Annotated in this window: 44 protein-coding genes, 4 tRNA genes and 1 pseudogene; 25 read left to right on the forward strand and 24 right to left on the reverse strand. The window is 67.1% G+C overall.

The features are described 5' to 3' along the window. The coding region (locus N5J29_RS17335; protein ID WP_279924490.1) for a hypothetical protein at positions 1-310 on the forward strand (310 nt) is incomplete at its 5' end. Here the strand turns inward: N5J29_RS17335 and N5J29_RS17340 are convergent. The 10 genes and pseudogenes from N5J29_RS17340 to N5J29_RS17385 form a co-directional block, all read right to left on the reverse strand. Further along, positions 311-387 (reverse strand) — tRNA-Arg (locus N5J29_RS17340). A 32-nt stretch (positions 388-419) separates the two neighbouring features. Next, a tRNA-Arg gene (locus tag N5J29_RS17345) sits at positions 420-496 on the reverse strand. Between the two features lie 58 nt (positions 497-554). Next, positions 555-631 (reverse strand) — tRNA-Arg (locus tag N5J29_RS17350). Then, a pseudogene (locus N5J29_RS17355) lies at positions 622-1549 on the reverse strand (alpha/beta fold hydrolase). The gene N5J29_RS17350 and the pseudogene N5J29_RS17355 overlap by 10 nt, the downstream one beginning before the upstream one ends. Further along, positions 1546-2355 carry a bifunctional hydroxymethylpyrimidine kinase/phosphomethylpyrimidine kinase gene (gene thiD, locus N5J29_RS17360; protein WP_053517263.1) on the reverse strand — a complete coding sequence of 270 codons (810 nt, stop codon included), beginning with the start codon at positions 2353-2355 and terminating at the stop codon, positions 1546-1548. The pseudogene N5J29_RS17355 and the gene thiD overlap by 4 nt, the downstream one beginning before the upstream one ends. A gap of 97 nt (positions 2356-2452) precedes the next feature. Next, positions 2453-3121: a YoaK family protein gene (locus N5J29_RS17365; RefSeq protein WP_053517265.1), complete on the reverse strand. Its 669-nt coding sequence runs from the start codon at positions 3119-3121 to the stop codon at positions 2453-2455. Positions 3122-3132: 11 nt separating this feature from the next. Next, positions 3133-3639: a hypothetical protein gene (locus N5J29_RS17370; protein ID WP_053517266.1), complete on the reverse strand. Its 507-nt coding sequence runs from the start codon at positions 3637-3639 to the stop codon at positions 3133-3135. Beyond that, a complete protein-coding gene (locus N5J29_RS17375; protein ID WP_065181271.1) occupies positions 3636-5036 on the reverse strand; it encodes a PhoH family protein in 1401 nt (466 codons plus the stop codon). The genes N5J29_RS17370 and N5J29_RS17375 overlap by 4 nt, the downstream gene beginning before the upstream one ends. Before the next feature lie 81 nt (positions 5037-5117). Continuing rightward, complete coding sequence (locus N5J29_RS17380) at positions 5118-5597, reverse strand: peroxiredoxin (RefSeq protein ID WP_164152253.1); 480 nt, start codon at positions 5595-5597, stop codon at positions 5118-5120. Between the two features lie 81 nt (positions 5598-5678). Continuing rightward, positions 5679-6239, reverse strand: coding sequence for a glycine cleavage system protein R (locus N5J29_RS17385; RefSeq protein WP_025879444.1), 561 nt, complete (start codon positions 6237-6239; stop codon positions 5679-5681). Between the two features lie 164 nt (positions 6240-6403). Between N5J29_RS17385 and dapA the strand changes: the two genes are divergently transcribed. Together dapA and N5J29_RS17395 are read left to right on the forward strand one after the other, a co-directional pair. After that, entirely contained in the window at positions 6404-7297 is an 894-nt protein-coding gene (gene dapA / locus N5J29_RS17390) for a 4-hydroxy-tetrahydrodipicolinate synthase (RefSeq protein ID WP_111185428.1), read from the forward strand. Positions 7298-7329: 32 nt separating this feature from the next. Further along, on the forward strand, positions 7330-7848 hold the full coding sequence (locus N5J29_RS17395; RefSeq protein ID WP_164152256.1) for a hypothetical protein: 519 nt from the start codon (positions 7330-7332) through the stop codon (positions 7846-7848). A 122-nt stretch (positions 7849-7970) separates the two neighbouring features. Here N5J29_RS17395 and fdxA read toward each other — a convergent pair whose 3' ends face one another. Beyond that, the gene (gene fdxA, locus N5J29_RS17400) at positions 7971-8294 is read right to left on the reverse strand and encodes a ferredoxin FdxA (protein ID WP_049411316.1); all 324 of its coding nucleotides are present in this window, start codon (positions 8292-8294) and stop codon (positions 7971-7973) included. Positions 8295-8486: 192 nt separating this feature from the next. On the opposite strand from fdxA, the gene N5J29_RS17405 reads away from it, so the two are divergent. Further along, positions 8487-9908 carry a sugar porter family MFS transporter gene (locus N5J29_RS17405; RefSeq protein ID WP_164152258.1) on the forward strand — a complete coding sequence of 474 codons (1422 nt, stop codon included), beginning with the start codon at positions 8487-8489 and terminating at the stop codon, positions 9906-9908. Between the two features lie 173 nt (positions 9909-10081). On the opposite strand, the gene N5J29_RS17410 is transcribed toward N5J29_RS17405, so the two are convergent. Continuing rightward, positions 10082-10156, reverse strand: a tRNA-Glu gene (locus N5J29_RS17410). 52 nt (positions 10157-10208) lie between these two features. On the opposite strand from N5J29_RS17410, the gene pcnB reads away from it, so the two are divergent. The 6 genes from pcnB to pgi all read left to right on the forward strand — a co-directional run bounded on the left by pcnB (position 10209) and on the right by pgi (position 15774). After that, complete coding sequence (pcnB, locus tag N5J29_RS17415) at positions 10209-11588, forward strand: polynucleotide adenylyltransferase PcnB (RefSeq protein ID WP_053517274.1); 1380 nt, start codon at positions 10209-10211, stop codon at positions 11586-11588. 3 nt (positions 11589-11591) lie between these two features. Beyond that, positions 11592-12077: a 2-amino-4-hydroxy-6-hydroxymethyldihydropteridine diphosphokinase gene (gene folK, locus N5J29_RS17420; protein ID WP_053517275.1), complete on the forward strand. Its 486-nt coding sequence runs from the start codon at positions 11592-11594 to the stop codon at positions 12075-12077. A gap of 34 nt (positions 12078-12111) precedes the next feature. Further along, positions 12112-12927: a 3-methyl-2-oxobutanoate hydroxymethyltransferase gene (gene panB, locus N5J29_RS17425; protein ID WP_053517276.1), complete on the forward strand. Its 816-nt coding sequence runs from the start codon at positions 12112-12114 to the stop codon at positions 12925-12927. Further along, entirely contained in the window at positions 12924-13763 is an 840-nt protein-coding gene (gene panC, locus N5J29_RS17430; RefSeq protein ID WP_074901264.1) for a pantoate--beta-alanine ligase, read from the forward strand. The genes panB and panC overlap by 4 nt, the downstream gene beginning before the upstream one ends. Before the next feature lie 119 nt (positions 13764-13882). Continuing rightward, the gene (gene panD / locus N5J29_RS17435) at positions 13883-14263 is read left to right on the forward strand and encodes an aspartate 1-decarboxylase (RefSeq protein ID WP_053517331.1); all 381 of its coding nucleotides are present in this window, start codon (positions 13883-13885) and stop codon (positions 14261-14263) included. Beyond that, on the forward strand, positions 14260-15774 hold the full coding sequence (gene pgi / locus N5J29_RS17440) for a glucose-6-phosphate isomerase (protein WP_065181276.1): 1515 nt from the start codon (positions 14260-14262) through the stop codon (positions 15772-15774). The genes panD and pgi overlap by 4 nt, the downstream gene beginning before the upstream one ends. Before the next feature lie 46 nt (positions 15775-15820). Here pgi and N5J29_RS17445 read toward each other — a convergent pair whose 3' ends face one another. Next, positions 15821-16390: a response regulator transcription factor gene (locus N5J29_RS17445; RefSeq protein ID WP_053517280.1), complete on the reverse strand. Its 570-nt coding sequence runs from the start codon at positions 16388-16390 to the stop codon at positions 15821-15823. Further along, positions 16387-17613, reverse strand: coding sequence for an ATP-binding protein (locus N5J29_RS17450; protein ID WP_065174948.1), 1227 nt, complete (start codon positions 17611-17613; stop codon positions 16387-16389). Before N5J29_RS17450 ends, N5J29_RS17445 begins: the two co-directional genes overlap by 4 nt. A 114-nt stretch (positions 17614-17727) precedes the next feature. Here N5J29_RS17450 and ispG point away from each other — a divergent pair, with 114 nt between their 5' ends. The 3 genes from ispG (at position 17728) to N5J29_RS17465 (ending at position 20572) form a co-directional block, all read left to right on the forward strand. Beyond that, positions 17728-18993 carry a flavodoxin-dependent (E)-4-hydroxy-3-methylbut-2-enyl-diphosphate synthase gene (gene ispG / locus N5J29_RS17455; protein WP_053517283.1) on the forward strand — a complete coding sequence of 422 codons (1266 nt, stop codon included), beginning with the start codon at positions 17728-17730 and terminating at the stop codon, positions 18991-18993. Further along, a complete protein-coding gene (locus tag N5J29_RS17460; protein WP_053517284.1) occupies positions 18974-19723 on the forward strand; it encodes a phosphatase PAP2 family protein in 750 nt (249 codons plus the stop codon). The genes ispG and N5J29_RS17460 overlap by 20 nt, the downstream gene beginning before the upstream one ends. A 201-nt stretch (positions 19724-19924) precedes the next feature. After that, positions 19925-20572: a response regulator gene (locus N5J29_RS17465; RefSeq protein WP_065174949.1), complete on the forward strand. Its 648-nt coding sequence runs from the start codon at positions 19925-19927 to the stop codon at positions 20570-20572. 107 nt (positions 20573-20679) lie between these two features. Here the strand turns inward: N5J29_RS17465 and eda are convergent, their stop codons facing one another. The 5 genes from eda to zwf form a co-directional block, all read right to left on the reverse strand. Next, entirely contained in the window at positions 20680-21339 is a 660-nt protein-coding gene (gene eda / locus N5J29_RS17470; RefSeq protein WP_164152262.1) for a bifunctional 4-hydroxy-2-oxoglutarate aldolase/2-dehydro-3-deoxy-phosphogluconate aldolase, read from the reverse strand. Between the two features lie 129 nt (positions 21340-21468). After that, positions 21469-23385, reverse strand: a complete 1917-nt coding sequence (gene edd, locus N5J29_RS17475) for a phosphogluconate dehydratase (RefSeq protein ID WP_065174951.1) — start codon at positions 23383-23385, stop codon at positions 21469-21471. Positions 23386-23443: 58 nt separating this feature from the next. Continuing rightward, a complete protein-coding gene (gene pgl, locus N5J29_RS17480; RefSeq protein ID WP_053517289.1) occupies positions 23444-24166 on the reverse strand; it encodes a 6-phosphogluconolactonase in 723 nt (240 codons plus the stop codon). After that, complete coding sequence (gene glk, locus N5J29_RS17485; RefSeq protein WP_164152264.1) at positions 24163-25170, reverse strand: glucokinase; 1008 nt, start codon at positions 25168-25170, stop codon at positions 24163-24165. Before glk ends, pgl begins: the two co-directional genes overlap by 4 nt. Continuing rightward, positions 25167-26603, reverse strand: coding sequence for a glucose-6-phosphate dehydrogenase (gene zwf, locus N5J29_RS17490; RefSeq protein ID WP_065174952.1), 1437 nt, complete (start codon positions 26601-26603; stop codon positions 25167-25169). The genes glk and zwf overlap by 4 nt, the downstream gene beginning before the upstream one ends. Before the next feature lie 354 nt (positions 26604-26957). Here zwf and ugpC point away from each other — a divergent pair, with 354 nt between their 5' ends. Next, a complete protein-coding gene (gene ugpC, locus N5J29_RS17495; RefSeq protein WP_065181281.1) occupies positions 26958-28040 on the forward strand; it encodes a sn-glycerol-3-phosphate ABC transporter ATP-binding protein UgpC in 1083 nt (360 codons plus the stop codon). 69 nt (positions 28041-28109) lie between these two features. Here ugpC and N5J29_RS17500 read toward each other — a convergent pair whose 3' ends face one another. Then, positions 28110-28982 (reverse strand): folate-binding protein YgfZ, encoded by an 873-nt coding sequence (locus tag N5J29_RS17500; protein ID WP_164152266.1) that lies wholly within the window; start codon positions 28980-28982, stop codon positions 28110-28112. Between the two features lie 39 nt (positions 28983-29021). Between N5J29_RS17500 and N5J29_RS17505 the strand changes: the two genes are divergently transcribed. From N5J29_RS17505 to N5J29_RS17550, 10 genes are all read left to right on the forward strand, one after another. Continuing rightward, entirely contained in the window at positions 29022-29192 is a 171-nt protein-coding gene (locus N5J29_RS17505; RefSeq protein WP_074901279.1) for a DUF1674 domain-containing protein, read from the forward strand. Positions 29193-29248: 56 nt separating this feature from the next. Then, positions 29249-29641, forward strand: coding sequence for a succinate dehydrogenase, cytochrome b556 subunit (gene sdhC / locus N5J29_RS17510; protein ID WP_004153151.1), 393 nt, complete (start codon positions 29249-29251; stop codon positions 29639-29641). Continuing rightward, entirely contained in the window at positions 29638-30024 is a 387-nt protein-coding gene (sdhD, locus tag N5J29_RS17515) for a succinate dehydrogenase, hydrophobic membrane anchor protein (protein WP_053517295.1), read from the forward strand. The genes sdhC and sdhD overlap by 4 nt, the downstream gene beginning before the upstream one ends. 31 nt (positions 30025-30055) lie before the next feature. Further along, complete coding sequence (gene sdhA, locus N5J29_RS17520; RefSeq protein ID WP_053517296.1) at positions 30056-31846, forward strand: succinate dehydrogenase flavoprotein subunit; 1791 nt, start codon at positions 30056-30058, stop codon at positions 31844-31846. 67 nt (positions 31847-31913) lie between these two features. Then, a complete protein-coding gene (locus N5J29_RS17525; protein ID WP_053517298.1) occupies positions 31914-32699 on the forward strand; it encodes a succinate dehydrogenase iron-sulfur subunit in 786 nt (261 codons plus the stop codon). Positions 32700-32789: 90 nt separating this feature from the next. Next, complete coding sequence (locus N5J29_RS17530) at positions 32790-33038, forward strand: succinate dehydrogenase assembly factor 2 (protein ID WP_053517299.1); 249 nt, start codon at positions 32790-32792, stop codon at positions 33036-33038. Next, complete coding sequence (locus N5J29_RS17535) at positions 32989-33438, forward strand: hypothetical protein (RefSeq protein WP_081279720.1); 450 nt, start codon at positions 32989-32991, stop codon at positions 33436-33438. Before N5J29_RS17530 ends, N5J29_RS17535 begins: the two co-directional genes overlap by 50 nt. A gap of 23 nt (positions 33439-33461) precedes the next feature. After that, positions 33462-34703, forward strand: a complete 1242-nt coding sequence (locus tag N5J29_RS17540) for a lipoprotein-releasing ABC transporter permease subunit (protein WP_164152268.1) — start codon at positions 33462-33464, stop codon at positions 34701-34703. Beyond that, on the forward strand, positions 34696-35514 hold the full coding sequence (locus tag N5J29_RS17545) for an ATP-binding cassette domain-containing protein (RefSeq protein ID WP_279924495.1): 819 nt from the start codon (positions 34696-34698) through the stop codon (positions 35512-35514). The genes N5J29_RS17540 and N5J29_RS17545 overlap by 8 nt, the downstream gene beginning before the upstream one ends. Positions 35515-35621: 107 nt before the next feature. Then, on the forward strand, positions 35622-36071 hold the full coding sequence (locus tag N5J29_RS17550; RefSeq protein ID WP_053517332.1) for a DUF6491 family protein: 450 nt from the start codon (positions 35622-35624) through the stop codon (positions 36069-36071). 18 nt (positions 36072-36089) lie between these two features. On the opposite strand, the gene N5J29_RS17555 is transcribed toward N5J29_RS17550, so the two are convergent. Genes N5J29_RS17555 through ftsY form a run of 3 tightly spaced genes read right to left on the reverse strand, consistent with a single transcriptional unit; the run spans position 36090 to position 38771 of the window. Further along, positions 36090-36359, reverse strand: a complete 270-nt coding sequence (locus N5J29_RS17555; protein ID WP_065174958.1) for an oxidative damage protection protein — start codon at positions 36357-36359, stop codon at positions 36090-36092. Positions 36360-36364: 5 nt separating this feature from the next. Then, a complete protein-coding gene (gene mutY / locus N5J29_RS17560; protein WP_239519795.1) occupies positions 36365-37477 on the reverse strand; it encodes an A/G-specific adenine glycosylase in 1113 nt (370 codons plus the stop codon). Beyond that, positions 37470-38771: a signal recognition particle-docking protein FtsY gene (gene ftsY, locus N5J29_RS17565; protein WP_164152271.1), complete on the reverse strand. Its 1302-nt coding sequence runs from the start codon at positions 38769-38771 to the stop codon at positions 37470-37472. Before ftsY ends, mutY begins: the two co-directional genes overlap by 8 nt. 129 nt (positions 38772-38900) lie before the next feature. Here ftsY and N5J29_RS17570 point away from each other — a divergent pair, with 129 nt between their 5' ends. Continuing rightward, the gene (locus N5J29_RS17570; protein WP_065174961.1) at positions 38901-39200 is read left to right on the forward strand and encodes a hypothetical protein; all 300 of its coding nucleotides are present in this window, start codon (positions 38901-38903) and stop codon (positions 39198-39200) included. Between the two features lie 70 nt (positions 39201-39270). Here the strand turns inward: N5J29_RS17570 and htpG are convergent, their stop codons facing one another. Next, the gene (gene htpG, locus N5J29_RS17575; protein WP_164152273.1) at positions 39271-41163 is read right to left on the reverse strand and encodes a molecular chaperone HtpG; all 1893 of its coding nucleotides are present in this window, start codon (positions 41161-41163) and stop codon (positions 39271-39273) included. Between the last annotated feature and the right edge of the window lie 125 nt (positions 41164-41288).

A 41288-nucleotide genomic window follows, 5' to 3' on the forward strand; every position in this document is an offset into this window, starting at 1 on the left:
AACCGGACCCACCCCGCCTTCGACAGTTTTCCGCTATCTGTCGGAACGGCGTACTGCTCTGGTAGGTGTCGACCTTGGTCGACACGGTAGATCCACGCCATGCATGGATGAATTCACTCGATATCTGACAGATGTGTCGACCAAGGTCGACACCTACCAACAGCCGCGTGAACCTGTCGAAGGTGGGGCGGTGTCGGAACGCGCGCTGTTGCTGTTGCTCCGGCTTTGGCTTCGGCGGGTGCAGGGCGCAGCCCTGCCGAAGAACACACATAAAAAAAACAGCAGGCCGAGGCCTGCTGTTTCGGTGTAATGGTGCGCCCGGAGAGATTCGAACTCCCGACCGCCTGGTTCGTAGCCAGGTACTCTATCCAACTGAGCTACGGGCGCCAATTACATAAACCTGTTGTGTTGATCGTGTATGGTGCGCCCGGAGAGATTCGAACTCCCGACCGCCTGGTTCGTAGCCAGGTACTCTATCCAACTGAGCTACGGGCGCGCGGTACACAATCAAATTTTACTTCATTTCCAGCGGCGGATGCCGGAAACCTGTCGAGTGGTGCGCCCGGAGAGATTCGAACTCCCGACCGCCTGGTTCGTAGCCAGGTACTCTATCCAACTGAGCTACGGGCGCCCTGCGACAGGAGCGGAATTATGCGGATGTCGGCGCGTACCGTCAACCGTTTTTGTGAAGAATTTCATCCAGCTGAATGAAAAATTGGTGGGCGACCGCCTGTGGCGCCTTCATCCACGCGAAGTGGTCGGCACGCGTGCCCAGTTCCCCGGCGGACAGCACATGCAGGCGTGATGCCACATTCGGCAGTTTGTCCAGCAACGCCTGCATCGAACCGGTCGGTGCCAGCCAGTCGTGCTCCATCACCACGGCCTGCGCGCTGCCGTGCACGCGTGCCATCTGCGCATCGAGATGCTCGGTCATGCCCGCGGCTGCGTAATGGTTGCTCAGGCCCACCCGCGACCAGTCGGCAATCAGGCCGCGTGCTTCGGTGCCCCCAAAGCCCAGGCGCCGGCCGTGCAGCACGCCCTGGCGGCGGGCGATCCAGGGCAGGAAGCGGTACACCAGCGGCAGAAGCCATCCGCGCGGAGGCGGAAACGTACGCCAGAACGGCGTGCCACTGGCGGCCAGCCACAGGTGCTCGAAGTGCTGCGGTTGCCGTCCTGCATGCACGCAGGCCAGCTGCCCACCCAGGCTGTGCCCACCGATGATCCAGGGCAGCGCGCCTTCGCCGGCATCGGCGTTGGCGAGCAAAGCCTGGCTGGCAGGCAGGTCCTGCTCGAGCACTTCACGATAGCCCCAGTCCTGCGTGCGCGAAGGGCGCAGTGAACTGCTGCCGTTGCCACGCCACTCGTGCAGGTAGACCGCGATGCCTTTCGCAGCCAGGGCCTGTGCCAGTGGCAGGTAGTGGCGCGCGGCCACGCCCAGTGCGGGGAGCCATAGCAGCCGCGCCAGCGGCTGCTCGGGTACGCAGGCCATCACCTCGAAGCGATGGCCGTCGCCGCATTCCACGGCCAGTGTCCGTGATGGCAGGCTCATGCGTGGGGCGCTGCGCCGAAATGATCCAGCACGCGCACATCGCTGCGCCCCGGCATGTAGCCCAGTTGCAGCCCGCGTGCCACGTAGTCGATCGATGCTTCGCAGGCGTTGGCCAGGCTCAGGCCATTGCACAGCTGCGCGGCGATGGCCGAGGCCAGTGTGCAGCCGGTGCCGTGGGCATCCAGCGGCAAGCGCGCGTGACTGAATTCCTCGCTGCTGACGCCATCGAAGTAGCGATCGATCACGCGGTTGCCCTCGTGCAGGTGGCCGCCCTTGAGCAGCACCGCGCCGGCCCCGAGATCCAGCAGTGCCGACGCAGCCCGCTCGGCGTCGTCTCCATCGCCGATCGTGCGGCCCACCAGCAGTTCTGCCTCCGGTGTGTTGGGAGTAACCAGCGTGGCCAGCGGAAGCAGACGCTCGCGCATTGCCTGCAGGGCGCTGTCTTCCAGCAGGCGCGCGCCACTGGTGGCGACCATCACCGGATCCAGCACCACATGTGCGGGCCGGTGACGCTGCAGCGCATCGGCCACGGCGTGGATCACCTCGGCATTGGCCAGCATGCCCAGCTTCACCGCGTGGATGTCGAAATCATCGAAGCACGCGTCGAGCTGCGCGCGCAGGAATTCGATTGGCGGCACATGCACGGCGGTGACACCGCGGGTGTTCTGCGCGGTCAATGCGGCGATCGCGGAGAGGCCATGCACGCGGTGTGCGGCGAAGGCCTTCAGGTCGGCCTGGATGCCGGCGCCTCCGCCGGAGTCGGAGCCGGCGATGGTGAGGGCGGAAACGGGAGTGGTCGGGCTCATGCGGCGATTGTGCCGTGGTCACCGGGATGGGGGTAGTGCCGGCTACGGGCTGCCGGCAGGGGCGGACGCCTCATGCTGCGTGTGCGTGCGGCGACGCTCAGTACCGCCAGCGTACCCATTGCTGGTACAGCACATAGACCAGCCCGGTCGCGCCGGTCAGCAGCGCGGGGGCAAGCAGGGCATCGTACTGCCAGCGCAGGAACAGCCACGCACCCATCACGCCACCGGCCAGGAAGCCGCTGATGATCAGTCCGCTGAGCGTCAGCCGCCGCACCTGCAGCGGCAGCCCGCGCAACAGATGGCCCAGGCCGATGCCAAGATCGGTGAACATGCCGCTGAGGTGGGTGGTCCGTATCACCGCGCCGCTGAAGGTGGTGGCCATCGCGTTCTGCAACCCGCAGGCCATCGCTGCCGACAACGCGCCCCAGATCTGCTGCTGCTTGAACAAGGGAATGGCGGCCAGCAACAGCGCCGATTCCAGTGCCAGAGCGACGCCATAGCGCCGGCCGAGCTGCAGTGCGCTGTCCTGGATCAGCAGCCCGCTGAGCATCGCACCCAGCGAAAAAGCGATCAGCAGGCCCCACAGGTGCCCGACCGCGCGCCAGTCGCCCTGCGCCAGTGCCATGCCGAGCTGGCTGGTACTACCGGTCATGTGGCTGACGGCCTGATGCTCGAAACCCAGAAAGCCGACCACGTTGACCATGCCGGCCACGCACGACAGCGCTACGGCACCGATCCAGACCCAGGTGGGAAGGCGTATGCCCATCGGCGCGACCCTCAGGGACCGCCGAGACCGCCGTTGAACTGCAGCTCGCTGAACGCACCGGTGGCCGGGTCGAACACCGCGCCCCAGAACTGCTTGCCACCATCGCAGACGCGGATGGCCTCGCGCGCCGGCTTGATGCCGCTGTCGTCAGGCAGGCGGAACGCATTGATGTAGATCAGGCGCTTGCCGGCGCTTTCGATGCCGACGTACTGGCGGTCGAAGTCCAGTACGTCGGGCACCTGCGCCTGCAGCGAAGGTAGTGCGGCTTCCAGCTGGTCCACCTGTTGCCGGCTGGGGGCCCAGTAGCCGGTGACGCGGCCGGCATCCCGGCCCGGGCTGTGTCGCGAGCAGGTGTCGAGCACCTGCGCGGCGACGATCGGCCGGGTGACCACCCACGACTGGCCGGTGCGTTCGGCGGTCGGCACGCTGGCCGGCCCGCGGGTGGTGGTGCAGGCACCAAGGACGGCTGCGAGGGTGATCGCCGCCGTCGGCAGCAGCAGGCGGGCAGAACGGTTCACAGCACCTCCGAAGCGTAATCGGCCAGCCGCGAGCGTTCGCCACGGCGCAGGGTGATGTGCGCACTGTGCGGCCAGTTCTTGAAGCGGTCCACCGCGTAGGTCAGGCCGGATGTCGTCTCGGTCAGGTACGGGGTGTCGATCTGCTCGACGTTGCCCAGGCAGACGATCTTGGTGCCGGGACCGGCACGGGTGATCAGCGTCTTCATCTGCTTCGGGGTGAGGTTCTGTGCCTCGTCCAGGATCAGATAGCGCGACAGGAAGGTGCGGCCGCGCATGAAGTTCATCGAGCGGATCTTGATGCGGCTGGCCAGCAGATCGTTGGTTGCCTGGCGTCCCCAGGTTCCGCCTTCCTGGTTGTGCGTGAGCACTTCCAGGTTGTCGGTCAGCGCGCCCATCCACGGTGTCATCTTCTCTTCCTCGGTGCCCGGCAGGAAGCCGATGTCCTCGCCGACGCTGACGGTGGCCCGGGTCATGATGATCTCGCGGTAGCGCTGCTGGTCCATCGTCTGTGCTAGCCCCGCGGCCAGTGCCAGCAGGGTCTTGCCGGTGCCGGCGGTGCCGAGCAGGGTGACGAAGTCGATCTCCGGATCCATCAGTGCATTGAGCGCGAAGTTCTGTTCGCGGTTGCGCGCGCTGATGCCCCACACGGCATGGCTGCCGTGGCGGAAATCATCAACCAGCGACAGCACCACCTTGCCATCGCCGACCACGCGGCTGACGCGAAGCTCCACCTCGTCCTCGCCCGGCAGGTAGACGTACTGGTTCGGGTACCACTCCTCGTCGTCCCTGGCCAGGATCTCGTAATGGGTGCGGCCCTTGTCGCTCCAGCTGCGCAGGTCGTCGCCATGGAGCTTCCAGAAATCCTCCGGCAGCTCGGTGGCGCCGGTGTAGAGCAGGCTGAAATCGTCCAGTGCGCGGTCGTTTTCGTAATCTTCCGAAACGATGCCGGCGATGGCCGCCTTGATCCGCAGGTTGATGTCCTTGGAGACGAACACCACCGGGATCTCCGGGGTCTGCTCCTTCAGCGCCAGGATGGCACCGAGGATGGCATTGTCCGGGATGACCTGGCCGAAGCTCTTGCCGGCGTCGAAATGACTGGTCTGGAAACGCAGCTTGCCGGCGCTGTGCTTGCCACGCAGCTGCAGGCCCTGTGGGCGCTGCAGCGGAATGCCGTCGGCCAGATTGTCCAGGCCGGAGGCCTGCACCAGCTCGTTGAGGAAGCGGCTGACCTGGCGGGCGTTGCGGCTTGCCTCGGACGTGCCCTTCTTGCCGTTGTCCAGCTCCTCGATCACCTGCATCGGCAGGTAGACGTCATGCTCCTCGAATTTGAACAGCGCGGTCGGATCGTGCATCAGCACGTTGGTATCCAGCACGTAGATGCGCTTGCCTCGGGTCATCGTCGATTCCTGGTTACGGACAGGGAAAAACCACCACGACCTGCGGGGCAGGGTGATGGCGGACAAAGTGGGCGATGGGAATCACTTGGATTGGGCGGCCTTCAGTTCGGCAAGCACGGCGTCGGCATGGCCGGCGACCTTGACCTTGCGCCAGGACTGCGCGATGCGGCTGTCGGGAGAAATCAGGAAGGTGCTGCGCTCGATGCCACGTACCTGCTTGCCGTACATGTTCTTCATCCGGATCACATCGAAGGCGTTGCACAGCGCTTCGTCGCCATCGCTGACCAGCGGGAACGCGAAGCCCTGTTTGGCACAGAAGTTGTCGTGTGATTTCACCGAGTCACGGGAGACGCCGAGTACGGTGGCGCCGGCCTTGCGGAACTCCGGCAGCAGCGAGTTGAAGTCGATGCCTTCGGTGGTGCACCCCGGGGTGCTGTCCTTGGGGTAGAAGTACAGCACCAGCCATTGGCCCGCGAGGTCGCCGAGGGTGGTGTGTTCGCCGCCTGACAGGGCCAGCGGGAGCGAGAGGGTGGTGCGGTCCAGGGTATCGCCGTTGTTCATGAGGTCCTTGGTTCCGGAGCCTGGGGTATTTCTACGACAGTTGCATGAAACGCCGCGCGCCCGTGACGAACGCGCGAAAAATCAGAACTTCATCGGATCCATGATCGCGTCCAGGTTCAGGTGGTCGCAGAATTCGAGGAAATCATCGCGCAGGGCGGCGATGTGCATGTTGGCCGGCACGCCGATGGTGACCTGCGCGCTGAACATTTCCGCACCGGTCTGCATGGCGCGATAGCGCGTGCTCTGCAGGGTCTCGATGGTGATGCCCTGGCGGTCGAAGAAGTCGGCCAGCTGGAACAGGATGCCCGGCTTGTCAGCGGCGATCACTTCAACGATGTACGGCAGCAGATTGGACTGCGCCTGCTTGGCCTCGGTGCGGTACCAGACCAGTTTCAGGCCTTCCTCGCGCTCGAGCCGGGTCAGCATCGCTTCCAGCTTGGCGACCGAGTCCCACGACCCGGTGGCCAGCGCGGTGACCGATACGTCGCGGCCAACCGTGGCCAGGCGCGCGTCCACCAGATTGCAGCCGCTGTCGGCAATGCGTCGGGTGACGGACAGCAGTGGGGACTCCGGATGCGTCGTATAGGCGTTGATCAGGAGGTGGTTTTCGCTCGGCGCGGGGCGCGGGGTGGTGTCGGTCAAGGCGATTCCGGGTAATGCATGCGTGAGTCTGAATGCCCGCCAGAGGCGGGGATCCACCGGAGTGCAGCATACTTGCCCGTGCTTTCGCGCCGCAAGTAACATTCAAGTCGCCCCCGCCCTTTCGTGGCGGGCGTTTTCCCTTCCCAGCCAAGAGCAGCACGTCCTTGTCCCTTTCCGGCCTCATCACCGCGCTGGCGACCCCGTTCCGGGCCGACGGTGCCCTCGATCCCGACGGTTGGCAGCGCCTGCTGCATCTGCAACTGGAAGGTGGCGTCCATGGCGTTGTCGTCGCCGGCTCGACCGGCGAAGCGGCGACGCTGTCCGATGCCGAGTACGACCAGCTGCTGGCCAGTGCGGTCGAACGCATCGGCGGACGCATCCCGGTCCTGGCCGGTACCGGCCTGTCCGGCACCGCCAAGACCATCGAACAGACCCGTCGCGCTGCCGCGCAGGGTGCCAGTCACGCTCTGGTGGTGACACCGCCTTACGTGCGTCCGACGCAGGCCGGGCTGATCGCGCACTACCGGGCCGTGGCCGACCACGGCGGGTTGCCTGTGGTGCTGTACAACGTGCCCGGGCGCACCGGATGCGACATGCTGCCGGAGACCGTGGCCGAGCTGGCGGATCATCCGAACATTGTCGGCATCAAGGAGGCCGTCGGTGACATCGGACGCGTGAAGGCCCTGCTGGCGCTGCGCAGTTCCAGCTTCGCCGTGCTCAGTGGCGACGACGGCACGGCTGCGCGCTCGATCCAGGCCGGCATCGACGGGCTGATCTCGGTCGGCTCCAACGCGCTGCCTGGTGCGTACCGCCGGATGTGCGAGCTGGCTGCCGCCCACGACCATGACGCCACCGCATCCTGGGACGCGCGCCTGCAGCCGTACCACGATTTCTGCGGTATCGAATCCAACCCGATTCCGGTCAAGGCGCTGCTGCGCCGCATCGGCATCGGCCACGACCTGCGCCTGCCGCTGCTGCCACTGTCGGCAGCGCATCATCCGGCAGCCGATCATCTGGCCGGCGACATCGCCGCGCTTGAAGCCCTTTCCAGCCACTGACCTTCCGTCTTGGTCTGATCCAGGAGATCCACATGCGTCAATCCGTTTCCGCCGTCCGCGTGCTGTCCTTCGCGCTCATCGCCCTCACCACGGTCGTGACCACCACCGGCTGCTTCAAGCGCGGTGCCAAGGGCGACTACGCCCTGGCCCCGGAGATGCGTCCGCTGGAAGTGCCGCCGGACCTGAACCTGCCGTCCGCGTCGGGCGAGAACCAGGTGCCGAGGCTGGCCTCGACCACCGCCCCGGCTGCTGTGGCCGCTCCGGCTGCCCCGGCCGTGGGCAATACCGGTTTCACCATTCCGGGCAGCAAGGACGAGGCGTTCGCCAAGGTCGGCACCGCGCTGGAAGGCGTGCAGGGCGTGACCATCGCCAGCCGCGCCCAGCTGCTGGGCTCCTACGACGTGGCCTATGAAGGCAGTAACTTCCTGGTGCGCGTGGTGGCCGTCGATGCCGGCGCTTATGTCTCTGCGGTCGATCCGCGTGGTCTGCCGGCGACCGCCGAGGCCCCGGTGAAGCTGATTGACGCACTGAAGGCCGCGCTGGCGAAGTAAGGAACCGCCGGCAGCTGCGGACCGGGCCACGCGCCCGGGTTCGGCGGGGCAGGGTCTGGCATTGCCGGAACAGGAAAAGGGCGCCCATGGCGCCCTTTTTCATGGCGGCGGGTGCTGGCGCCTCAGCGCTCGAGCAGCTTCAGTTTGTCCGGTTTGCCATCCCACTCACCGGCGTCCGCCGGCGGGTCCTTGCGCACGGTCAGTACCGGCCAGGCCTTGGCCAGTTCGGCATTGAGGGCGACGAAGCCCTCCTGTCCGGCGGGGACATCGTCCTCGGGGAAGATCGCGTTGACCGGGCACTCCGGCTCGCAGAGGGTGCAGTCGATGCACTCATCCGGGTCGATCACCAGGAAGTTCGGGCCTTCGTGGAAGCAATCCACGGGGCACACTTCCACGCAATCGGTGTGCTTGCACTTGATGCAGTTTTCGGTGACGACAAAGGGCATGGGCTTGGGGGTGGATCGATTCCTGAACCCGCCAATTCTAGAACAGGTTGCCCCCCGGTGTCGGCGCGGGCCTGAAAAGGGGGATCTGCCGGGCTCGAGGGCACGGCCCATTGGCGATGGGGCGGCGCCTGTGCGAGGCTGCGCGCTGCTGGCTGCCGTGGCAGCCGGACTGTCCTCCCTCCTGGAATGCCCATGTCCCCAGCTCAGCCTGCCGCCGCCGATGGTGGAGAGAACACCGCGTTCATCGTCCTGATCAGCTGCGTGGCCACCTTGGGAGGCTTCCTGTTCGGATTCGACAGTGGCGTAATCAACGGCACGGTTGATGGCCTGCGGCAGGCCTTCAACTCCAGCGAGGCGGCCCTGGGCTTCGAGGTTGCCTCGATGCTGCTGGGCTGCGCGATCGGCGCGTTTCTCGCCGGCTGGCTGGGCGACCGCCTGGGCCGACGCGGCGTGCTGATCGTGGCGGCGGTGCTGTTCCTGCTGTCGGCGCTGGGTGCGGGCGCCGCGCACGCCTCCTGGCTGTTCGTGACCGCTCGCGTGCTGGGCGGCTTCGCCGTCGGTGCGGCCAGCGTGATGTCGCCGGCCTACATCGCCGAGGTCGCTTCCGCACGCTACCGGGGCCGCCTGGCGACGGTGCAGCAGATGGCGATCATCTGCGGCCTGTTCGCCGCTTTCCTCAGCAACTACCTGCTGGCTCGTGCGGCAGGCACCTCCACCGAGCCCCTGTGGTTCGGGCAGGAGGCCTGGCGCTGGATGTTCTGGATGCAGGCGCTGCCGTCGGCGCTGTTCCTGTTGCTGCTGCTGGTGATTCCGGAAAGCCCGCGCTTCCTGGTGGTGAAGGGGCGCCAGGCGCAGGCCAGGGCGGTTCTGTCGCGGCTGTACGGCGACGCCGCGGCGGCCGCCAAACAGGCGGAGATCGAGGCCAGCCTGGACCAGGACCAGCACAAGCCGCGCTTCGGCGACCTGCTGGACAACGGCACCGGCAGGCTTCGCCCGATCATCTGGGTGGGCATCGGCCTGGCGATGTTCCAGCAGCTGGTCGGCATCAACGTGGTGTTCTACTACGGCGCGGTCCTGTGGCAGGCCGTCGGCTTCTCGGAAAGCGATGCGCTGCTGATCAACGTTCTTTCCGGTGCGCTGAGCATCGGCGCCTGCCTGTTGACGGTGATGCTGATCGATCGGATCGGGCGCAAGCCGCTGTTGTGGGTCGGTTCGGTCGGCATGTCGGTTGCCCTGGTGCTGATGGTGGTGGCATTCGCCAGCGGCAGCCTGGTCGAAGGGCGCCTGCACCTGTCCGATGGCATGGGCCGGCTGGCGCTGGTGGCGGCCAACGTCTATGTGGTGTTCTTCAACATGTCCTGGGGCCCGGTGATGTGGGTCATGCTGGGCGAGATGTTCCCGAACCAGATCCGCGGCCCGGCGCTCGCGGTGGCCGGTGCGGCGCAGTGGACGTCGAACTTCGCCATCACCGTGACCTTCCCGCTGCTGCTGGCGGGTATCGGCCTGGCCGGTGCCTATGGCATCTACACGGTTGCAGCGATCCTCTCGATCTTCTTCGTCGTCCGCTACGTCCGCGAGACCAAGGGCAAGGAGCTGGAGCAGATGGAAGGCTGATGGCGCCGCCCTGGTTTCCAGCGCCTTCCTGTTCCGTGGCGGCGGCAGGCCAGCCGCTCCAGGACAGGCAGGGGCGGCTCGCCCCCGAGGCGACCCGCTCGACGCAACAGGCAAACCCCGGGAAACAGAAAAGCCCGCACGAGGCGGGCTTTTTCGGTTCCTGCTGTGGCGACTGGCGCTCCCTAGGGGACTCGAACCCCTGTTTTAGCCTTGAGAGGGCCACGTCCTAACCACTAGACGAAGGGAGCGTATATGTGTCGCTGCCGAGGCAGGAGCGCTAGTATATGCACCTCGATGCCATTGGGCAATCCCGAAACTTCAACCGGAAGCGCCAACATCATTTCTCCTGCTCCATCACCGTTCAGCCTGCGCGTCATCCCGCGCGACCAGCACACCATTTCCCGCAAGGACATCAGCCCGAACGCCCTGCGCGTGCTTTATCGCCTGCGCGATGCCGGCTTCGGCGCCTACCTTGTCGGCGGCGCGGTGCGCGACCTGCTGGTCAATGGCCAACCCAAGGATTTCGACGTGGCCACCGATGCCACGCCCGAACAGGTCAAACAGCTGTTCCGCAACTGCCGCCTGATCGGCCGCCGATTCCGCCTGGCCCATGTGGTGTTCGGCCGCGAGATCATCGAAGTCGCCACCTTCCGCGCCAACGTCGATGACGGCAGCGGCGACCGCGAAATGGAAAACGGCATGCTCGTGCGCGACAACGTGTACGGCAGCATCGAAGACGACGCGGTGCGCCGCGACTTCACCTGCAATGCCCTGTACTACGCGATCGAGGATTTCTCGGTGCGCGACTACGTCGGCGGTTTCGAAGACGTCCAGGCGCGCCTGATGAAGCTGATCGGCGACCCCGAACAGCGCTATCGCGAGGACCCGGTGCGCATGCTGCGCGCGGTGCGCCTGGCGGCCAAGCTCGGCTTCCAGATCGAAGAGGGCACCGCCGCGCCGATCCCGCACCTGGCAGGCCTGCTGAACGAAGCCGCGCCCGCGCGGCTGTTCGAGGAAGTGCTGAAGCTGTTCCTGTCCGGCCACGGTGTTGCCAGTTTCGAAGGCCTGGAGCGCTACGGCCTGCTCGACGTCCTGTTCCCTGAAAGTGGCAGGGCGCTGAAGGCGAACCGCACCGGTGCACTGCGCCGCATGCTGGTCGAGGGCCTGGCCAATACCGATGCGCGCGTGGCCAACGATGAGCCTGTCTCGCCCGCGTTCCTGTTCGCGCTGCTGCTGTGGCCGGCGTTCTGCCGGGCGCAGGCCACCCTGCTCAAGCAGGGCGTGGCGCCGGAAGAAGCGCAGCGTCGTGCTGCCGACCGCGTGACGGTGCAGCAGCTGAGCACCATCGCGCTGCCGCGCCGTTTCTCGCTGCCGATGCAGGAGATCTGGCTGTTGCAGTCGCGTTTCGGCTCGCGCCAGCGCAAGCGCGTGTTCCGCACGCTCACCCACCCGCGCTTCCGTGCAGCGTTCGATTTCCTGACGCTGCGCCAGGTCGCGTCGGCCGAACACGAGGCAGATGTGGCGTTCTGGCGTGAGGCGCAGGTGCAACCGGGCCGCGAGCTGGAATCCGCGCTGGATGCGATGCATGCCGAACCGGGCGACGAGGATGAGGGCGCACCGCGCAAGCGCCGGCGCCGCCGTCGGCGCTCCGGTGCCACGGCCGGCAGCGCTGGCGAGTAAGCCGTGACGCTGGCCTGGATCGGCCTGGGCGCCAATCTTGGCGACGCGGCCGCGACCGTCCGTGCGGCGATTGCCGCGCTGGACGCGCTTCCTGACACGCGGCGCTGCCAGGCGTCGCGCCTGTATGCCACGCCGGCCTGGGGCAACGAGGATCAGCCGCCGTTCGTCAACGCGGTGGCGTCGGTGGAAACGCGCCTGCCGGCCTCCGGATTGCTGCGGGCGATGCTGGAGCTGGAGCGGCATTTCGGTCGCGTGCGCGATCCAGCCGTGCACTGGGGACCGCGGGCACTGGATCTGGACCTGCTGCTGTATGGCGCGCAGGTACTGGATGAGCCGGGTCTGCAGGTGCCGCATCCCTACCTGCACGAGCGTGCCTTCGTGTTGGTGCCGCTGGCCGAGATCGCGCCGGATCTGGCCATTCCCGGCCATGGTCGCGTGCGGGATGCAGTGATGCGGGTGGATGCCTGCGGGATTGCGCCGATAGGGTGATAATGCCCGGGTTATCTCCCCCGGTTATCAGCACATGAGCACCCACGCAGACAGCAAGCCCTGGACCGTTCCCGCCTTGGCCGAGGCCAAGCGGAATGGCCAGAAGCTGGTCATGTTGACCGCCTACGACGCTGGCTTCGCCCGCACCTTCGACGCCAACGGCGTCGACCTGATCCTGATCGGTGATTCGCTGGGCATGGTCGTGCAGGGGCACGATTCCACCCTGCCGGTGACCGTGGCCGACATGGTCTATCACACCCGCGCCGTGGCCCGCGTGCTGCAGCGCGCGCTGCTGGTTGCCGATCTGCCGTTCGGTGCCGATGCAACCCCGGAACGCGCCCTCGATGCGTCGCTGCAGCTGCTGCAGGCAGGCGCGGAGATGGTCAAGATCGAGGGGGCCGGCTTCAAGGTCGATATCGTCCGTTACCTGGTCGAACGCGAGATTCCGGTCTGCTCGCATCTGGGCCTGACCCCGCAGTCGGTGCTGCGCCTGGGCGGGTTCAAGATCCAGGGCCGTGGCGATGCGGCCCGGCAGCTGGTGGAGGACGCCAGGGCCGTGGCCGACGCGGGCGCCAGCATCATCGTGCTGGAATGCGTGCCGACCCCGGTCGCGGCCGAGGTCACCGCTGCAGTGCCGGTGCCCACCATCGGCATCGGTGCCGGTCCGCAGTGCGATGGCCAGGTGCTGGTCCTGCATGACTTCCTGGGCCTGGACAGCGGCCATCGCCGACCGAAATTCGTCAAGGATTTCCTTGCCGAAGGGGGCTCGGTGGCTGGAGCCACCCGCGCCTACGCCGACGCCGTGCGTGACGGCAGCTTCCCCGACGAACAGCACGCTTACGCCCAATGATCCAGACCTTCAATGAGCTCGGCGCGTTGCGCGGGCAGATCGCCCAGTGGAAGCGCGAAGGCCTGCGCGTCGCGCTGGTGCCGACCATGGGCAACCTGCACGGTGGCCATCACGCGCTGGTGAGCCTGGCCCGCCAGTACGCCGACAGGGTGGTGGCCAGCATCTTCGTCAATCCGACCCAGTTCGGGCCCAACGAGGATTTCAGCCGGTATCCGCGCACGCCCGAGGCCGACGTCGCGGGGCTGGAGCAGGTCGGCTGCGATGCGGTGTGGCTGCCGAGCGTCGAGGCGATGTATCCGCTGGGCGTGGACAAGACCACGCGCATGCACGCGCCCGGCATCAGCGAGGTGCTGGAAGGTGCCAGCCGTCCGGGCCATTTCGATGGCGTCTGCACGGTGGTCGCCCGCCTGTTCCTGCAGGTGCAGCCGGACGTGGCTGTGTTCGGCCGCAAGGACTACCAGCAACTGGCGGTGATCCGCCAGATGGTGGCCGAGCTGTCGTTCCCGGTCCAGATCGTCGGTGCGGAGATCGTCCGTGATGACGATGGGCTGGCCAAGAGTTCGCGCAACCAGTATCTGAGCCCGGAACAGCGCCCCGTCGCGACGACCCTTCATCGGACCCTGCTGGCCATGCGCGAAGGCTATGTGGCTGGCCAGCCGCGCGAGCGCATCGAGGCCGATGCCACCGCCGCGCTGCAGGCGGCTGGTTTCCAGGTCGACTACGCCGTGCTGCGCACGCCCGAGCTGGCCGAGCCGGCATTCGAGGGTGGCGGCCGGGTGGCGCTGATCGCCGCGCGGCTGGGCACGACCCGGCTGATCGACAACCTGGAGTTCTGAGTTCCGCTGTGATGGCGCCGCCGGGCATGGCCCGGCGCTACCTGAACGGTTTGCCGGTCGTGATGCCCCGCGTTGTGCGGGTGCTAGAATCCACGCTTTCCTCTGCGTTGTACCGTGCCATGCACCTGTCCCTGCTCAAGACCAAGATCCACCGCGCCACCGTCACCCACTCCGAGCTGAACTACGAAGGCTCGATCGCCATCGATGACAACCTGCTGGCTGCCACCGGTATCCGCGAGTTCGAGCAGGTCCACATCTGGGACGTGACCAACGGTGCGCGCTTCTCGACCTATGCGATCCGCGCCGAAGCCGGCAGCGGCATCGTCTCGCTCAATGGTGGCGCCGCGCGCCACGTGCAGGTCGGCGACATCATCATCATCGCCGCCTTCGCCAGCATGACCGAGCAGGAAGCGGACAGCTTCAAGCCGAAGCTGGTGTACGTGGATGGCAGCAACCAGATCACCCACACCAACGACACGATCCCGACCCAGGCCGCATGACAACGAACAACGGATTCGACTCGCTGCATTCCCACGCCCAGCGCCTGAAGGGCGCAAGCATCCCCAGCCTGCTCGCCGCCGAACCTGGCCGTGTGCAGGAGCTGGCGCTGCGGGTCGGTCCGTTGTACGTGAACTTTGCCCGGCAGAAGTACGACGCCGCGGCGCTGCAGGCGCTGCTGGCGCTGGCAGCCGAACGCGATGTCGGGGGCGCCATCAACCGCCTGATGCGCGGCGAGCAGGTCAACCTGACCGAAGGCCGCGCGGCGCTGCACACGGCGCTGCGTGGTGACGTGGTCGACGCGCCGGTGGCCGCCGATGCCCATGCCACTGCACGCGAAATCCGTCAGCGCATGGGAGTCCTCGTGCGTGCGCTGGAAGACAGCGGCGTGACCGACGTGGTGAGCGTCGGCATCGGGGGATCCGATCTTGGCCCGCGGCTGGTCGCCGATGCGCTGCGCCCGGTCAGCGGCGCGCGCCTGCGCGTGCATTTCGTATCGAACGTGGACGGCGCGGCCATGCAGCGCACGCTGGCCACGCTTGACCCGGCGCGCACCGCCGGCATCCTGATCTCCAAGACCTTCGGCACACAGGAAACCCTGCTCAACGGCCAGATCCTGCACGACTGGCTGGGTGGCAGTGAACGCCTGTATGCCGTCAGCGCCAATCCCGAGCGCGCAGCGAAGGCCTTCGCCATCGCCGCAGAGCGCGTGCTGCCGATGTGGGACTGGGTCGGTGGCCGTTACTCGCTGTGGTCGGCGGTCGGCTTCCCGATTGCGCTGGCGATCGGCTTCGAGCGTTTCGAACAGCTGCTGGAGGGTGCGGCGCAGATGGACGCGCACGCACTGGATGCACCGCTGGAGCGCAATCTGCCGGTGCTGCATGGCCTGACCGACATCTGGAACCGCAACCTGCTGGGCTGCGCCACCCATGCGGTGATGACCTACGACCAGCGCCTGGCGTTGCTGCCGGCCTATCTGCAGCAGCTGGTGATGGAAAGCCTGGGCAAGCGCGTGCAGCGTGATGGCCAGCCGGTGACCACCGATACCGTGCCGGTGTGGTGGGGCGGTGCGGGCACCGATGTGCAGCACAGTTTCTTCCAGGCGCTGCACCAGGGCACCAGCATCGTCCCGGCTGACTTCATCGGCTGTGTGCACAACGACGATCCCTATACCGTCAATCATCAGGCGCTGCTGGCCAACCTGCTGGCGCAGACCGAAGCGCTGGCCAACGGTCAGGGCAGCGACGATCCGCACCGCGACTACCCGGGCGGTCGTCCGAGTACGCTGATCCTGCTCGATGCACTGACGCCGCAGGCGCTGGGTGCGCTGATCGCCATGTACGAGCACGCGGTGTACGTGCAGTCGGTGATCTGGAACATCAACGCCTTCGACCAGTTCGGGGTCGAGCTGGGCAAGCAGCTGGCCAACCAGTTGCTGCCGGCATTGCAGGGCGAGGGCGTGGCGATCGCCGACCCGATGACCCGCGAGATCCTGGCGCAGCTGAAGGGCTGAGCCAGGTCGGGGATGTGTCGCCGGGCATTGGCCCGGCGTGCCGGGCTCAACGGCTCGGATCGCGTTCCGGGCTTGGCCGCTTGGCCAGTTTGCGCTGCAGCGACCGTCGGTGCATGCCGAGCAGGCGGGCGGCAGCGGACACGTTGCCGCCCGTCTCGTGCATCGCCTGCTGGATGTGTTCCCACTGCAGGCGACTGATCGGCGTCATCGCGTCGGGGACTTCCATCTCGCCGTCGTCGGCCGGGCCGTCGTCCTCTTCGCCCAGCGCGCGCAGGATCATCGGTACCGTTGCCGGCTTGGGCAGATAATCGTCTGCGCCCAGCTTGATGGCTTCCACGGCTGTGGCGATGCTGGCATAACCGGTGACCAGCAGGATCCGCATGTCCGCACGCAGGGCACGCAGGGGCTGGATCAGGGCCAGGCCGGAATCACTGCCGAGCTTGAGGTCGATCAGCGCGAAAGCCGGTGGATGCTGGCGGGCCAGCATCAGCGCAGTGGCCGCGTCCTGCGCGGTCTGCGTTTCGAGTCCCTTGCGCGCCAGGCTGCGCTGCAGGGTACGCAGGTACAGCTCGTCGTCGTCGACCAGCAGGCCCTGGGTGGAGTGGTGCAGGCTCATGGGGTGTCCTCGCGTGGGGCCAGCGGCAGGCGGAAGCCGACGCGACTGCCGGCCCCCTGGGCCGGGCGCATCCACATCTCGCCGTCGAGGCGTTCGATGGTGGCATGGGACAGGGCCAGGCCGACGCCCATGCCCTCGCTCTTGCTGCTGCCGAACAGCGTGCCCGGCAGCACGGCGGCACGGGCATCGAAGCCGTGGCCGTAGTCGCGGACTTCGCCGATCAGGTCGTCGCCGTCGATGCGCAGGCTCAGGTCCACGCGCGGGCGCCCGGCCTGCTCTCCGGCATCGGCTGCGTTGTTGAGCAGGACCATCAGCAGGTGGCCCACGCCGGGGTCCAGCGGCAGCCGCAGCGGCGCATCGTCGTTGCGGTGCAGGTCGATGGTCGGCCGCACCAGCCGCCATTGTTCCAGCACCTGCTGGGCGCTGGAGCGGCTGCGTCCGGGCATGTCGGCCGATGCCGGCGCGGCCAGTGCCAGCACCCGTTCGCGGCACTGCACGAGCAGTTCGCGCAGGGTTTCCATGTCCTCGCGTACTTCCGGCTCCTCGCTGCGCTCGGCAACGTCGTCGGCCAGCAGGGTCATGGTCGCCAGCGGCGTGTTCAGTTCATGCGCCACCGAGGCGGCGTGGGTGGCCAGGGCGACAATGCCCTCGTTGCGGGCGAAGCGTTCACGCAGTGCCGAGAGCTCCAGTTCCCGTTGCCGCAGGGCCAGGGCCAGGCGCGTGGAGAACGTCAGCACGACAGTGGCGGAGATCAGGAAATTGGCGACCACGCCCCAGCGGTTCAGGTCCTGCGCACGGAAGTAGCCGTCCGGCAGCGGCTGGCCGAACAGTCCGCTGGCGGCGTAGCCGAGCAGGCAGGCCAGGGCCACCGCCAACGCCCAGCGCAGGGGCAGGGCGAAGGCGGCCAACGCAATCAGGATCAGGAACAGGGAGCTGAACGGATTGGCCATGCCGCCGCTCCAGCTGATCATCCAGGTCAGGATGATCACGTCCACCAGGATGTGGCCGAAGGCTGTCAGTGGCGCGGTATCGGCCCCTTCCGGCCGCAGCTGGGTGTAGACATTGAACAGCGCGAGCACGGCGACGCCGGCCCACAGCGGCAGTGGCGGCAGCGGCAGGCCCAGCACCCAGGTGGCGACCAGGATGGTGGCGGCCTGGCCGGCCACGGCCAGCCATCGCAGGCTGCACAGGGTGCGGAGAAACGGGGCGTCGGGACCGGTCATTCGCGCCCATCGTATGCGTTCGCGGGCGGGTGTGCCTGCGACAATCGGCCGCAGCCGTGCCGGCGGCTGAATGCGAGTCACCCGGAAACCGGAGGCGGGCGCTAGAATGCCCGCATGCACGACGCCGTTACCCGCCCGACCCCGCCTTCCGAGCCCACCGCCTGGTCCCGTCGCCAGACCCACGCCGTCCAGATCGGCGGAGTCACCGTCGGCGGCGGCAGGCCGGTGGTGGTGCAGTCGATGACGAATACCGACACCTCCGACGTGGCCTCCAGCGTGAAGCAGGTCGCCGAGCTCTGGCGCGCCGGTTCGGAAATGGTGCGCTTGACCGTCAACACCGTCGAGGCCGCGGCCGCGATCCCGCGCATCGTCGACAAGCTGGCGATGATGGGCATCGACGTGCCGCTGATCGGTGATTTCCACTACAACGGCCATCAGTTGCTGACCGCCGAACCGGCGTGTGCCGAAGCACTGGCCAAGTACCGCATCAATCCGGGCAATGTGGGCTTCGGCAAGAAGAAGGACCTGCAGTTCGCGCAGTTGATCGAGTTCGCCATCCGCTACAACAAGCCGGTGCGCATCGGCGCCAACTGGGGCTCGCTGGACCAGGCGCTGGCGGCCAGGCTGATGGATGAGAACAACGAGCGCGAGCAGCCCTGGGACGCCGGACGTGTCCTGCGCGAGGCACTGATCCGGTCAGCGCTGGATTCGGCCGAACAGGCCGTGGAGCTGGGCCTGCCGCGCGACCGCATCGTGCTGTCGGCCAAGGTCAGTGGCGTGCAGGAGCTGATCGCGGTCTACCGTGACCTGGCACAGCGTTCGGAGTTCGCGCTGCATCTGGGCCTGACCGAAGCCGGCATCGGCAGCAAGGGCATCGTTGCGTCGGCAGCGGCGCTGAGCGTGCTGCTGCAGGAAGGTATCGGCGACACCATCCGCATCTCGCTGACGCCCGAGCCGGGCCAGTCGCGGACGCAGGAAGTGATCGTCGCCCAGGAGCTGCTGCAGACCACCGGCCAGCGCGCGTTCACGCCGCTGGTGACGGCCTGCCCGGGATGCGGCCGCACCACCTCCGAGTTCTTCCAGGAGCTGGCCAAGGTGGTGCAGAACCACGTGCGCGAGAAGATGCCGCTGTGGAAAGTGCAGCACCCGGGGGCGGAAAACATGACCCTGGCGGTGATGGGCTGCGTGGTCAACGGCCCGGGAGAATCGCGGCACGCCAACATCGGCATCTCGCTGCCGGGAACCGGGGAGGCGCCGTCGGCGCCGGTGTTCGTCGATGGCGAGAAGAAGGTGACCCTGCGTGGCGAGAACATCGCCCAGGAATTCGTCGCCCTGATCGACGATTACGTCGAACGAACCTATGTCCGAAGCGCAGGATAAGCCCGCGATCCTTGCCGCGCCGGAGCCGGCCTCCGGCTTCCGTCACTGGATGGCGCGCAATGCGTGGCGCCTGGTCCTGCTGTTCGCCGGCGTGCTGTTGCCGCTGGCCGGCTTCGTCGCGCTGGCCGACGAGGTGCATGAGTTTGAATCGTTCCATTTCGACGCGCCGCTGCTGTGGCAGATGCACGGCCTGCATTCGCCGTGGCTGGACCGGTTCTTCGTGCTGCTGTCCCGGCTGGGTTACGAGTGGTTCCTGATTCCCGCCGATGTGCTGATCGTCGCGGCACTGCTGGGCTACCGCCGCTGGCGCGAGGCCACCTTCGTGGCTGTCAGTTTCCTCGGATCGGCACTGTTGAACATGGGCAGCAAGCGGTTCTTCCAGCGGGACCGCCCCAGCCTGTGGGAGTCCATCGCACCGGAATCGACGTTCAGTTTCCCCAGTGGTCACGCCATGGGGTCGATGACCCTGGCGGCAACCCTGGTACTTCTGGCCTGGAATACCCGCTGGCGCTGGCCGGTGCTGGTGCTGGCCCCTGCGTTCAGCTTGCTGGTCAGCGTGTCCCGGGTCTATCTCGGGGTCCATTACCCGTCGGATATCCTGGCCGGATGGTGTGCAGCACTGGTTTGGGTGGTAGGGTGCTACCTGGTCATGTTCAGTCGTCGGCATCCCTGGCGACGCCGCGATTCGCCGCCATCGACGGCCAGCGAAGCATCAACACAGGGGGAGTGACGTGGATGGCTCTTCGCGGGCGTCTACGTGATAGATGAGCTGTTTCGTTGCAGTGGGTTCTGCAAGACAGGGGGTAAGCACAATGCGTGAGACTGTGATCAACCCGGCACTCTTGCCCGGTATGCACTTCGACCGCGCTTGCGAGGGTTCGGCACCCTGCCTAGCTTGACCCGCAATGGCCGCATTCGAAGAGGTACGTGAATGACGATTCGAGTCTACCTGGTGGACGACCACGCACTGGTCCGCACCGGGATGAAGATGATCCTGTCGGGTGAGACCGACATCGAGGTGGTGGGCGAGGCCGAGACCGGCGAGGACGCGCTGCGCGAGATCCGCCAGCTGCAGCCGGACGTGGTGCTGTGCGACCTGCACCTGCCGGGTGTCAGCGGCATGGAAGTGACCGAGCGCATCGTGCGCGGCCATCGCAGCACGCGCGTGGTGATCGTGTCCGTCCTGGAGGATGGCCCGCTGCCGAAGCGGCTGCTGGAAGCCGGCGCGGCCGGGTACATCGGCAAGGGCTGCGACGCCCAGGAACTGCTGCGCGCGGTGCGCGACGTGGCAGGCGGGCGCCGCTACCTGGGCACCAGCATCGCGCAGAATCTGGCGCTGTCGACGGTGGAGGGGAATGGTTCGCCGTTCGACACCCTGTCTCCGCGCGAGCTGGAAGTGGCGCTGCTGCTGACCCAGGGATTGCGCCAGGAAGACATCGCGCGCCGCCTCAGCCTCAGCGCCAAGACCGTCAACACGCACAAGGCACGCCTGTTCGAGAAGATGGGTATCCATGACAACATCGCGCTGGCGCGCATGGCCAGCCAGTACGGGCTGGTGGATCCGGCACGGCCGCTGTGAGGGTTTCAGCCAACGGCTGAGGTGCGTCGCGCGCCCGGAATCTGTCTTCCAGTTCCGGCCCGCGGTCGCGGGGCCAAGCGTCGGCCCCGCGCTCACCCATCGGGCGCTCAGGTGCCGCGCACGCGCTTGACGATGGCCGCCGCCTGCATGGCGCTGGCGCGCACCTTGTCCCAGTCGCCGTCCGCAATCCAGTTGCCGGGCACCATCCATGAGCCACCGATGCAGACCACGTTCTTCTGCTCGAGGTACTCGGCGGCGGTGTTTTCCGTGATGCCGCCGGTCGGGCACAGCTTCAGATCGGCAATTGGACCGGCCACGCCCTTGATCATCGCCAGGCCGCCGACCGCCGTGGCCGGGAACAGCTTGCACACCCGGAATCCGCGCGCATGCAGCGACAGCAGCTCGGTCGGCGTCGCCGCACCGGGCACCACCGGCAGCGGCGCAGCGGCCAGCGCATCGGCCAGCGCGGGCGGCGTACCCGGGGTCACCAGGAAGTCCGCGCCGGCATCAATCGACTGCTGCATCTGCTCAACGGTCAGCACTGTACCGGCACCCACCACCACGTCCGGCAGTTCGCGCTTGAGCATGGCCAGCGCCTCCATCGCCACCGGCGTGCGCAACGTCAGCTCGATCGCCGGCAGACCGCCTTCCAGCAGCGCCGCACTCACCGCACAGGCCTGGTCCAGCGTATGAATCGTCACCACCGGCAGGATGCCCGCCGCATGCAACAGCTCCGCCGCCTTCAGCTGATGTTGTTCGATACCCATAGCTCTGCTTCTGCCTTTGCTTCCGAATTTGATTTTCAGTGATCACTTCGCGGCGTTGATGCGCCGGAAAGTGTGACGCCGCCACCAGCACACTCGCCGCCGCAACACACCCGCAGCGCTGTTGAACCCTCAGGCGTCCTTCGCCTCATGCGGCGCTGCCGCAGCCGCCGCATCGTGTCCCAGTTCGTACTCGGCGTCGTAATCCCACGGCCCGCCGTCGGCCGCTGCCGGTCCGCACGAAATCGAAATGGCGCCCTGATCGGCCGGCCCGACCACACGACGGTTGATCGCGAACAGGTTGCGGCCCAGATCATTCGCCGCGGGCGCGGTGTTCGGGGCCTGAGTGCGTGCTGCCCATTCCGCAGCGTCCACCAGGACGTCCAGCGTGCCCGCCTCGCCATCCAGGCGGATGATGTCGCCTTCGCGGACTTTCGCCAGCGGACCCCCACGCGCGGCTTCCGGCGTGACATGGATCGCTGCCGGGATCTTGCCCGACGCCCCGGACAACCGGCCATCGGTGACCAGCGCAACGCGTCGGCCCTGGTTCTGCAGAAGGCCCAGCAGCGGCGCCAGGGAATGCAGCTCCGGCATGCCGTTCGCGCGCGGGCCCTGGTAGCGCACCACCGCCACGAAATCCTGGGGAAGCAGCCCGGCAGCATGTAGCTTGTTGAGCACCTGGGGCGCATCAACGACAACGGCCGGTGCTTCGATCGAACGGTATTGCGGCTTCACCGCCGACAGTTTGATCAACGACCGGCCCAGGTTGCCGCGCAGCAGGCGCAGGCCACCCTGGCTCTCGAACGGAGCGTCGACGCCGCGCACCACCTCCTCGTCGGCACTGCGCTCCAGCCCGGGCAGATAGACCAGGGTGCCGTCACGCAGCTGCGGTTCGCGGGCGTAATCGGCCATGCCGCCGCGCGCCACACTGACCAGGTCGCCGTGCATCAGCCCGGCCCTGATCAATTCGCCGAACACGAAAGCCGGGCCGCCGGCCGCCGCGAAGCGGTTCACGTCGGCGTCGCCGTTCGGATAGACGCGGGCCAGCAGGGGAATCAGCTGCGACAGCTCGTCGAAGTCGTCCCAGGTCAGCACGATGCCGGCGGCACGTGCGACCGCGATCCAGTGGATGGTGTGGTTGGTCGAGCCGCCGGTGGCCATCAGGGCGATGACGGCGTTGATGATCGCGCGCTCGTCGATGATCCGGCCGAGCGGACGGAAATCCTCACCCAGCGCGGTGATCTCCAGCGCACGCTCGGTGGCCTCGCGGGTGAGCGCATCGCGCAGCGCAGTGCCCGGGTTGACGAAGGATGCGCCTGGCAGCTGCACGCCCATCGCTTCCAGCAGTACCTGGTTGGAGTTGGCGGTACCGTAGAAGGTGCAGGTGCCTGCGCCATGGTAGGAGGCCGACTCGGCCTCCAGCAGTTCTTCGCGGGTGGCTTCGCCGGCCGCATAGCGTTCGCGCACCTCGGCCTTCTGCTTGTTCGGAATGCCCGGCGTCATCGGGCCGGCCGGAATGAACACCGCCGGCAGGTGGCCGAACGCGAGCGCGCCGATCAGCAGGCCGGGCACGATCTTGTCGCACACGCCAAGGTAGACCGTGGTATCGAACATGTCATGGCTGAGGCCGATCGCGGTGGCCTGCGCGATCACATCGCGCGAGAACAGCGACAGTTCCATGCCGCCGCGGCCCTGGGTGACGCCGTCGCACATCGCCGGCACACCGCCGGCCACCTGCGCGGTGGCGCCCAGTTCACGGGCGATCCCGCGGATCTGCTCCGGATAGGTCTCGAACGGCTGGTGGGCCGACAACATGTCGTTATAGGCGGTGATGATGCCCAGGTTCGGCGTCACGCCGCCGCGCAGGCGGCTCTTGTCGGTGCCGCCGCAGGCAGCGAAACCATGGGCGAGATTGCCGCAGCTCAGGCGGCTGCGGAAGGGGCCTTCGCGCAGGGCGGCGTCGACAGCGGCCAGGTAGGCCGCGCGCGAGGCAGCGCTGCGACGGATGACGCGGTCGGTGATGGCTTGCAGTTGCGGATGGAGGCTCATTGGCTACCGGCGTTCGAGGTGGCGAGAGGTGGGCGGCGGCGATATGCCGCCACCGACATCAATCTGCCCAGTGGACGCGCAGGCGCGCGCCTTCCAGGTGGATTGCGTTGAGGATCGGGTACTGCTGGGCATTGTTGCTGTCCAGCGCCTGCCGCAGCACCTGCAGCTTCTGCTTGCCGCGCAGCAGCAGCAGGCGCTGGCGGCACTGGCGCAGGCCGTGCGGGGTCAGCGTGATCCGCAGCGGCCACTGGTTGGCGCCCGGGCAGCCGGTCGCATCCAGTGCGGCATAGGGCAGGGGGCTTTCCAGCGCGCGGGCCAGGTCCTTCGAGCCGGGGAACAACGAGGCCGTGTGGCCATCATTGCCCATGCCGAGCGCGACCAGGCTGGGCGGCTGGCTGTGCTGTGCCTGCAGATTGGCGGTGTACACGCATTCCGGAAGCGGCTTGCCGATGCGCACCAGCGGGTCGAAATGTGCACCTTCGGCGCGCTTGAGCAGGTGCTCGCGTACCAGCCAGGCATTGCTGTCGCGATCCTGCGGCGACAGCCAGCGCTCATCGGCCAGGCTCACTTCCACGCGGTCCCAGTGCACTTCCATTTCTGCCAGCGCCTGGTACACCGGCGCCGGCGTGGTGCCACCGGACAGCAGGATGCGTGCGCGGCCGACTTCGTTGATGTCACGGTTGATGGTCTGTGCCATTTCGGTGGCCACCGCTTCGATCCAGCCATCGGCATCGCCGTGACTGACAAAATCGATGCGGTCGTCCTGGAAGACAGGGCTCATGCGGCAACTCCCGGAGCGTCACGTTCGGCATCGGCTGCATAGGCGGCAGCGCCCAGCAGGCCGGGGCAGGGGTGCATGATCGCCAGCGAAGGCACCCGCGCCATGATCGAGGAAAACCGGCCCTTGTGCTCGAAGCGCTGGCGGAAGCCGGAGTGCTGCAGCGAATCCAGCATTTTGGGCACCAGGCCGCCGGTCAGGAACACGCCATCCCAGGCACCCTGGATCAGCACCAGGTCGCCGGCGATGGCGCCGAACACTGCGCAGAACACATCCACGGTGCGCATCGCCTGCGGATCGCCGACCGCGGCACGGGCGGTGACGTCGGCCGGCTGCAGATGGCCCGGGTCGACACCGGCCATCTCACAGACCGCACGATGGATGTTGACCAGGCCGGGACCGCAGATGAGACGCTCGTTGGACACGCGGCCGAACTGCTCGGACAGGATCTCCAGGATCCGCACTTCTTCCGGCGTGCCCGGCGGGAAGCTGACGTGACCGCCTTCGGTTTCCAGCGGGTAGCTGCGGCCGTGGCGCACCACCAAGCCACCGACGCCGAGGCCCGTGCCGGGGCCGATCACTCCGTAGTTGCGTGGCTGGCCCGGTGCGGCTGGCGTCCAGTGCGCACCGCCGATCTGCACCACATCCTGCGGTTGCAGCAGGGCGACGGCCATCGCCTGTGCGGCGAAGTCGTTGATCAGGTGCAGCTCGTCGAAGCCGAGCATCGCTGCGGTGCGGCTGCGCGAGATCACCCACGGATGGTTGGTGATGCGTGCCTCGTCGCCATCGACGCGGCCGGCCACGGCAAACACGCCGCGGCGCGCGCTGGCCCCGGCCTGCTCAAGGTAGTGGCGGGCGGCATCGCCCAGCGACGGGAACTCGGCGACTGCGAACTCGCGGATGCTGTCCTTCTGCAGGGGCGCATCCAGCGAAGTGTCGGCCAGTGCGAAGCGGGCATTGGTGCCGCCGATGTCGGCGACCAGAACCGGCTGCGAGCTGCCACTCATGCCGAAGCTCCGGTGTCCGGCGCATCCACGCCCTGTGGCAGGAAGTCGCTGGCATCCGCCGGACCCCACTGGCCAGCAGGGTAAGGCTGGAGCGGCAGGCCGGCTGCCTTCCAGGCATCGGCGACGCTGTCGATCCACGCCCAGGCGGCGCGCACTTCGTCGTCGCGCACGAACAGCGCATGGTTGCCGTTGAAGGCGTCCAGGAAAAGGCGCTCGTAAGCGATGCGGCGGTGCAGTCCCGTCGGCACCGACAGCTCCAGTTCCAGCGGATGCAGTTCCAGCGCGCCCCATTCCGGACCGGCCAGGCTGCTCATCAGGCCCAGCTCGATGTTTTCCTGCGGCTGCAGCTGGAACACCAGGCGATTGGGTGCGGCCTGCGCGCGCTGCGGGCGCTCGAACAGCCAATGGGTGACCGGCTTGAGGGTCACCACCACGCGGGTGGTGCGCTCGGGCAGGCGCTTGCCGGTGACCAGATGGAAGGGAACGCCGGACCAGCGCCAGTTGTCGATGTGCGCGGTGACGCCGGCGAAGGTTTCCACGTCGCTGCCTTCCGGCGGCTGATAGGCCTGTGCCGGCTGGCCGTTGATGGTGCCGGCGGTATAGCGGCCGCGCACGCTGTCGCGGGCGGCATGCTGGGCGTCGAGGGGGCGCAGGGCGCGCAGCACCTTGACCTTCTCGTCGCGGATGCGGTCGGCTTCGAGCGACGCCGGCGGTTCCATCGCCACCAGGCACAGCAGCTGCAGGATATGGCTCTGCACCATGTCACGCAGGGCGCCGGAGCGTGCGTAGTACGCGTCGCGGCCGTCCACGCCTTCGCTCTCTGCGACCAGGATGTGCACCGACTCGATGTAGTTGCGGTTCCACACCGCCTCCAGCAGGGTGTTGCCGAAGCGCAGGGCGATCAGGTTCTGCACCGCAGCCTTGCCCAGATAGTGATCCAGGCGGAACACGCGGTCTTCGTCGATCCACTGGCCGATGGTGCTGATGATCTCTTCGGCACTTTCGCTGTCGCTGCCGATCGGCTTCTCCAGCATCAGCCGGGCCGGTGCGGCGAGGGCGCCCCCCTTGGCCAGGCCTTCGCAGGTGGAGATGTACAGGCCCGGCGGAATGGCCAGGTAGCTCACGCACCGGCGGTCCACCAGGTCGGAGACGGCGGCGGCGACCGAGTCGACATCGCGCAGGTCCACCGAGCGGTAGTCGATGCGGCGCAGCAGCGCGGCGATGTCGTCCTGCGAGGCCATCGGCATGGCCTGCTGCAGGCGCGGGCGCAGGATGTCATGGAAGGCCTCGGTGTCATGGCCGGACAGGGCCAGCGCACGGATGCGGAAATCCTCCGGCAGCAGACCATCGCCAAGCAGGCGCAGCAGCGAAGGGAACAGGTAGCGCTGGGCCAGATCACCTGTGGCACCGAACAGGAAGAGGGTGTCGTGCATCGCTCGAGTTTCAGATCCGGGTGACATCGTTGTCAATCGCTTCATGGCTGGGTTCGGGGGACATCCGCGCAACTGCCTGTCCGAGGTTCGCGGAACGCGATCTGCAGGGGATACCAGCAGGCCGTTCCATGCGAAACCACCGCACCGGCGAACGTTCCATTGTCCGCCGACGCAGGTCGGTGCGCACCGACCATCGGATAGTGCCACGTGAAAACGTTTACATGGCAGAATGGGCAACTGTATTCGATTGCAGTGCTCGCCGTCATGCGGCAGTCGCGCAATCATTGCTGCCATCGGGAGGGCCGAGGCAGTCCCAAAAGACAGCCCGGCGTCGGGCAGACCGGATCAGGTGATATGGCAAAAGTGCAGTTGCAGGGTGTGCGCAAGGTCTACGACAACGGCCAGGTTGCGGTGAAGGACGCCACTTTCGAGGTCGCCGATGGCGAACTGATGGTGCTGGTCGGTCCTTCCGGCTGTGGTAAGTCGACCCTGCTGCGGATGGTGGCAGGCCTGGAGGAGATCAGCGGTGGCACGCTGAGCATCGGTGACCGCGTGGTCAACGATGTGGCACCGAAGGATCGCGACATCGCCATGGTGTTCCAGAGTTATGCGCTTTACCCGCACATGACCGTGGCCGAGAACCTGGCGTTCGGCCTGAAGCTGCGTGGCCACGACAAGGCGACCATCGACAGGCGGATTGCCGAAGCGGCGCAGACGCTTGGCTTGACCGAGATGATGGACAAGCTGCCCAAGGCGATGTCAGGTGGCCAGCGCCAGCGTGTTGCGTTGGGGCGCGCGCTGGTGCGCGAACCTGCGGTGTTCCTGCTCGACGAGCCGCTGTCCAATCTCGATGCCAAGCTGCGCCACAGCGTGCGTACCGAGATCGCGCAGCTGCACCGCAAGCTGGGTACGACCATGATCTATGTCACGCACGACCAGGTCGAAGCGATGACGCTGGGCCAGCGCATCGTGGTGCTCAAGGACGGCATCATCCAGCAGATCGATACGCCGATGGCGCTGTATGACCGCCCGGCCAACCTGTTCGTGGCCGGTTTCCTCGGCAGCCCGGCGATGAACGTGCTGCGCGGGACATTGCAGGGCGATGCGGGCGGCGTGACGGTGGTCGAGGGTGAGTGGCGCGCGCCGCTGGGCCAGGCCACGATCGACCCCGCATGGCTGCAGAAGCCGATCAACGTCGGCGTGCGCCCGGAGCACCTGCAGCCCGCCACGGGCGACGACGCGCATGCGTTCACCGCGCGCATCGAGGGCATCGAGCCGGTCGGCAACGAGATCTTCGTCAACCTCAGCAGCGGCCAGCATGCACTGACCATGCGGGTGGCGCCGCAGGCGCTGCCGGCCGTGGGCGAGGACATCCGCGTGGCGATCCATCCGCAGGGCCTGCACTTCTTCAACGCGGAAACCGGCGAGCGCCTGTAAGACTTGGTGGCGCCGGGCCATGCCCGGCGTCATCGGCAGATCCCCGCCCTGCGTGGATGGGGCGCAGCCTCAGCGCGCCAGGCCATCGAGCAGTGGAATCCGCTGCGCGGGCGCATCGCCGACCTGCAGCGCAGCGTCGCTCGTTTCAAGCGGCAGCACCGCCAGCGCGAGATCGCCGGCCACGCTGGCGATCGTGCCCAGTGCCGTGCCGTCCTGCTGCACGCCGTCACCGGCCTGCGCCGGCGCATGGGTGTGCAGCAGCTGCACCGCGCGCTTGGCCTTGCCGAGGAAGTGGGTGCGGGCGACGATTTCCTGGCCCGGGTAGCAGCCTTTCTTCACGCTGTAGCCGTTCAGACGGTCCAGCCCCAACTGCTGCGGGGTCCACACCTCGCGCTGGCTCTGCTCCAGCCGGGGCAGGCCATACCGCAGGTCAGCCTGGCGCCAGGCCAATACAAAGGCCGCGTCGTCATCCGGCCCACCGGCCGGGAAGGTGTCAGCGGCACCGATGCGCAGCGCGCGCGGCAGCGCGTCGCTGCCCAGGTCCAGCTCCCAACCGCCTGCATTCGCGGCGATCGCCGCGCCGGTAGCCGCTTCCGGTGCGGTGAACGCGCCGGCCACGGCCAGATCGTCGCGCAGCTGCACCTTGACCTTGCGGCGGAACACGAAACGCTGCAGTTGCGACGCAGTCGCATCCGCGTCGCCATCGGCGAACACCAGCATCACGTGATCCTCAGCCAGCCGGAGCAGCTGGAACACCGCCAGGGTGCGGCCCTTGGCACTCAGCCAGGCGCTCCACTGCCAGTGCTGCTGGGGCAGAGCGAGGACATCGCTGCTGAACTGGGCGTGGGCGAAGGCAGCTGCGTCCACGCCCTGCAGGCTCACCAGCTGGTGGCCCGGAAGGCGTGGATATGCGACGAAAGCAGGGGGCAGGTTGTCAGGCACGTGAACGAGGTCTAAAATTTGTGCGTTGCGAGACCGACCATGATAGGCCAAACAACCCCCACTCCCGACGACGAAACTGAAGCCCCGCTGGTCCCTGCGGCACCCGTGCCCGTGGAACAGGAAAAGGCAGAGGAATTCGGCGGCCGCGGCGGACTCGATCCGGTGCGGTATGGCGATTGGGAGAAAAACGGACGCTGCATCGATTTCTGATCAGCATTGAGCCAACGCGGCCGCGTGCCGCCCAGCCGAGACAACGAGCCCAGCGAATGGCGACCAGACAACGCCCACTTTCCCCGCACCTTCAGGTGTATCGCTGGCAGATTCAGATGGCCACCTCGATCCTGCATCGAGCCACTGGCGTCTTTCTGTCTGTTGGTGCCCTCATCATCGCTGCGGGCCTGCTGGCCCTGATGATGGGGCCCGATTCGTGGAACTGCTTCACCGGCCATGCCGGGGCCTGGTATGGCCGCGTGTTCCTGTTCGCGTGGACATGGTCGTTCGCCTATCACCTGTGCAATGGCATCCGCCATGTGGTGCAGGACTTCGCCATCGGCTTCAGCATCCCCGCCTTCATCCGCAGCAGCTGGCTGTCGGTCATCGGCAGCCTGGTGATCACCCTGCTGGTGTGGGCCTACGTGATGTTTGGAGGTGCCGCGTGAGCAAGTTCCGTACTCCGCTGAAGAACGTGCGTGGCCTGGGTTCGGCCAAGACCGGCACCGAGCACTTCGTGCACCAGCGCCTGACCGCCGCCGCCCTGGTGGTGCTGGGGATCTGGTTCCTGGTCTTCGTGCTGGGCCTGCTGGGTTCCGACTACGCGACCGCCACTGCTGCCATCGCCAAGCCGTGGAACGCGGTGCCGCTGATCGGCCTGCTGATCGCCATGTTCTGGCACGCACAGCTCGGCATGCAGGTCGTGCTGGAAGATTACATCCACGAATCGCTGCTGGCCCTGGTGCTGCAGACCGCGGTGAAGTTCGTCGCCGTGCTCGGCATGATCGTCAGTGTGTTCGCGGTGGGCCGCATCGCCCTCGGCGTTGCCTGAGCCCAGGCACCTACACAGGAATCCAGACTAGATGTCCGCTTACAAGATCACCGAACACAAGTACGACATGGTCGTGGTGGGCGCCGGCGGCGCCGGCCTGCGTGCCACGTTCGGCCTGGCCGCCAAGGGCCTGCAGACCGTGTGCCTGACCAAGGTCTTCCCGACCCGTTCGCACACCGTCGCCGCCCAGGGCGGTATCTCCGCCGCGCTCGGCAACATGGGTGAGGACGACTGGCGTTACCACTTCTTCGACACCATCAAGGGGTCGGACTGGCTGGGCGACCAGGACGCCATCGAATACATGTGCCGTGAGGCCATTCCGGCCATCATCGAGCTCGAGCACTACGGCGTGCCGTTCTCGCGTACCGCCGAAGGCAAGATCTACCAGCGCCCGTTCGGTGGCATGACCACCAAGTACGGCGAAGGCCCGGCGGCGCAGCGCACCTGCGCGGCGGCCGACCGTACCGGCCACGCGATGCTGCATACGCTGTACCAGCAGTCGCTGAAGCACGACGCGCGCTTCATGATCGAGTACTTCGCGCTCGACCTGATCTTCGACGACGAAGGCGTCTGCCGCGGCGTGCTGGCCTTGGACATGTCCGACGGCACGCTGCACCTGTTCCGCGCCCAGGGCGTGGTACTGGCCACCGGCGGCTACGGCCGAGCCTATTTCAGCGCAACTTCCGCGCATACCTGCACCGGCGACGGTGGCGGCCTGGCCATGCGTGCCGGCATCGCCATGCAGGACATGGAGTTCGTGCAGTTCCACCCGACCGGCATCTACGGCGCCGGCTGCCTGATCACCGAGGGTGTCCGCGGTGAAGGTGGCATCCTGCGCAACAGCAGCGGCGAGCGCTTCATGGAGCGCTATGCACCGCATTACAAGGATCTGGCATCGCGCGACGTGGTCAGCCGTTCGATGACCATCGAGATCCGCGAAGGCCGCGGTGTCGGCGAGCACAAGGATCACATCCTGCTCGACCTGACCCACCTGGGCCCGGGCGTGATCGATGACAAGCTGCCGGGCATCGCCGAGAGCGCCCGCATCTTCGCCGGCGTCGACGTGCACAAGCAGCCGATCCCGGTCATCCCGACCGTGCACTACAACATGGGTGGCATCCCGACCAACTACCACGGTGAAGTGGTGCGCAAGGTCGGCGACAACCCCGATGCCGTGGTGCCGGGCCTGTACGCCATCGGCGAAGCCGCCTGCGTGTCCGTGCATGGCGCCAACCGCCTGGGCTCCAACTCGCTGCTGGATCTGGTGGTGTTCGGCCGCGCGGTGGCCAACCGCTGTGCCGAGACCATCAAGCCGGGCGCGGCGCACAAGCCGCTGCCGGCCGATGCCTGCGACAAGGCGCTGGGCCTGCTGGACAAGCTGCGCCACGCCAACGGCGATACCCCGACCTCGGTCATCCGCGACCGCATGCAGCGCACCATGCAGGCCGACGCGGCCGTCTTCCGCACCAGCCAGACGCTGAAGGAAGGCTGCGAGAAGATGGACAAGATCTTCGATTCGTTCCAGGACGTGAAGGTCTCGGACCGTTCGCTGGTGTGGAACTCGGACCTGATCGAGACCTACGAGCTGAACAACCTGCTGCTCAACGCGGTGGCGACGATCAACTCGGCCGAACAGCGCAAGGAAAGCCGCGGCGCGCATGCGCACGAGGACTTCCCGGACCGCGACGACGTCAACTGGCAGAAGCACACCCTGGTCAGCGTCGACGAGAAGGGCAAGTGCAGCTTCGACTACCGTCCGGTGCACATGTACACGTTGACCGATGACGTGTCCGTGGTGCCGCCGAAGCCGCGCGTGTACTGATCCGACCCCGCCTACCATGCAATCCGCGCCTTGAGGGCGCGGGCCGCCTGAGCCAACGAGAGCAGCCATGGCCGAGTTTTCACTCCCCAAGAATTCCAAGATCACGAAGGGCCAGCACTTCCCCGTCAAGAACGGCGGCAAGAACGTGCGTACCTTCAAGATCTACCGCTGGAGTCCGGATGACGACAGCAATCCGCGCACCGATACCTATGAGGTCGATCTGGACGCCTGCGGCCCGATGGTCCTGGACGCGCTGATCAAGATCAAGAACGAGATCGACCCGACCCTGACCTTCCGTCGCTCCTGCCGCGAAGGCATCTGCGGTTCGTGCGCGATGAACATCGACGGCACCAACACGCTGGCCTGCACCCGCGCCATCGCGGACTGCGGCAAGAAGGAAGTGCCGATCTACCCGCTGCCGCACATGAACGTGGTCAAGGATCTGGTGCCGGACCTGACCCACTTCTACGCGCAGTACGCCTCGATCAAGCCGTGGATCCGCACGCAGACCCCGGCGCCGCCGGATCGCGAGCGCCTGCAGTCGCCGGAAGACCGCAAGAAGCTCGATGGCCTGTACGAGTGCATCCTGTGCGCCTGCTGCTCGACCAGCTGCCCGAGCTACTGGTGGAACGGCGAGCGTTACCTGGGTCCGGCGATCCTGCTGCAGGCCTACCGCTGGATCATCGACTCGCGCGATGAGGACACCGGTGCGCGCCTGGACGATCTGGAAGATCCGTTCAAGCTGTACCGCTGCCACACGATCATGAACTGCGCCCGCACCTGCCCGAAGGGCCTGAACCCGGCGCTGGCGATTGCCGAGATCAAGAAGCTCATGATGGAGCGTCGCGCCTGATCCATCCCGCATGCGGCCGCATCGACGGCGGCCGCACGCACCCCAGCCGAGCCACGCCATGCGTGGCTTCGCTGTATCTGGAGGCCTGCAATGGATGAAGAGACCCTGCTGAAGAAGCTGCGCTGGCGCTGCCGGCGTGGCATGCGCGAACTGGACCAGCTGTTCGAACGTTACCTCGACCGCGAATGGAGCGCTGCGCCGACCGAAGAGCGCGAGGTTTTCCTGTTCCTGCTCGACTGTGAGGACGATAAATTGTGGCGCTGGTTCATGGGCTACGAGGTCTGCCCGCATGCGCACGCCATCCCGCTCATGGACAGGATCCGCGCCCTCAAGCCTTGAGTGGCGCCCTTCACGGCTGCAGGCGGGTGCCCAGCTGGCGGTACTGCTCGCCGCCCCCTGGCTGCTGCGCGCTTCGGATCTGCCCCGAGACGCCCTGGTTCCCGTCGTACTGCTGGTCTGGGCGCTGGGCCTGGCCGAGCTCTTCTGGCGCCTGCGCCGGCCGAAGGTGAGGGTGTGCCTGCCGGCGTTGCCCGCTCCGCTGCAGGTGGCGGGGCAGGCGCTGGACGCTCCACAGCTGGTGATCCGCGGCCCGTGGCTGTTGCTGCATGGGCGCCAGGGGCGGCGGCAGCGGCGCCTGCTGTTCTGGCCGGATGTGCTCGATGCCCGGCAGCGACGTGAACTGCGACTGGCCGTCGCCGCACGCGCCGTTTCCCGTCGAGCCCGGTCGATGGCACCATAGGCTGAATCGTCCGGCGAGCCTGCATGTTCAAACCCATTCCCGTGGCCATCGGCCTGCGCTACCTGCGCGCCAAGCGCCGCAACGGCTTCATCTCCTTCATTTCGATGGCATCGATCCTGGGCATCGCGCTCGGCGTTACGGTGCTGATCACCACCCTGGCGGTGATGAGCGGCTTCCAGAAGGAAATCCGCAGCCGCCTGCTGCAGATGACGGCGCATACCACCATCAGTCGCGACGGCGAGCCCATGCCGGACTGGATGCGCGTGGTGGACGTGGCCAACAAGGACCCGCGCGTGGCGGGCGCCGCACCCTATATCGAGATCCAGTCGATGATCAGCGGCCCGCGCGTGCAGGGTGCGATCATCCAGGGTATCGACCCGGCACTGGAGCCGAAGGTGTCGGTGATCGACCAGAAGGTGGTCAAGGGCAGCTACGACAGCCTGAAACCCGGCAGCTTCAATCTGCTGCTGGGCAAGGAACTGGCGATCTGGCTGGGCGTCGATGTCGGCGACCAAGTGCTGGTGACCTTCGCCGAAGTGCAGGGCACACCTGCAGGCGCCGTTCCGCGGATGAAACGCTTCACCGTCAGCGGTATTTTCGAGGCCGGCTACAACGAGGTCGACCGCGGCGTCGGCTTCGCCAACATGAAGGATCTCGAGCGCGTACTGCGCGCCGATGGCGCGACCGGCGTGCGCCTGAAGCTGCACGACATGGACCACTCGCTGGAAGTCGGCGTGGACCTTGCGCAGAACCTCGGCGGCGCCTATCGCGTGAGTGACTGGACCCAGCAGAACGCCAATCTCTACCACTCGCTGCGCATGGAGAAAGTGGTGATGGGCATCCTGCTGTCGCTGATCATCGCCATGGGCGCGTTCAATCTGGTGTCCTCGCAGGTGATGCTGGTCACCGACAAGCAGGCGGACATCGCCATCCTGCGCACGCTTGGCCTGACCCCGGCCGGGGTGATGCAGGTGTTCATGGTGCAGGGCTCGTTGATCGGCATCTTCGGCACACTGGCCGGACTGATCGGCGGCATCACCCTGACCTTCAACCTGGAACGCATCCTCGGTGCCATCGAGCGCGTGTTCAACGTCAAGCTGCTGCCGGAAGACGTGTACTACATCACCGGCCTGCCGACGGACATGCAGACCGGCGACGTGGTGGTGATCACCGTGGTCGCACTGCTGATGAGCTTCCTGGCCACCCTGTATCCCGCCTGGCGGGCGGCACGCACCCAGCCGGCGGAGGCCCTGCGCTATGAATGAAGCCTTTGACCGCGGCCAGGAGGTGATCCGCGCCGAGCACCTCGGCAAGATCTATGCCGAAGGGCGCATGCAGACCCCGGTATTCGACGGCCTGAACCTGACCGTCACCGCGGGTGAAACCGTGGCCATCATCGGCGCGTCCGGTGCAGGCAAGAGCACGCTGCTGCACCTGCTGGGGGGACTGGACGTACCCAGTGCCGGCGAGGTGTACGTGGCCGGTCAACGCATGTCGGCGCTGTCGGATACCGCACGTGGCCTGCTGCGCAACCAGGCGCTGGGCTTTGTCTACCAGTTCCATCACCTGCTGCCGGAATTCACCGCGCTGGAAAACGTGGTGATGCCGCTGCTGCTGTCCCGCTCGCATTCGCCGATGTCACAGCGGGCGATGTTCGCTGGCCTGGGCGTGGTGGGGACGGCGCTGGCCAGCATCGTCAACGGGGCCACCGCCTTCGTCCGTGGTCGTCCTGAAGTGGAGGAGGCGGCCGCGCGCGCAACCTTGCTGCTGGAGTCGGTCGGGCTGGGCCATCGCCTGGACCACAAACCGGGCGAGCTTTCCGGTGGCGAGCGCCAGCGTGCGGCGGTGGCGCGCGCGCTGGTGAACCATCCGGCCTGCGTGCTGGGCGACGAGCCGACCGGAAACCTGGACGATCGCACGGCCGGCACCGTGTTCGACCTGATGCTCGAACTCAATCGTGCCCGCCATACCAGCCTGGTGCTGGTCACCCATGACCGCGGTCTGGCGCGGCGCCTGGACCGGGTGCTGGAACTGCGCGAAGGGCGCCTGCACGAGCTGGCCCACGCCGACGTCTGAGCGGCCGGCAACGTGCACCTCCCGGCGCCTGAACGGTGGCGCCGGGATTCTCGCCGCCCATACCCGGGCAGGCGCATGATGGCCCCCGGTTCCCCGTGGAGATCGACATGAAGACCCCGCTTGTGATCGCAGGGCTCTGCCTTGCCCTGGCCGCGTGTGCGACCACCGGCCGCCTGAGCAGTGCCGAGCGGCTGGACCTGTACCGGGCGCACGCCGGCGCACCGCAGAATGACATGCAGTTCTTCGGCAGCCTCAACGGCTGGACCGAACTGGGCGACAGTGCACTGGCGGTATGGACCCGGCCCAGCGAGGCCTACCTGCTGGAATTGAACGGCCCCTGCCAGGATCTGTCGTTTGCGACCGCCATCGGCCTGACCAGCCGCATGAACCGCGTGTCGGCCCGCTTCGACAAGGTGCTGGTCCGTGACCCGACCGGAGGCCCGCGCCTGCCGTGCTTCATCAGCAGCATCCGCAAGCTTGACGTGAAGGCGCTGCGTGCTTCGGAACAGGAGCTGCGGCAGGCGCAGGTGCAGGAGCGCGAGGAGCCGGCGAACTAGGCCGGCGCCATCTCCGGATCAGGCTTCCGGGATGAAGCCGGCGGGCTTCTCCGCGTCCTTCTCGAACAGGAACTTGACCAGTTCCCCTTCCAGGAACGCGCGGTGCTTCGGGTCGCGCGGTGACAGGCGGTTCTCGTTGATCAGCATGGTCTGGTGCGCCAGCCATGCCGCCCAGGCCTGCTTGCCGATGTGGTTGAAGATGCGCTGGCCCAGTTCGCCCGGATAGGGCACGAAGTCCAGGCCCTCGGCATCGCGTTGTTCGTACTGGCAGAAGACGGTTCGGGGCATGGCACTCACTCGTGGTTGCGGGGTTTCTTGGATCTGCGTTGTGGCGGTTTGATCGAAGTGCCATCAAGCAGCTTGCGGATGGGAGCCGGCAAGCCCAGCGTCGGCAGTTCGTCGGCGGTGACCCAGCGCAGCGAGGATTCTTCCACGCGCAGGCCGCGTACCTGTCGCGACAGGATCTGCAGGTGCAGCCTGTAGTGGCTGAAGGTGTGCTGCAGCACCGGCAGCTCGTCGGCATCTTCCAGCGAGCCGTCCACGTGTGCATCGAACCAGTCCTGCAGCGCTTCACCGGCGTCGGCCTGCGGCAGGGTCCACAGTTGCGCCCAGATGCCGGTCTCCGGTCGCTTCTGCAGCAGCACGCGCTGCTGGGCATCGCGCAGCAGCAGGGCCACGGCTTCGCGTTCGGGCAGGGCCTTGCCTGGCTTCGGCGTGGGCAGCTCGGCGGTCCGGCCTTCGCGGCGCGCCACGCAGTCCTGCTGCTGCGGGCAGATCACGCAGGCGGGCCTGGCGCGGCTGCACACGGTGGCACCGAGGTCCATCTGCGCCTGCGTGTAGTCGGCCATCCGGCCATCCGGCACCTGGGCCGCGTGCGCTTCGGCGATGGCCCACAACTGCTTTTCGATGGCTGGCAGGCCGGGGAAGCCTTCGATGCCGTGATACCGGCTGAGCACGCGCTTGACGTTGCCGTCGAGGATCGGAAACCGGTCGTTCCAGGCCTGGCTGAGGATCGCGCCTGCGGTGCTGCGGCCGATGCCGGGCAGCGCATGCAGCGCGTCGAAATCACGCGGCAGTTCGCCGTCATGCAGTTCCACGCAGCGCTGGGCCGCCGCATGCAGGTTGCGCGCACGGGCGTAGTAGCCCAGCCCGGCCCACTGCGCCATCACTGCATCGTTGCTGGCCGCGGCCAGCGCGGGCAGGGTCGGGAAATGCTGCAGGAACCGCTGGAAGTAGGGGATGACCGTGGCCACCTGGGTCTGCTGTAGCATGATCTCCGACAACCAGACCCGATAGGGGCTGCGCGGATGCTGCCAGGGCAGGTCGTGGCGGCCGTGGTCGTCGAACCAGTGCAGCAGGCGGGCGACGAACGGGTCGCCCGCAGGCACGACGGTGGCCTCAGGCACTGCCAAGCGCTTCGGGCAGCAGCGCGTCGACGAAGGCTTCCGGATCGAATTCACGCAGATCTTCCGGGCGTTCACCGATGCCGGCGAAACGGATCGGAATGCCGAACTCGCGGGCCAGTGCGAACACCACGCCGCCCTTTGCGGTGCCGTCCAGCTTGGTCACCACCAGGCCGGTCACGTTCACCGCGGCGTTGAACTGGCGCAGCTGCGACAGCGCGTTCTGGCCGGTGGTGCCGTCGATCACCATCAGCACCTCGTGCGGCGCAGCGGGATCGATCTTGCCGAGCACACGACGGATCTTGCCCAGCTCGTTCATCAGGCCGGACTGGGTATGCAGGCGGCCGGCGGTATCGGCAATCAGCACCGACGTGCCGCGCGCCTTGCCGGCCTGCAGCGCGTCGTAGGCCACCGAGGCGGCGTCGGCGTTCTGGCCCTGGGCCACCACGGCCACGCCGTTGCGCTCGCCCCAGGCCTGCAGCTGGGCCACGGCAGCGGCACGGAAGGTATCGCCGGCGGCCAGCATCAGGCTGTGCCCGTCGTCCTTGAAGCGCTTGGCCAGCTTGCCGATGGTGGTGGTCTTGCCGACACCGTTGACGCCAACGGTCAGCACCACGAAGGGCCTGGCGTTGCGATCGATCACCAGTGGCCTGGCGACCGGCCGCAGGATCGCGATCAGGTCGGCACGCAGTGCGCCCAGCAGTGCGTTGGCATCGGCGAACTCACGTGCCTTCATGCGTCTGCGCAGGCCTTCGACCAGCTCGGTGGTCGCACCGACGCCGACATCGGCGGTGATCAGCGCGGTTTCCAGTTCGTCCAGCAGGTCATCGTCGAGCTTGGGATTGCGCGAGAACAGGCCGCCAAAGCTGCGCGCGATGACGCTGTTGCGCAGGCGTTCGCGCCAGCCGGACTTGCCGGCGGGGGCCGGTGCGGCATCCACCAGCACCGGCAGGTCGGCGGCCGGTGCGGAGGGCTGCTGTGCGGGGATCACCGGAGCCAGCGGGGCGAGCACGGCTGCGGCGGCACGTGCCTCGGCCTCGAAGTCTTCCGGTGCCAGGACGCGTTCGGTCGCTGCCGGCGCCGGCGGGGACGCCGGGGCAGCGGCGGGCGGCGCCGGGACGGGCACCGACTCAGCTGGAGCCACGGCTGGCGGGGCGTCGGCTACGACCGTGGTGTCCTCGACGGGCGCGGCCGACGGGAATGCCGCCGCCAGCTCTTCAGCCGAGTAGTGCTGGGTCTTGGGCGCGTCCGGTGTGGCGGCGTCCTGGGGCTTCTTGCGGCGGAAAAAACTGAGCATTGGCAAAAGGCGCTGAAATCAGAGGGATATGCTACCACCCGGGCCCGTCTGCCCGATGTGGACTCAAGGTCGCGGCCGGGCAGCCGCTAATGGCTTCGGAGGGCTGCACCGAGTGGCCTGGAGACCGCCATGGACAACGTGATGGCAACGGCCTGGAGCGGCATGCGGGCCGCAGGGCAAGGCGTGCAGGTGGCCGCGCACAACGTGGCCAACCTGGCGACAGCCGATGCACCGCGCCTGCAGGTGCAGCGCGCGGCGGTGGAGCAGGGTGGGGTGCAGACCCGGGTGACCGCTGCCGGCGCCGATCCCGCCGCGCCGCTGGCTGATCTGCTGGCGGCAAACGCGGAGGTGGTGGCCTTCGCCGCCAACGCTTCGCTGGTCCGCCGCCAGGACCAGATGCTGGGGTCGCTGCTGGATCGCCGGGCCTGAGCAGCCCGGCCTGGCAGATGCCAGCCAGCGCCCGGCAGCGCCGGGTCATGCCCGGCGACCACCGTGCGTGTCAGGCCGACAGCTCCAGCAGCAGCTTGTTCAGGCGCGCAACGTAGGCGCCCGGGTCCTTCAGGCTGTCGCCGGCCGCGAGCGCGGCCTGGTCGAACAGCACGCGGCCGAGATCATCGAAACGATCACCATCGGCCTCGCCATCGAGCTTGGTGATCAACGGGTGCCCCGGATTGATCTCCAGCACCGGCTTGCTGTCAGGCACCTTCTGGCCGCTGGCCTCCAGGATCTGGCGCATCTGCAGGCCCAGATCCTGTTCGCCGATGGCCAGCACCGCTGGCGAATCGGTCAGCCGGTGCGACACGCGGACTTCGGCCACGTCGTCGCCGAGCACCGCCTTCAGCCGCTCGATCAGGGCCTGCTTGTCCTTGGCCGCCGCTTCCTGTTCCTGCTTGTCCGACTCGGTCTCCAGCGCGCCGAGGTCGAGGTCGCCACGGGCGATGTCGACAAAGCCCTTGCCGTCGAAGTCGGTCAGGTAACCCATCAGCCATTCGTCGATGCGGTCGGTCAGCAGCAGCACTTCCACGCCCTTCTTGCGGAACACTTCCAGGTGCGGGCTGTTGCGGACCTGGCTGTAGCTCTCGCCGGTCAGGTAGTAGATCTTGTCCTGGCCTTCGGCCATGCGACCGATGTAGTCGGCCAGCGAGACGGTCTGGGCATCGCCCTCGCCACGGGTGGAGGCGAAGCGCAGCAGGCCGGCCACCTTCTCGCGGTTGTTGTAGTCCTCGGCCGGTCCTTCCTTCAGCACCTGGCCGAATTCCTTCCAGAACGTGGCGTACTGCTCGGGCTTGTCGGTTGCCAGCTTCTCCAGCATGTCCAGCGAGCGCTTGGTCAGCGCGGCCTTCATCGAATCGATGACCGGGCCGGACTGCAGGATCTCGCGCGAGACGTTCAGCGACAGGTCGTTGGAATCGACCACGCCCTTGATGAAGCGCAGGTACAGCGGCAGGAACTGCTCGGCCTGGTCCATCACGAACACCCGCTGGACATACAGCTTCAGGCCCTTGGGCGCATCGCGGTGATACAGATCGAACGGTGCACGGCCCGGCACGTACAGCAGCGAGGTGTACTCCAGCTTGCCTTCGACCTTGTTGTGGCTCCACGCCAGCGGATCGCTGTGGTCGTGTGCCACGTGCTTGTAGAACTCGCTGTACTCGGCGTCGCTGATCTCGGTGCGCGGACGGGTCCACAGCGCGCTGGCACGGTTGACGGTTTCCCATTCGACCGCCGCGCCCTCTTCACCCCCTTCCTTCGGCATCTGGATCGGCAGGCCGATGTGGTCGGAGTACTTCTTGAGGATGCTGCGCAGGCGCCAGCCATCGGCAAAGTCGTGTTCGCCGTCCTTCAGGTGCAGCACGATGCGGGTGCCGCGCTCGGGCTTGTCGAGGGTCGCGACATCGAAGTCGCCTTCGCCGCGCGAGGTCCAGCGCACGCCTTCGCTGCTGGCCAGGCCGGCCCGCCGCGAGGTGACTTCGACTTCGTCGGCGACGATGAACGCGCTGTAGAAGCCGACACCGAACTGGCCGATCAGCTGCGAGTCCTTCTTCTGGTCGCCGGACAGCTGGCGCAGGAAGTCGCCGGTACCGGACTTGGCAATGGTGCCGAGGTGGGCGATGGCCTCGGCGCGGCTCATGCCGATGCCGTTGTCCTCGATGGTGATGGTGTGGGCGGCCGGGTCGAAACTGACGCGCACGCGCAGGTCGCTGTCGTCTTCCAGCAGGGACGGCTGGGTCAGCGCCTCGAAGCGCAGCTTGTCGGCCGCGTCGGCGGCATTGGACACCAGCTCGCGCAGGAAGATCTCCTTGTTGGAGTACAGCGAGTGGATCATCAGCTGCAGCAGCTGCTTGACTTCGGTCTGGAAGCCAAGGGTTTCGGTCTGGGTCGTCTCGGTCATCGATAGGGCTCCGTGTGCAATGCCGCGCCAGCGCGTGCGGCCTCGCCAAGGGGTAGGGGTGATTGTCCCGAAATCAAGGGGGTTGGTCGGGCAGGGCGGCGCCCTGCACCCGCAGAGGCCAGAGC

Source organism: Stenotrophomonas sp. GD03680, assembly GCF_029844625.1.
Classification (GTDB): Bacteria; Pseudomonadota; Gammaproteobacteria; order Xanthomonadales; family Xanthomonadaceae; genus Stenotrophomonas; species Stenotrophomonas maltophilia_P.

Bases quoted from the DNA above. Each gene is read 5' to 3' on its own strand.
- N5J29_RS17460 (WP_053517284.1), top strand. From the start codon at position 18,974: ATGTCCGAAGCGCAGGATAAGCCCGCGATCCTTGCCGCGCCGGAGCCG.
- N5J29_RS17525 (WP_053517298.1), top strand. From the start codon at position 31,914: ATGGCCGAGTTTTCACTCCCCAAGAATTCCAAGATCACGAAGGGCCAG.
- htpG (WP_164152273.1), bottom strand. From the start codon at position 41,163: ATGACCGAGACGACCCAGACCGAAACCCTTGGCTTCCAGACCGAAGTC.
- N5J29_RS17530 (WP_053517299.1), top strand. From the start codon at position 32,790: ATGGATGAAGAGACCCTGCTGAAGAAGCTGCGCTGGCGCTGCCGGCGT.
- N5J29_RS17540 (WP_164152268.1), top strand. From the start codon at position 33,462: ATGTTCAAACCCATTCCCGTGGCCATCGGCCTGCGCTACCTGCGCGCC.
- ugpC (WP_065181281.1), top strand. From the start codon at position 26,958: ATGGCAAAAGTGCAGTTGCAGGGTGTGCGCAAGGTCTACGACAACGGC.
- panB (WP_053517276.1), top strand. From the start codon at position 12,112: ATGAGCACCCACGCAGACAGCAAGCCCTGGACCGTTCCCGCCTTGGCC.
- N5J29_RS17365 (WP_053517265.1), bottom strand. From the start codon at position 3,121: ATGGGCATACGCCTTCCCACCTGGGTCTGGATCGGTGCCGTAGCGCTG.
- N5J29_RS17375 (WP_065181271.1), bottom strand. From the start codon at position 5,036: ATGACCCGAGGCAAGCGCATCTACGTGCTGGATACCAACGTGCTGATG.
- eda (WP_164152262.1), bottom strand. From the start codon at position 21,339: ATGGGTATCGAACAACATCAGCTGAAGGCGGCGGAGCTGTTGCATGCG.
- pgl (WP_053517289.1), bottom strand. From the start codon at position 24,166: ATGAGCCCTGTCTTCCAGGACGACCGCATCGATTTTGTCAGTCACGGC.
- glk (WP_164152264.1), bottom strand. From the start codon at position 25,170: ATGAGTGGCAGCTCGCAGCCGGTTCTGGTCGCCGACATCGGCGGCACC.
- ispG (WP_053517283.1), top strand. From the start codon at position 17,728: ATGCACGACGCCGTTACCCGCCCGACCCCGCCTTCCGAGCCCACCGCC.
- N5J29_RS17505 (WP_074901279.1), top strand. From the start codon at position 29,022: ATGATAGGCCAAACAACCCCCACTCCCGACGACGAAACTGAAGCCCCG.
- ftsY (WP_164152271.1), bottom strand. From the start codon at position 38,771: ATGCTCAGTTTTTTCCGCCGCAAGAAGCCCCAGGACGCCGCCACACCG.
- N5J29_RS17395 (WP_164152256.1), top strand. From the start codon at position 7,330: ATGCGTCAATCCGTTTCCGCCGTCCGCGTGCTGTCCTTCGCGCTCATC.
- panC (WP_074901264.1), top strand. From the start codon at position 12,924: ATGATCCAGACCTTCAATGAGCTCGGCGCGTTGCGCGGGCAGATCGCC.
- N5J29_RS17570 (WP_065174961.1), top strand. From the start codon at position 38,901: ATGGACAACGTGATGGCAACGGCCTGGAGCGGCATGCGGGCCGCAGGG.
- N5J29_RS17450 (WP_065174948.1), bottom strand. From the start codon at position 17,613: ATGACCGGTCCCGACGCCCCGTTTCTCCGCACCCTGTGCAGCCTGCGA.
- N5J29_RS17535 (WP_081279720.1), top strand. From the start codon at position 32,989: ATGCGCACGCCATCCCGCTCATGGACAGGATCCGCGCCCTCAAGCCTT.
- sdhC (WP_004153151.1), top strand. From the start codon at position 29,249: ATGGCGACCAGACAACGCCCACTTTCCCCGCACCTTCAGGTGTATCGC.
- N5J29_RS17405 (WP_164152258.1), top strand. From the start codon at position 8,487: ATGTCCCCAGCTCAGCCTGCCGCCGCCGATGGTGGAGAGAACACCGCG.
- N5J29_RS17445 (WP_053517280.1), bottom strand. From the start codon at position 16,390: ATGAGCCTGCACCACTCCACCCAGGGCCTGCTGGTCGACGACGACGAG.
- N5J29_RS17550 (WP_053517332.1), top strand. From the start codon at position 35,622: ATGAAGACCCCGCTTGTGATCGCAGGGCTCTGCCTTGCCCTGGCCGCG.
- thiD (WP_053517263.1), bottom strand. From the start codon at position 2,355: ATGAGCCCGACCACTCCCGTTTCCGCCCTCACCATCGCCGGCTCCGAC.
- N5J29_RS17380 (WP_164152253.1), bottom strand. From the start codon at position 5,597: ATGAACAACGGCGATACCCTGGACCGCACCACCCTCTCGCTCCCGCTG.
- panD (WP_053517331.1), top strand. From the start codon at position 13,883: ATGCACCTGTCCCTGCTCAAGACCAAGATCCACCGCGCCACCGTCACC.
- edd (WP_065174951.1), bottom strand. From the start codon at position 23,385: ATGAGCCTCCATCCGCAACTGCAAGCCATCACCGACCGCGTCATCCGT.
- fdxA (WP_049411316.1), bottom strand. From the start codon at position 8,294: ATGCCCTTTGTCGTCACCGAAAACTGCATCAAGTGCAAGCACACCGAT.
- N5J29_RS17555 (WP_065174958.1), bottom strand. From the start codon at position 36,359: ATGCCCCGAACCGTCTTCTGCCAGTACGAACAACGCGATGCCGAGGGC.
- pgi (WP_065181276.1), top strand. From the start codon at position 14,260: ATGACAACGAACAACGGATTCGACTCGCTGCATTCCCACGCCCAGCGC.
- N5J29_RS17545 (WP_279924495.1), top strand. From the start codon at position 34,696: ATGAATGAAGCCTTTGACCGCGGCCAGGAGGTGATCCGCGCCGAGCAC.
- zwf (WP_065174952.1), bottom strand. From the start codon at position 26,603: ATGCACGACACCCTCTTCCTGTTCGGTGCCACAGGTGATCTGGCCCAG.
- N5J29_RS17465 (WP_065174949.1), top strand. From the start codon at position 19,925: ATGACGATTCGAGTCTACCTGGTGGACGACCACGCACTGGTCCGCACC.
- sdhA (WP_053517296.1), top strand. From the start codon at position 30,056: ATGTCCGCTTACAAGATCACCGAACACAAGTACGACATGGTCGTGGTG.